Below are 55629 nucleotides of genomic sequence, written 5' to 3'. Positions count from 1 at the left end.
ATCTGCGCGAGGCCTACGACGCCGGCGCCCGCGTGGTCCGCGTGGCGACGCATTGCACCGAGGCCGACGTGTCGAAGCAGCACGTCGCATATGCACGCGAGCTCGGAATGGATGCCGTCGGCTTCCTCATGATGAGCCACATGACCCAGCCGTCGAAGCTCGCCGAGCAGGCCAGGCTCATGGAGAGCTATGGCGCGACCTGCGTCTACGTGGTCGACTCCGGCGGCGCACTGAGCATGAATGACGTGCGCGAGCGCTTCAGGGCCTTCAAGGACGTGCTGCAGCCCGCCACCCAGACGGGCATCCATGCGCACCACAACCTCGGCCTCGGCGTCGCCAATTCGATCGTCGCGGTGGAGGAGGGCTGCGACCGCATCGATGCGAGCCTGGCGGGGATGGGGGCGGGCGCGGGCAATGCGCCGCTGGAGGTCTTCATCGCAGCCGCCGAGCGGCTGGGCTGGCGCCATGGCACCGACCTCTACAAGCTGATGGATGCGGCCGACGATCTCGTGCGCCCGCTGCAGGATCGCCCGGTCCGGGTCGATCGCGAGACGCTGGCGCTCGGCTACGCGGGTGTGTATTCGAGCTTCCTGCGGCATGCGGAATCCGCTGCCGCCAGGTACGGGCTGAAGACCGTCGACATCCTCGTGGAACTCGGGCGCCGTCGGATGGTGGGCGGGCAGGAGGACATGATTCTCGACGTGGCGCTGGACCTGCTCAAGCATCAGGCCGGCGGCACGCAGGCCTCGTCCCACAGCGCCGCGCTCGCCAGCTCGTAGTCGGGGTACCTCGCTTGACAATGCGCTCCATTCGCCCAGAATTGCGCTAACGTTAGCATTGACGGTGAAGAGCGCTGTTTGAGGCTTCTCTCTTTCTCAGAGGGCGGTCTTTGTCCTCCGGAGTTCGATGGTCGAAAGGGAGATGTGTGCTTTCTAGTGAGTGCTAACGTTCGCGCGAAATGTGCATCTGACCGGCGGGAACTCCTTCCAGTCGGTGGTGGCATCGCAGCGCGGCTTTCTTTTTTGCGTCAGACCAGATGGGCCTTCCTGCATGCGTCGTCGTGCGGAGGGTCTTGGATCAACAAACCCAGAGACATGCAATGAGAAATTCTTTGATGGCCATGGCGGCGCTCGCCGCGGCCGGTGGTGCTTGCGCCCAGTCGTCGGTCACGCTGTTCGGCGTGGTGGATGCCGCCGTCAGCGGCTACTCGGCCAAGAGCAGCTTCTACAACACCGGGCTGCTCCCAGCGTCCCCGCCCTCCGGCCAGCCGGGCACGGTGAAGCGCAGCCAGACCGCGCTGTCGAACTCGGGCTACAACAACAGCCGCCTCGGCTTCCGCGGCGCGGAGGACCTGGGCGGCGGCCTGGCGGCCAGCTTCTGGCTCGAGTCGCCGCTTTTCAACGACAGCGGCCTGGCCGGCCTCTCCACTTTCGGCCGCCGCTCGACCGTGAGCCTGTCCGGCGGGTTCGGCGAAGTCCGCCTGGGCCGTGACTTCACGCCGAGCTTCTGGAGCGACACGGTGTTCGACCCGATGGGGGCGACCGGCGTGGGCACCAACCTGATCTCCTCGATCAACAGCAACCTGGCGATCGCCGCGTCGGGCGGCACGCTGAACGGCGCCTTGTCGGGCGGCACCGACAACTACGTGCGCACCAGCAACTCGATCGGCTACTTCCTGCCGCCGAGCCTGGGCGGCTTCTACGGGCAGGTGCAATACGCACTGCCCGAGAACACGAAATCCACCGACGTGCCGGGCAGCCCCAGCCAACGCGGGCGCTATGTCGGCGGCCGCTTCGGCTACGTCAACGGTCCGCTGGACGTGGCGCTCGCCTATGGCGAAAGCACCGCGCAGGATGCGACCACCACCACCGCGGCCGGGCTCTTCGCCGGCAGCGCCGAGCGCAAGATCTCAACCACGAACCTGGGCGCTTCCTACGACTTCGGTGTGCTCAAGCTGTTCGGCGAACTGTCCCGCGCGAGGGATGAGGCAACCACTACCGTGCCGGTCGGCGCGGTCGGCCGGTTCTCGTTCGATACCTCCGGCAGGTACGACGGTGCCTTGCTGGGCGCGACCGTGCCCATCGGCCCGGGCCTGATCCGCTTCGCCTATTCGCGCGTCAAGTTCAAGGCCGACGCCGGCCTGCAGCCAACGGGCCTGTTCGCTCCCGATCGCGACGCCTCGGCCGGGAAGCTCGCTCTCGGCTACGTGCACAACCTGAGCAAGCGTACGGCCCTGTACGCGACAGTGGCGCGCATCCGCATCAGCAATGGCCAGAACAACCCGGCCGTGATGGGTGCGACCACCGGCGGCAGCCCGGCCTACCTGTCGACCGGCACGAGCAGCGGCTTTGCGCCGCGCTCGGCCACGGGCTACGACTTCGGCATCCGCCATGCGTTCTGAACCCGGGCTCGCCGGGAAGATCGACCGCAACCGCGCCTGCCTCATGGCGTGGCCGGGCGCCGCCGGCCCGGCTTGAGTGGAACATGTCAGCGCGCTTGCGCTTCCGCGATCACGGGGTTGCGCAGCACGCCGATCCCCGGGATTTCGACTTCCACCATGTCGCCAACGGCCAGCGGCCCAACGCCGGCCGGGGTGCCGGTCATGATGAGGTCGCCCGGCAGCAGCGTCATGTACTTGCTGAGATAGGCGATCAGGTACGGTACCGGAAAGACGAGGTCGCGGCTGTTTCCGTCCTGCCGCACGACCCCGTTGACGCGCGTGATGATGCGCTGGTTCGCGGGGTCGAGCCCGGTGGCGATGAAGGGGCCGATGGGCGCGAAGGTGTCGTAGCCCTTGCCGGCAAGCAGGCAGCCGAAGGCGCTCTCGCGCCGTTGCAGCACCCGGTCACTGACGTCGTTGCCGATGGTGTAGCCGAACACGTGGTCGAGCGCCTGCGCCTCGGGCACGTGCCTCGCGCGCTTGCCGATGACGACGGTCAGTTCGCCCTCGAAATGCACGTTCTCGCCATCGGCTGGGTAGACGATCGCGTCGTCGGGGCCGACCGCCGAAGTGCTCGGCTTCATGAAGAGCACGGGAATCTCGGGTACGGCCTTGTTCGATTCCTTCGAGTGCGCGCGGTAGTTGTAGCCCAGGCCGAAGATGCGCGGCTGCGGCACCGGCGCCAGCAGCTTGGCCCGAGCGACCGGATCGCGGTGCCCGGTCTCGCGAAGACTTTCGAAAGGCGAGCCTTCGAGTCGCCTGAGCGAATCTTCTTCCACCACACCGTAGTGAATTGCGTTGTCGAGCGCGTAGCGCGCCACCAGCAGTCGGTTCATGCGAAGTATCTCCTGATATGTGCAAACGTTAGCATTTTAGATGCGCCGGCGTCCAGTGCAAGAAATTAACTTATCTTCACAACAAAGAGAGTTGACATGCCGAATCGGGTCGACGGAGAATATGCTAACGATAGCATAAGGAGACAAAAAATGAGTTGCATCGCACTGAGTCCTGGCCAGCCGCCGGACCGACACGCGCCGGCGCGATTCCCGCGCCCAATCAGCTTGGCGGGGGTGGCCCCGTGAGCTTCATGCTGCTGGCCCAATCGGCCCTCGGCGGACTGCTGCTCGGCGGGATCTATGGCCTGCTGGCCATGGGGCTGAGCCTGAGCTGGGGCCTGCTCAGGTTCGTCAACCTGAGTCACTTCGCACTGGCCTTCCTCGGGGCCTATCTGACCTATCAGCTGGGCACGCAGTTCGCGATGCCGCCCTGGGCCGCGCTGTTGCTGATCGCACCAGCCTTCTTCGTTCTCGGGTTGGCGCTGCATGCGGTGTTCGTGCACTTCAAGGTGACCGAGTTCTCGTCGATGCTGGTGACCTTCGGCGTGACAGTGTTGATCGAGTCCCTGATCCAGTGGGTCTGGTCGGCGGACTTCCGCAAGTTCGACACACCCTACGCGCAGTCGTCGTTCCAGCTGGGTCCGATCTTCGTGCCCGTGCTGGAGCTGTCGGCCTTCCTGTGCGCGGCACTGCTGGCGGCGACGGCCTGGCTCTGCCTGCATCGCACACTGCTAGGGCGGGCGTTGCGTGCCGCGGCGCAAGACGGGCCGATTGCAGCGGCATTCGGGATCAATGCCAGGCGCCTGTCCTACGGGCTCGCGGGCCTGTGTTCCGCTTCGGCCGGTCTGGCGGGTGTCTTCATCGCGCTGACTTCCACCCTCGCGCCATCGCAGATCGAAGCGTGGATCGGGGTCGTCTTCGCGGTCGTGATCATCGGCGGCCTGGCCAACGCACCGGGCGCATTGGCCGCCGGCATGCTGGTAGGCATCTCGGAGTCGCTGACCATGGCGCTCGTCAACCCGGCGTGGGCACCACTGGTGGCCTTCTCCATCCTGATTGCACTGCTGCTGTGGAGGCCGAGATGGCTGTGAACTCGACGCCCGCCAGGCTGGCGATCACCGCCGTCATCGCTGTGCTTTTCGCGCTGCCCTACGCCGGTGCGCCCGACTTCTATCTGTCGTACCTGTACGTCGTCTTCTTCTGGGTCGCGCTGGCGACGAGCTGGGGCGTGCTGAGCGGCTATTCCGGCTACTGGAGCTTCGGACATGCTGCCTTTTTCGGCGCCGGGGTCTACACCGCCGCCAGCCTGACGACCAAGGCGGGGCTTCCCTTTCTGCTGACGATCCCGCTTGCGGCCGCTGTGGCAGCAGCGCTGGCCGGCCTCATCGGGTTGGTGGTCTTTCGAATCAAGTCCTTGCGCGGCGAGTTCTTCGCGCTGCTGACGCTCTCGGTCACCTACGTGTTGGCGGCCATCGTGTCGAACACGCCGATCGACGGCGGCGGCGGGGTCAACATGGGCCAGGTATCGCTGCCGACCTTCGGCACCTCGGTGTCGGGCGCGATCTACCTGCTGGGGCTGCTGCTCGCGCTCGGGGCTCTGGCGGTCTCGCGCCGGGTGCTGTGCTCCAGGCTCGGCGCGGGCCTGCTCGCCATTCATGACGATGAGGACGTCGCCGAAGTCAAGGGCGTACCCACGCTGCGCTACAAGCTCGCGGCCTTCGCGATCTCTGCTGCCATCGCGGGCGCGGCCGGTGCGATACAGGCCGGCTACGTTGGCTACATCACCGTGGGAGACACCTTTTCGATCACGGTGCCGCTCTACGTGGTGCTGATGAGCATCCTCGGCGGTGCGCGCCACTGGGCAGGGCCCGCGGTGGGGGCGACGCTCATCACCGTGGCGCTTGGCCTTTTCGTCGGCGGCAACCATGCCGAGCTCGGCCGTGCCGGTGTGGCCCTCTCGTTGATCGTCGTCATCCTGATCCTGCCGCAGGGCATCATGCCCCGGCTGCTCGCACGTTTGCGCAAGGTGCGGGTCCAGCCCAAGGCCGCTAGGCCGGGTGCGCTGACGCTCGCCGCCGCGCGCCCGGCAGCCGCGGCAATGCCTGCTTCTGCCGGGGACAGCGTGCTGCTCGAATGCCGCGGCGTGACGAAGCGCTTCGGCGGCCTCCAGGCACTGGGGGGCGTCGACCTGCAGGTCCGGCGCGGCGAGATCCTCGCGCTGGTCGGCCCCAACGGCTCGGGCAAGTCGACGCTGATCAACATGATCAGCGGGCACTTTCCGCTGTCGTCCGGCAGCATCGTGCTCGACGGCCAGAACATTTCTTCGCTCGAGCCGCACGAGGTGGCCCGGAAGGGCATCGCCCGCACTTACCAGATCCCGCGACTGTTCGAGCAGCTGAGCGTGTTCGAGAACGTCCGCCTCTGCGCCATCTTCGGGAGCGAGCGTGGCGCGGGCCAGGACGATCCGGATGCGCTTGCGCGCCACTGGCTGGCGTTCACCGGCCTCGCCGACAAGGCGCACGAGCTGCCGGGGGCGCTGAACCTCCACGAGCGGAAGTTCGTCGAGTTCGCCCGCGCCCTGGCCGCGCGTCCCAAGCTGCTGCTGCTCGACGAAGTGCTGTGCGGCCTGACGCCCTCGGAGGTCGACCAGGCGGTCGGCCTCATCCGGAAGATCCGCGCCGGCGGCACGACCATCGTCTTCGTCGAGCACGTGATGCGCGCGGTGGTCGCGCTGGCCGACCGCGTCGCGGTGCTCGACCAGGGTCGGCTGCTCGCGCTCGGCGCGCCGCAGGAGACCATGCAGATGCCCGAAGTCGTCGATGTCTATCTGGGAGTCGCACATGCTGCTTGAAGTCCGCCAAGCCAATGTCTGCTACGGCGATGCACCGGCGCTGTGGGATGCCACGCTCGAAATCGATGCCGGGCAGATCGTCGCGGTGGTCGGTCCCAATGGTGCCGGCAAGAGCACGCTGATCAATGCCATCGCCGGCATCCTGCGGCCGAGCGCAGGGCAGATCCTGCTCGACGGCGTGGACGTCGGCGCGCTCGCAGGGCACCGGGTCTGCGACCACGGCCTCGCCATCGTGCCGGAGGGGCGGCGGCTGTTCACCCAGATGTCGGTGCAGGACAACCTGGAGCTGGGCGCCTATCGCGCCGGTGCCCGTTCGGCGACCCGCGAGACGATGGACGAAGTGTTCTCGCTGCTGCCGGTGCTCAAGGAGCGCCGCACCCAGCTTGCCGGCTCGATGTCCGGGGGGCAGCAGCAAATGGTGGCCATCGGCCGCGCATTGATGGCGCGGCCACGGCTGCTGCTGATGGACGAGCCCTCGCTGGGCTTGTCGCCGCTCATCGTGTCGGACATGTTCAACATCATCCGGCGCATCAACGAGCGCGGCGTGGCCGTGATGCTGGTCGAGCAGAACGTGCACCAGGCCCTGGGCATCGCGCACCACGCCTACGTCATCGAGCATGGCCGCATCGTCACTTCGGGCAAGCCTGGCGCGCTGCTCGCCGACCCGCAGATCAAGGAGGCCTATCTTGGCGTCTGACCACATTCCCTCGGCCGGTGTTCCCGTCGACGTCCACCGCATCGTGACCGGCCATGGCAACGAGGGCGAGAGCCGCATCGCCATGGACTCGACGCCGCCGAGAACAGACGTCTTCAGTCACGTTCCCGGCATGGTTTCGCGCCTGATCTGGGCGACCGGGCCGGTGCCGGCGCTGCCTTTCGAAGGCATCGACCCCACGCCCGCGATGGCGAGCTTCGTGCCGGGCCCGGGAGAGACGCGATTCATCGTGGTGACATTCCCGCCGGACGCAGTCTTCGCCGCACCGGGCTTCGACCCGCAAGCGGCAGCGCGCGAAAACCTGGCCGTGAGCCCAGGCCTCGCCGAATGCTTCGAGCCGGACGGCATGCACACCACCTCCACGGTCGACTACGCGATCGTGCTGGATGGCGAGATCTGGCTGGAACTCGACGACGGCGCCTCGACGCTGCTGCGCCGGCACGAGGTCGTCGTCCAGAACGGAACCAGGCATGCATGGAGGAACAGGAGCACGCAGCCCGCGACGCTCGCCTTCGTGCTGATCGGCGCACTGCGAACGGGCGACCGATCAATCACCACAGCAATGGCAAACAGGGAAAACGCATGAGCGACAACAGAATTGAATCGATACGCGGTCGTCGCGTCTGGGACTCCCGCGGCCGCCCGACGGTCGAGGCCGAGGTCCGGCTGCGCAGCGGCGTGCATGGCCGCGCCATTGCACCCGCAGGGGCGTCCACGGGCACGGGCGAGGCGCTCGACATGCGCGATGGCGGCGAGCGCTTCGCGGGCATGGACGTCGGCCGGGCCTGCGCCGCGGTCAACCACGACATTTCGACCGCACTGGCAGGATGGGACATTGCCGACCAGCAAGCGCTCGACGACCGACTGGTCGCGCTGGACGGCACGCCTGACCGCAGCCGGCTCGGCGGCAACGCATTGGTCGCAACCTCCATGGCGCTGCTGCATGCGCGCGCTGCCGCCAGCGGACAGCCTCTGTGGCGTGAACTCGCAGGCGATCGCCAGGTGCGCATGCCGCTGCCCGAGATCCAGATCTTCGGGGGCGGAGCGCATGCGGCGCGGCGGGTCGATGTGCAGGACTTCATGATCATGTGCCCGGCCGCGAACTCCTTCGCACAGGCGCTGGAGTGGACTGCCGAAATCTACCTCGCGGCGGGTGCCTTGCTGAAGAAGGCGGGGACGTTGCAAGGCGTGGCCGACGAGGGCGGGTACTGGCCGGCGTTTTCCTCCAACGAGCAGGCGCTGGACACGCTGATGCAGGCCATCCTCGACGCCGGGCTGCGACCCGGGGAAGAGGTCGGCATCTCGCTGGACATCGCGGCCTCCGAGTTCGGCCGCAACGGCCGTTACGAACTCGCACTCGAGGGCCGGGCCCTCGATACGAACGGCATGATCGAGATGCTCGGCGGCTGGCTGAAGCGCTACCCGATCCTCTCCATCGAGGACCCGCTGGCCGAAGACGACCCGCAAGGATTCCTGCATTTTTGCCAGGCGCACGGCGCGCGCTGCCAGGTCATCGGCGACGACTTTCTCGTCACCAACGCGGGCCGGGTACGCGCCGCGTCTGCCGCCGGCAGCGTCAATGCGGTGCTCGTCAAACCCAACCAGGCCGGCACCGTGAGCGAGGCCCATGCCGCGCTCGAGGCCGGCAAGGCGGCCGCCTTCGGCACCATCGTTTCGGCCCGCTCGGGCGAGACCGAAGACATCACGATCGCCCACCTGGCCGTGGGCTGGGACGCGGGACAGCTGAAGGTGGGCTCGTTCTCGCGCTCCGAGCGGATGGCCAAGTGGAACGAGGTTCTCCGCATCGAGGAATCGATGGGCAGCGAAGCCCGCTTCTGGGGCTGGGATGCGCTCCCGTTCCGGCGCGCGCGCTGACATCCCGCGCCGCCGTTTTCAACACACAAGGAACACGACATGAAGAAAGTCCGACTGGCCGGCATCTCCGGCAGCCTTCGCAGCGGCTCCCACAACACGGCCATCCTGCAGACGCTGCAGGAGCGCCTTGCGGACGGCGTGGAGCTCTCGCTGTTTTCGCTGGCGGACCTGCCGCTTTACAACTCCGACCTCGAGCTGGTCGAGCTTCCGCCGGCGGTGGCTGCGTTCAGGCGGGCACTGCAGGAGGCGGACGGCCTCGTCCTGTGCTCGCCGGAATACAACGGCGGTACTTCCGGCGTCCTGAAGAACGCACTGGACTGGGCTTCACGCCCGGCGAATGCATCGCCGCTCAAGGGCAAGCATGTGCTGATCATCAGCAGTTCCCCGGCGTTCACGGGCGGCGCGCGCGCGCATGCGCATCTGCGCGACACCCTTGCGAGTATGTTGTCGCGCGTGGTGGTCCATCCGCCGGTGGTGGTCGCCGGCGTTCACGAGAAGGTCAAGGAAGGCCGCTTCGTGGACGAGCCGAACATCCAGTTCGCACTTGGCGCCGTCGCCGCGCTGGTCGCGGAACTCCGCCCCTAGTCACCCAACCCGGAGCTACCCATGCTGCCCACCGTCAACCTTCGCCCTCCGTTCAACATCACGCGCGCAAGCCACGTGGTGCTTCATGCTGCCGACCTGGCGAGAAGCCGCGACTTCTACGTGAAGATCGTCGGCCTCGTCGTCACCGAGGAAACCGCAACCGAATGCTATTTGCGCGGCCTGTCGGAGGCCTGCCACCACAGCCTGGTGCTGGTGCAGGCTGACGGCGAGGCGACGTGCAGGCGCATCGGCTTTCGCGTGCAGTTCGAGGAAGATCTCGACGCCGCCTTCGAATGGTTCAAGGCCCAGGGCCTGCCCGCCGAATGGGTGGAGGTGGCGCACCAGGGGCGCACCTTGCAAGTGTCCGATCCGATTGGCACCAGGCTCGAGTTGTGCGCGCAGATGAAGACCTGCGAGCGCCTGTACCTGAAGCCCGAGCTGTTCACCGGCGCCCATGCGCAGAGGCTGGACCACTTTCAGACTTTTGCACCCGACTGCCACGCGGCCTGCGCCTTCTACAGCCAGCTGGGCTTTCGCAACTCGGAGTACCTGGCCAACGGCGACAAGCTGCTTGGCGCCTTCATGTACCGCAAGGGCACGTGCCTGGATCTCGCCATCGTCGAGAACGCCGGACCGAAGCTGCACCACTTCGCCTACATCGTTCCCGAGTCGCATCACATCTTCACCGCCTGCGACCTGGCGGGGAATTTCGGCTACGCGGAGTCGATCGACCGCGGCCCGGGGCGCCACGGCCCCGGCGGCATGCTGTACGTCTACCTGCGCGATCCGGACGGGCACCGGGTGGAGCTCTGCGACGGCCACTACCAGACCATCGACGTCGAGATCGAACCGGTGCGCTGGGACGCGGCCTCGCTGAGCACCAACGTGCGATGGGGCCTGCCGGCAACCGAGCGCTGGTACTCGGAGGCGACGGCCTTCGAGGCCACGCCGACCATCGCGCCGGAGCACATGCCCAGGCCGCAGACCCTCGAGACCTACATCCAGCAAATGGCCGCCCGCAAGGCCGCCTGAACCCAAGACAGAAAGAGACGCACCATGGCACGAGTCAAATATCTCCAGCGGGCCGACAGCCCCAACCAAGCCATCTTCGATCGGCTCGAGCGCGAGCGGAAGTTGCCCACCGCCAACATCTTTCTCGCACTGACGCAGACCCCCGAACTGCTCGGCGGCTTTCTCACCTACGCCAATGCGCTGCGCAGTTCACCGTTGAGTCCGCGCCTGCGCGAACTGGCCATCCTGACTGTCGGTCATCTCACGAAGTCACGCTACGAGATCGCCCATCACCAGTCGCACGGGCTGAAGGCGGGCCTGACGCAGGCGCAGCTCGATGCCGTGCCACAGTTCGAGAGTTCGGCGCTCTACGACGCGCAGGAGCGTGCCGTCATGGCCTTCGCGAAGCAATCGACATTGCAGGTGGAGGTCGCTCCACAGACCTGGCGCGACGTGGCGGCCTTCCTGAGCCAGCCCGAGTTGATCGCGCTCGTGCTGGTGGTCGCTTGGTACAACTCCGGCGTGCGGATCATGGCCGGTCTCGATATCGAGCTCGAAGAAGGCTACCACTGAGGTGGCGGACAAAAGGAGACAAGCATGAACGCAACCGAACTCGACATGTCGCGCCGCAGCATGGTCCTCGCCGCGGGCGGGCTGATGCTGACGGCAGCAGTGCCCGGCCGCGCGCAGGGGTTGTCAGGGGCACCGATCCGCGTCGGCGGCACGCTGTCGCTGACCGGTCCCCTTGCTTCGGTCGGCGCGATCCACAAGCTGGCCGGCGAGGTCTTCGTCGATGGCATCAACAAGCGTGGCGGCCTGCTGGGGCGCAAGCTGGAGTGGGTGCTGCTGGATGACCAGTCGCAGCCGGCCAATGCCCGCACGCTGTACGAGCGGCTCGTCACCGCCGAGAAGGTCGACCTGCTGATGGGCCCCTACGGCACGAGCGCGATCATCTCGGCCATGGGCGTTGCCCAGCGCTTCGGCAAGCTGTTCATCCAGAGCAGCCTGGGGGACCCCCGGCTCGCGCCCTACGAGCTCCAATATCCCGCGCTGCCGCTGGGACCGCAGCCGCGCATCGCTGCGACCGAGGTGGTGCTCGACGCCTATGCGAGCCAGCCGTCGCCACCCAGGACCATCGCCTTCGTCACGAGCAAGTTCCCCTCGGCGCTCGATCTCGCCAAGGGCGGGCAAGAAGTGGCAGAGAAGCGCGGCCTGAAGAAGTTGCTGTCGCTCGAGTACGAGTTCGGCACGCGCGACTTCGGCGGCATCGCCGCGCGCATCAAGGATGCGAACCCCGACCTGCTCTGGTCGGGCGCCATCGGCATGGAAGCGGTGCAGATGATCGACGCGATGAAACGTATCGGCTACCTGCCCGGGCGGCACTTTCACCTGTTCCCCGCGCCCGGGCCGACTGCTGCCCATCCGAATGCGAACGGCCTCACCAGCCTGACCTGGTTCGAGGACCAGGAGCCCTTCACGCGCAATGCCGGCGCGGCCGAGTTCGTGGCGTCCTATACGCAGCTGGCCAAGGAGGCTGGCCTGCCGTATCCGGTGGCGGAGTCCCAGGCGGCGTCCGAATTCGCCGCGTGGCAGATCCTGGAGGCGGCAGTCAAAGGCGTCGGCCGAATCGACGACAAGGCGATGGCGGCTTGGCTCAAGGCCAACCAGGTGCAGACCGTCCTGGGCCCGCGCACCTTCGACGGCAAGTTCAACAGCGGCGTGGCGGACACCAAGCTCAAGCAGGTCCAGGGCGGCAAGTGGGTCACTGTCTGGCCCGCGAAGTTCCGGCCGCCGGCCGCTACTTTCCTGGCTTCCTGAAGCCCTCTCCCAACGCCAAGAAATCATCAGAAAAAAGGACTTCACATGAGCAAGACAATGACCGCGGCACGGCTGCACGAACTCGGCAAGCCGATGACGCTCGACACCATCGCGGTACCGAAGCCGCGACCGAATGACGTGCTGGTGCGCGTCAAGGCCTGTGGCATCGTGCCGAACATGGCCAACGTCATCAACAACTGGCCGAGCTGGTTTCCGCACCAGCCGCTGCCGAAGTTTCCGGCGATCTTCGGGCTGGACCCGGCCGGCGTGATCGAGGAGGTCGGAGAGGCGGTCATCCATGCGAAACCCGGCGACCGCGTCTACGTAAGCCCGTTGCGTTCTTGCGGGTCGTGCAAGGCCTGTCGCGCAGGGCAGCGCAGCCAGTGCCGCTACTACACGTTGAACGGCTACTTCAGCACCAGCACGGACGGACAGCGCATCTTCGACCTGTATCCCTACGGCGGCTTCAGCGAGTACATGACCGCGCCCGAGTACGCGCTGGTCCACATCCCCGACAACCTGAGTTTCGAGCGGGCAGGGCGCTTCGGCTACCTGGGAACCTCGTACGGCGCGCTGAAGAACGCGGACGCGGGCCCCGGCCAGGTGGCGCTCATCGACGGCATCACGGGAACGCTCGGCGTGGCGGCGACCGTGCTCGGCCTGGCGATGGGCCTGTCGCGCATCCTCGGCACCGGGCGCGACGTCGAACTTCTGAAGCGCGTGAAGGCGCTGGCGCCGGACCGCATCGAAGTCATCGAGCTGGGCGAACGCTCGAGCGGCGCGTGGGCGCGGGAAATGACGGGTGGCGAGGGCGCGGATTTCGCGATCAGCGCACTGGGCGCCAAAGCGCCCGTGGCCACGATGCTCGACTCGATGAAGGGCGTGCGCCGCGGTGGCAAGGTCGTCAACGTGGGCGGGGTGGCCGACGACCTGCCGATCGACGTCAAGTGGCTGATGGACGAACAGATCCAGCTCATCGGCTCCAACTGGTTCACCACGGCGCAGGGGCAGGAGATGGCGGACATGGTCGCCACCGGAACCATTGACCTGTCCTATCTGGAGAACCGCGTCTTTCCGCTCGCGTCTGTCAACGAGGCGATCTCGGGCCTGAAAGATCGCAGCGGCGGTTTCTCCAACTACGTCGTGGTTCCTTGAGCGCTCCATGCCCGAAGCCTGCTCTCACCGCGTGACCGGTACGACCGCACTCGAGCTCTGCCTGGACTGCTATCGTTCGCGCATTGTTTGAAAGGGCTGAGCATGGTAACGATCAAGGACATTGCGGCGCGGTTGGAGGTCTCTGCCTCAACGGTAGGCCGGGCGTTGGCGGACGACTCGAGGATCAGCAGCGCGATGAAGCTGAAGGTCCAGGAAGTGGCGAACGAGATCGGCTACGTCGCGAACCGCGCCGCACGCATGATGCGCGGCGTCTCGAGCAACCTGGTGGGCCTGATCGTTCCGGACATCCGCAACAACTTCTACTCGACTATTGCGCATGCGCTGTCCCAGTGCCTGGAACAGGACGGCTTCCAGCTGGCGCTGTCGGAGACCGCCGACGACCGCGCGGTCGAACTGCGCCATGTGCGCGAGTTGATCAGCGCCAACGTGGCGGGAATGATCCTGGTGCCGAGTCCGAAGCCGCTGCCGGAGACTGCGCGCCTTCTCAAGTCGATGCCCCACATCCAGTTACTGCGCGAGCAGACGAGTCTTGGCGGGCAGTGGTTCGGGTTGGACGACACCAAGACACTGGCGTTGGCCGTCGAGCACTTGCTGCAACTGGGGCATCGGCGCATCGCCTACATCGGCCCGTCGGAAGACTTGTCCACCGGCGCCTCCCGCCTCAAGGGTTACCGCGATGGTCTGACGGCAGCCAAGCGGTGGGACGCGCAACTCGAGATGTGCGGCTCTCCCTCCGATGCCGAGTTCGGCCGCGATGCACTGCGCCGACTGCTGGCGCTGCCGAAGCCGCCCACCGGCCTGGTGCTGGGCGGCGTGCAGCACACCCACAGCGTGGTCGACGAGTGCATTGCGCTCGGAATCCGGGTGCCCGACGAACTCTCGATCGTCGGCTACGGCGACGAAGCCGGCTTCCGCTGGTGGGGTGCGGGGCTCACGACCATCAGCCTGCCGGTGTCCGAGCTGGCCACGTCCTGCGGCCTGTGGTTCATGCATCAGCTGCGGCAGCGGCCCACGGCCATGCCGCGCTATCGATCGGTCTCGTCGCCGACGCTTCTTGTGCGCGGGACCACCCGTGCGCTCACTTCGCCGCCCGCGCCTGCTGCATCCAAGCGTGCGAAGGCGGCACCCTCATGACATTGTTTTCATTGAACTGATCCATCCCATGGTCGATACCGTCCTTCTCACTGATTACGCTTGGCCCGACGACTCCACCGAGAGAGCGATCGTGGAGGCCGCCGGCATGAAGCTGGTCACCGGTCCTGCCGCGCCGGCTGCTTCGGAGGAAATCGAAAGGCTGGTCGCCTTGCACCAGCCGGCCGGCATCATGACCTGCTGGGCAGAGGTATCGGCCAGCGCGATCTCCGCCAGCCCGTCGCTGAAGATCGTGGCGCGGCTCGGCGTGGGGCTCGACAACATAGCGGTGCAGGCCGCCACCGAGCGGGGCGTGTGGGTCACCAACGTGCCGGACTACTGTGTCGAAGAGGTGTCCGACCATGCAGTCGGATTCGTGCTTGCGTGGACGCGCGGCCTGATCCGCCTCGACCGCGAGGTGCGCGAAGGCCGGTGGGACCCTGGCAGCGCGAAGCTCAAGAGGCTGGCCGACCTGCGCTGCGGCATCGTCGGCTTCGGCCGCATCGGCAGGGCGACCGCCCGCAAGCTCGCGGCCTTCGGCTGCGGGGTGGTGGCGCACGACCCATTTCTGAAGGGCGAGTCCGGCGGCGTCGAGTGCGTCGACCTGGAAGAGCTGCTGCGGCAGTGCGACATCGTGATCGTGCACGCTCCGCTGGTACCGGGCACGCATCACCTGATCGGCAGGAAGCGCCTGGCGCTGATGCCCCGGGGCGGAGTGCTGATCAATGTCAGCCGCGGCGGCGTCGTCGACACCCATGCGGTGGCCGAGGCACTCCAGAGCGGCCAACTGTCGGCGGCCGGGCTCGACGTGCTGGAGACGGAGCCCGAGGTGCCGCAGGCGCTGCTGGCCCAAGAAGGCGCGATGCTGACGCCCCACGTGGCCTTCTCGTCCGATGCATCGCTCGTCGAGCTGCGCCGGCGGGCCGCGGAAGAGGTCGTGCGGGTGCTGCAGGGCAAGGCGCCGCTGGAGCCTCGAAATCATCCCGCGCCGCGTGCTTGAGGCAAACAAGCATGATCATGACAACGAACAGCCCGGACACGGCGCTCGATGGTTTCCTGGTCGCGCAAGGCCTGATTTCGCCTGACGAGAAGGCGCAATGGCGGCCGCTCGCGGGCGGCGTTTCATCCGACATCTGGCGGGTGGACATCGACGGGCGCTCGTTGTGCGTCAAGCGCGCGCTGGCCCAGCTGAAGGTCGAGGCTGACTGGAAGGCGCCGCTCTCGCGCAACGCCTACGAGTGGGAATGGATGAGCTTTGCGGCGCAGCACTGTCCCGACAACGTGCCTCGGCCGATCGCGCACGACGAAGTGGCCGGCCTTTTCGCGATGTCATTTCTCGAACCGGATCGCCATCCGGTCTGGAAGGAGCAACTGCTGCACGGTGAGGTCGATCCCGCGACCGCCTTCGCCGTCGGGCAGGTGCTCGGGCGGCTGCATGCCGCGAGCGCTGGGCGGGCGGACGTGGCCGAGGCCTTTGACACGGTAGACAACTTCTACGCCCTTCGGCTCGAGCCCTACCTGGTGGCGGCCGCAAATCACCACCCCGAGCTGGCGCCCGTGCTCCTCGAACTTGTGGCGAAAACGGCCGGCACTCAATATGCGCTGGTCCATGGCGACGTGAGTCCAAAGAACATTCTTGTCGGGCCGAGTGGACCTGTGTTGCTCGACGCGGAGTGCGCCTGGTACGGCGACCCCGCCTTCGATCTCGCGTTCTGCCTGAATCACCTGCTGCTCAAGGGTGTCGTCCGGCGAGATGCGCTTTTGCAGCTCTCCGCGTCATTCGACGCGTTGTTGCAAGGCTATCTCGAGCAGCTGAACTGGGAGTCGGCGGAAAGACTGGAGACGCGCGCGGCGCGCTTGCTGCCGGCGCTCATGCTCGCGCGGGTGGACGGGAAGTCTCCTGTCGAATACATCACCGAGGAGGCTACGCGCGACTTGATCCGAACCTTCGCCTCGCAGTTGCTTCGCGATCCGGTCCCGGCGCTTTCAGAGCTAAGAAACACCTGGAACGAAGCGGTGCGGTCGAATGCACGTGCGCCTTTGCCGTAACCGTAGAAAAATCGAACTCGGTTTGCGTAGAGAGGACGAGACGCGGGCTAATTTTCAGCAGGCGCCAAAACCGTCGCGCAGGGAATCGAAAATGCGAGAACAGTAGTTCGGGCGAAGATGCGTGGTCTGCCCGTCCCCGAAGCAAAAGCTGATCCGAGTCTGTCGAGGGACGAGTTGACCTCGATCGATCTGTTTTTTGGATCCGTTGCGGGTAGTGAGTTTTTGGCATTTGTTTCTAGTTGGCTCCCTGCATTGCAACGAGTTGACCTATTCACACCGGCAGTCGAGCGTTGCAAGGTTAGATAGTGCGCCATGCGCTGATCGAGGCCGCTACGCAGAGTTGATACATCGAGGTCGTCGGCCTACGGCGTTCTGATCGGCTGCCTCCACAGCACGACGCCTCCAATCAACGTGAAGACGCGGCAGCGCACCGCTGACGCGCGACAACGATCTTGCATGACAAGCAAGTGCGACGAGTCGTGGATTCGCCCCGCTCGTGGCCAAGGCGGGTCTTCGCAGCCTCGATGCCCCGCGGAGCTTTTTGCGCACCAGGCAGGAGTTGATTCGGCGCGTTGTGGAAGCAAGACTTGGCTTTCAATTCTCATCAGGTCTTGCCATGTCCCTCTTGTTTTTTCGAACGCGTGCCGCTCGTCTGCTATGTCTTCTCGGGGCGCTCGCCTTTATTGGTGCTGCCTGCGCGCAATCGTCAGGCGCGAATCGCTCCGGCCCCGGCCCGGCGGGTCCCCCCAGCGCCCATTCGGCGGATCTGAATTGGCCGACGCGACCACTGCGGCTTATCGTCGGCTTCGGCGGCGGCTCGTCGCCAGACTTCGTTGCGCGCATCTTGGCCGCGCCCATGGCGAAGGCGCTGGGCCAGGCTGTGATCGTCGAGAACCATTCAGGCGCCAGCGGCAATATTGCGGCGGACATCGTCGCGAAGTCCACCGACAGACACACGATCGGCATCTTGATCAACGGCAATATGACGATCGCCAAGATTCTCAATCCGGCGACCTCTTACGACCCGCAGAAGGACCTGGTGCCGCTGAGCATCATCTGCACGGCACCACTGGTGCTCGCCACGACGTCGGAGGTCTCGAAGGCCGATCCCCGCAGCTTCCTCGAGGCGGCGCGGGTCGCAGGAAGCAAGTGGAGCTATGGCACACCTGGCATCGGCACGATCGGCCACCTCGGCATGGAGCTTTTCAAGACCCGCACAGGCATAGGCGCCGTGCATGTGCCCTACCAGGGAAATCCGCAGGTCATCACGGGTCTGGTCGGAGGGCAGCTGCAACTGGCGCTCCTTCCGCCGGGCCTCGCCCAGGAGCAGGTCAAGGCCGGAAAGCTGCGCGCAATCGGCGTGACCTCCGCGCGCCGCTCCGAACTCGTGCCGGACTACCCGACCCTGCAGGAAGCGGGCCTCAAGGATTTCGAACTCGAGATCTGGACCGCCGCCGCGGCGCCTGCCAGCCTGCCTGCTCCCATCGTGCAGCGCCTGACCCAGGTTCTCTCGGAAGTCATTCGCCTGCCAGAGGTGCGGCAGAAACTCTTCCAACACGGCTACGAGGCCGCTGACATCTCGGGCGAGGCGCTGGTACGCCGGGTGAAGGCCGACACGGCCGCGCTCAACGAGATCATCGCGAGCCAGGGCATCAAGCTCGAATAAGGAGATACCCATGAATTCAGAACAAGGGCACCCGAGCGGGCGCCAGGAAACCGCGGCCGCGGTCCATGACTCAACCCCAGCTGATGATGGCAGCCACGAGGACGCCCAACGGATTCTGAAGTCGCTGCGCGACGAACTCGACGGCTTGGACAGGATTCTGCTAGAGACCGTGAGGCGCAGGCTTGATTGCTGTTGCCGGATTGGGCTGCACAAGCGCGACCATGCGATTCCGATGATGCAGCCCCATCGCATCGGCGTGGTGCAGGAGCGTGCGGCTGCCTTTGCCGCCGAGCACGGCGTGAGCCCGGCGTTCCTGCGTGCCCTCTACGAACTGATCATCACGGAGACATGCCGGCTCGAGGATGAGATCATCGGTGCGCCCTCGACGTCTGCATGAGTCGCTCGTTTTGCGCTCGAGCAAGCGCTGGTTCCGGCTCTGCCGGCGCTCGCGCATGCCGCGATCCCATCAGGTGGCCGTCGAGGCCGACCCACTGTCATCGATCGTGCGGCACTGCCAAGGCGAACACATGCTGATCTTTTCAACGCTGGGCCATGAGGGCAGCAACCATCACTTCGTTCTCCAGCAGTACCTGGACGCGCACGGCATTGCGCAAGCCTGCCGCATCGTGTTGTTCGACAACTTCCACAGCGGCGCGCGCGCGCTGATCGCCGGGGAGGCGGATTACCTGCTTCAGTGCGCCGTGCATCCGGCCGCGGCCGAGATCACGGGCACCTATCGCACGGCCATGGTGGTGGTCGACGCCTTCATTTCACCCAGCCAGCCCATGGCGCTGGTGCGGTCCAGGGGAGGCGGGGAGGGCGCTGGCAAGGTGGGTGTGCAGACTGCAACGCAGAGCTATGCCGACCTTTCCGCCTGGCCGGTCATCGTCCACGAGCCGACGGTGCTTGCTGTCCAGTCCGGTCTGACAGAAGGACGCTACAGCGCGGGCATCGTCTTCACTTCCTTCGCGACGGCGCATGCAGAACGCTTCGAGGTGGTTGAGCCCATCGGCACCGTCTGCGATGCATGGATCGTCTACGGACGCCAGGCGGTCGACGATGGCAGGGCCGTCGTCTGGGACGACAGTCCAGTCGCACGGCAGTTCCGGACGCGGATCGAGCGATCGGCGGAGTCAGGCGGCAGTTGAAGCCGTTGTCCACCGTCGTGCCGCGGCGTAGCTCCGATGCACGTGATGGTTAAGTCGGAAACGTGGACGCCAGGATCATCGCGGCGCCCAGTTCGACCAAGAACGAGAGCGGCGAACGAGAGCCTGAGATGCCCCAGGCGAAGAAGGGGTAACCAGCGGCGCTTCGGGATGAAGGCACACGTCGGTGAGCACGCGGATCCGGGGCTGGTGCAGGACATGGTCAGTGAACTGACCGTCGGCAATCAGGCGATCGCTGCGCGTGTGGCCGCCTTGCCAATGTCGGTGCGTGGTTTCGGCCACGTGAAACTTTCGAACCTGGAATCTACGCGCCCGCGAGGCGGAGTTGCTGCATCGCTTCGCGCCGACGCGATATGCAAGGCCGGAGCCGGTGGCCGGTGCGCCGAGTGCGGGCCAGATCCGCGGCATAGCGATCGTGACGGGCGCGAAAATCTGATGGACCAAGCCGTGTCTGGCAATGCGCCACTGCAGACAGCCTTGTGTGGAAAGAGGCGCTGCGACGCTCGGACGCCGGTACATTTCCCGAGCTCACATGTTGCACGGCCAGTTGCTGGTTCGCTGCGCCGGCAGGTGTCACAAGCAATCTCCGGACAATGCCGCAGGCGCACGGCGGGCAGTAACGAAGGAGCTCAGGGCCGGCGCACCTTCGGTGCAATCGATCTCGAATACTCCGCGGGCGGTACCAGACAGTGAACCACCGGGGCGCATCGCGGGGAACCCCAATGAAGTCTTATTGGCCGTCTTTCACTTCAGATCGGGCTCATTCGCAGCGAGCGCGACGGACAGGATCGCAGTTTTGTCTTGAGCAATTGCCGGCAAGGACCATTTTGGGCAAATTCGCCAGCCAACGTCCCACGTCATCGATCAAGGCGGGGCCGCGGTCACACGCCGGCCAGTCTGAACAGAGCGATGGCAACGGCCAAGGCTGCGTATATCGCCATCGCAAGGCGTTAAACAGCCAGTTCCTCGGCCGTCTTGCCACTCTCAAGTGCAGCCTTGAACCAGGCGGGCCGAGGCCCACGCCCACCCCAGACATTGCCTTGATCGTCCTTGTACTTCGCAGCGGTACTACCTGAGTTGGGCTTCGGCTTGGAAACGGTGGGCTTGGCCCTGCGTCTTTTCGGAGTCTTCACGCCGCCTGTGTCCACCGCCAGGTCCCTGGCAGTGAATCCATAAATCAGGATCGCTTCCTTGATGCGTTCAAGAACACCAGCCGCTTCCTTTTTACGCAACGCATCTGCTTCTTTTTGCAATTGCTGAATCTGCTTTTGTACTTCAAGGTATGTTTTGGCCATTGGGTGAATCGCTTTGCAATTAAAGCGGCGTTTATACACCCATGCCAATGCCGATGAGACTCGGACAACCGCTGGTCCTGCGTGGCAGGTATGCCGCGCTTGGCGGACTCGGAATCAACCGGGACATCGTCAATCGGTCAATCGGTCGTAGCGTGGCGATGTGGTCTCGGAAATCGATACACGTCAAAGCGGCTTAATTCTGATGACCCCGGCGGGCCAGACGATGAGATTCATAGATGGACACCCCGCGCGAGCACTCATCGATGCAAGTTGCAGTGTCTAGCGCATTGCATCTGGGCACCCCCCGGCCCTGCTTCGATTCGCTGGGTCGGTTCTGGCGGCGCTACCGGAGAGCTCTCCTTGTATGGGCAAGCCGCTGTTGCACGCCACCTTGGGCGGTGCGTCCAGATGATTGCTGTCGTGATGCGCGGCTTCCGGCAAAGATAAATTCATTGCGATCGCTTGCGTTCGCGAGCGCATGCGCCGTGGAAGGTGGAATCAGTGCCAGTCGATGCGCGCACTGGAAGACCACGCTGGCAGCCGCGTCAGGACGCCGCCTCAAATTCGACATCAATTCAATGAATAGCGAGTTATTGCATTCAGAGCCTGGGACGGAGAATCCTGAGAACCGTATTTACTCAATCATCGCCTTCCTACCTTGGCCTTATCGCTGGGCAGATCAGTTCGATTGAGGATGCAACACGCGGCCCTCACGGCCGATGTCGAACAGCATCTCGCGAGCGATGGATCTCGCGCAGAGCGGCAACCTGCGCAGTCGGCGACCAGCGCATCGCCGGTGAGGAGCGGTTCCAAGCATCCTCGCCCGCAGAGAGTAAAGGGCGCGGGAAAAGCGGGGCAAAGCGTGGGGCTGGGTGGCTTGCTGCGGCCTGGAGCGTGGCACACCGTTCTCGCCGTCAAGGTCTGCGCGCGCCTCTTTGGCGCGCTGGCGGCCTGCGGCCGTCTTCGAACCCTGACTGCGGCGCTGCGGCGTGCCGGGGGCGGTCTCGGGCAATCCCGCCCGTAACCGTTCAAGGAGAACGACATGGTTGCTTTGAGCTTTCCCTTCATCACCGATGCGCAGTTCGAGCTGCTGCTGGCCAACGGCGTGCAGTCCCGGGCGCAGGCGGATTTCGATCCGATGCCCGTGGTCAAGCTGTTCACGCCCGACGCCGGCGCCACTTGGCTGCTGACCGAGGTCGACCCCGAAGACCACGGCATCGCGTTCGGGCTCTGCCATCTCGGGCAAGGGTTTCCCGAGCTGGGAAGCGTGAGCCTCGCCGAACTGGCCGAGGTGCGCGGCATACTGGGCCTGCCGATCGAACAGGATCCGCACTTCCGGGCCGGCAAGCGCCTGAGCGCCTTCGCGAAAGAGGCGCGCGTGGCAGGGCGCATCCAAGCCTGAGGTCAAGGCCGCCGGCTAGGCCGGCGGCCTTCTTTCTGTTTCGTCCTGTCGCGGGCCTTTCCGACGCTCCTCTCTCGCTGTCTCGCTGCCTGTCTCCGTTGTGCATTGGTCCGACCGTGCGCGCACGCAGGGCGGGCTTCGAGGCTGATGTCGACTCTGACTTCGAACAGTGGCCTCGGCGGCCGAATCGCTCCAGCCTTCGTGGGTGCCCGACCGTTGCGCCGTTTCGAATGTCTTGCGTCTGCGTGACTCGTGCGCGGCGCGCGGTGCGGAACACCGTGTTGCTGGATCGCGGCGCCTCGGCGGTTGGTGCAAGACGCTGGCCGCGGGAAGCGAGGGGGTCTCGTGGCCGTGCATGCACGACGGTCACCGGTCAGACCGTCCGCCTGGGCGTTCAGCGCCTTCCGACTTTGCGGCGGCGACGCGTGCTTCGCAGGCGCTCGATGGCGTGCCGCCTTCGGCGGCGCAGCGCTGGCGGTGCGTGCAGGCGCCCGCGGCCCGTCCGCGGTGCCTCTGCGTTCGAAGCCTCCTCTTGGCCGACGCATAGCGCGCTCGTGCCGCTGTCCAGGGCTGCGGGCTTTGCCACCGTCCTCACCCGGTCCTCGCTGTGCTCGGCTGCGGCTTGCGGGCGGTCCCTGGACATCGGCCCTTGTCGCGCGCTGTCCATGCGTCGAGGCGGCTCCGAAAGCAGATGTTCAACCACCGCGGCACATGCCGCAGAAAGGCCCAGTCATGCACGCCAGTTCAACTTCCAGCCCGCGCGGTGCGGGCAGCCCGCACAGCCCGGCCCATCCGACAGCCACGGGCGTTCCCCCCGTACCCCCCGAGGACTCACCCAAAGCAGGTGGGGGTCTGGGCGAATCCGCAGGCAACGCTGCGCGGGGGCGGGGGCGCATGGATGTGCGGCAGGTCGTGACGGACCGGATCGTAGCGATGCTGCAGAAGGGAGGGCTTGTGTTCCGCGACCGCTGGACGCGGGCCGCGGCGCGCGGGGCGCCTCGCAACGGCAAGACCGGCGCGCCGTACCGCGGTGCGAACGTGCTGCTGCTTTGGGAGGCGGCGATCGAGGCGGGCTATGCGTCCAATGTCTGGCTGACCTACCGGCAGGCGCAGAGCCTTGGTGCCCAGGTGCGCAAGGGCGAGCGCGGCGTGCTGTGCGCGCACTTCGAGCGCAGGGCGCGCGAGCGTCGCGGCGATGCCGATGACGTCCTCTCGCAAGGCGGGACGGACGAGGAGGCGATGGCTGCGGACGTCGGTGCCCGTGCCGGCGTGCTGCTGTGCCGGCCGTTCTGGCTGTTCAACGTGGCGCAGATCGACGGGCTGTCGCTCGAAGTGGTGGACCTCGGTGTCGTTGCGCCAGCGGCGAACGTGCCGGGTCCGGTGGAGCGGGCGATGCGGCTGCTGGGCGGCTGCAATGCGACTATCCGTCACGGCTTCGACCGGGCGGCGTACCTGCCGGCGCTCGACGAGATCCGGCTGCCCTGGCCGCGGCAGTTCACGAGTCCCGAGGCGCAGTGCGCGACGGCGCTGCACGAGCTGGTGCATTGGACCGGGCATCCCGATCGATTGAACCGGCGCTTCGGACAACGATTCGGCGACGCGGCCTATGCCTTCGAGGAACTGGTGGCCGAGCTCGGCAGTGCGTTCGTGATGGGGCACTGCGGGCTGGTCAATGCCACGGTCGAGGGGCATGCGGCCTACATCGACGCCTGGCTGCAGGTGCTGCGCGGCGACCGCACGGCGATCTTCACGGCGGCGCGCCTTGCGCAGGAGGCCTTCGCGTTCATCGCGGCGCGGGAGATGCCTGCACTTCGGGAGCCCCCAAGGAGCGCGGAGGGCGCATGAAGGTTGTCGATGATCTCGGGACCTGCTGGCGCGCATTCGGCGTGGCGCAGGTTTGTTTCGCGTCATGCAACGCGATGGCCGCCAGCACCTGGATTTCGGGCACGGCGGCCTTCGGGAAAGTGCATGCCGCGCATGCGTTGCGGAGCATGCCCGCCGTCCGGATCATCGCGGCTTCCGTCGTGAAGACGTGCGGGCCTCCAACGCCGGGATCTCGATGCGGCGTGCGCTGGAGACCCGTGCGCTTCTCTCCACCGTTGTTGTTGCCCGTGCCGTTCAAATTCATGAAAACCCTTTCCCTTTGCGCTGTCACGATGGCCACGCTCGCCATGGGCGTCTCGTCGATCACCAGCGCCCAGATCGCCTACCTGGGACCGGCAGGCAGCTGGACCCACCAGGCCTGCATGGACCTGTTCGGCGACACGAATCTGGTCGCGCTCGACAGGCAGGCGCTCTTCAAGGCCCTGCGCGCGAAAACCGTCGCCAAGGCCTGCGTGCCCGCTACGACGTCGGTGGTCGGGGTCACGCCCTATCTGGACGACGTGCTGGCGCTCGACACGGTGCATGTGGTGGGCGAGTACCCGAAGGCACTGGGCTACAGCCTGCTGGCCAAGCCCGGCACCCGCAAGGAGGACATCCGCACGGTGCTTGCGCACCCCGTGGCGCTGGAGGAGGTCAAGCCCTGGCTCGATTTGGAGATGCCCGACGTCGAACGCCAGCCGGCGGCCAGCGGCGGCGCCGCGGCGAAGTCGGTGGCGGAAGGGGCAGCGTCGGGCATGGCCGCCATGGGGCCACCCGGCGCGGCCCGACTCTACGGCCTCACGTCGATCGTCAGCGGCATCGAGGAGGGGCCCCACAATACGACGCGCTGGTGGGTGCTGGGGCATGCGATCCCGGCACCCAGCGGCCATGACAAGACGACGCTGCTGCTGACCGTCGACGAAGAAGGCTTTCAGCGATCGCTGCAGGCGCTCGCGCGATCGGCCCGGGTCCTGGCGGTCTACGAACGCCCGGGCAAGCAATCGCTGGATGGGCACCGCTATGTCATCGACGTCGTGGGCCATGCCTCGCAGCCGGAAATCGCCAGGCTGCTGGCGGACCGTGCGGAGTTCCGGCTTCTCGGCTCCTACCCCCGAAGATATTGAATACCACGTGGAGGCGCGCGCCGTGTGTGGGATTGCTCGGCTCGGTCCTGTGCCGCCTGCGTCGAGGCGAGAGCGGGAGGGTAGGGTGAGCGGCGTTCGAAGCGCGAGGTCGAAGGCGCGGGCGGGCGGCCCTTCAGTGCTTGAACCCGGACTCGCGCTGGGCTCGCAGTGCCAGGATGAAGACGGTCTCGATCCCGGCCAGGTAACGATACAGCGCCACATAGCCGCGGTTGCCCTTGCCGATGACCAGCTCGCGCTTTCCGCCTGCGACGGGGCGGCCGATCAGCGGGCTGCGCGAGAGGATCTGAATGGCCTCGAGAATCTCCCCGACCCGGTTCGCCGCATCGGCGACTTGGTGCTGTTCCAGGTGGTCGATGAAGCGGTCGATGTCGTCCAGGACCTCCGGTGCCAGCTCGATGCGGACCATGGGCCGGTCAAGGCCCCGGCCTGCGCGCCAGAGGCCTGCGAGGTTTCTGGCCGGCCGCGCGTGCCTTCAAGTAGCCCGCAGCGTCCTCCCAGCCGACCGATTCGCCGGTGCGCTGCAACGCGGCCCATCGCTCGTCTGCGATTCGATGCAGTTCCTCGTCCAATTCGCTGCGCTCGACCATGTCGGACAGCGCGTCCAGGATGAACGCATGCGAAGACCTGCCCGACCTCGCAGCCGCAGCCGCGATGCGGGCCTTGAGCTCATCTTCAAGGCGGATGGTCGTTGTCGACATGTTGATGGACCTCATGACATTGACGGTGGCGCATACTGTAGCACACTTGTAGCACATCGGGCCTTCAGCTGCCATGCTGGCCTGGCCGTGACTGGCTGGATCATCCGGGGCGCTGCGAATGCAGCCGGAGATTGCTGAGCAATCTGTGGATGGCGCGCGGCAAATTGATGGAAGCCTGGGCATGAGTGCACGTGCCGCGCGGCAAATGCACGCGTGCGGGGTGAATCAGGCAACGCATTGCTCGAGCAGAGTTCCGCAGGCTGCAAATCAAGCTCAATCACCGGGCATCGTCTCGCTCGAAACGGTGACCCCCGCAGACGCGCATCTCAACCCGCTTTGTGGAGGACATCCCTAGTTCATAGTCTGTCGTAGGCGTGCGAGAACGATGCATACTTCCACGCACCTCAGAAAGACGCCCGTAGCCGCCGTGACCACTGCGCTGTGGGCCAGCCCCGTGCGGCTGTTTACGCCGATGTGCAGCTTCATGCCGAAGAACCAGTTCTTGCCTTTGGCCACCTGGTGCATCTCGGGATCTCGCTTCTTGTCGGCGTTCTTTGTGGAACTGGGCGCACTGATGATCGTGGCACCCACAATCGTGCCGGTGCCCACCTTCAGGCCATGGCCTTGCAGCACTTCACCCACCTTGGCGAACAGCGCTTACCCAAGATGGTGTTTCTCGAGCAGCCGGCGAAACTTCAGCAGCGTCGTCGCGTCCGGAACGCGCTCGCGGCCCAGGTCGATGCCCACGAAACTGCGCAGGCTGGCGCTGCCATACGGCGCCTCTTCGCAGGCCTCGTCAGCCAGATTGAACCAGTGCTGCACGAACAACATGCGCAGCATCCGCTCCAGCCCGACGGGCGGGCGCCCGCCTTCGCCTTTGGGGTAGTGCGGCTGCACCACCGCACAAAGCTCCTCCCAGGGCATGACCTTGTCCATCACGTTGAGGAACACGTCCCGCTTCGTAGGCCGGCGGAATTGCTCAAAGCCTTTGTCGGCGGCCATCGCCAAGGTCTGTTGCTTCATGCTCTGATCAACGAATCAGCCGGGATGGCGGTGGACCTTTTTCAGCGTAGCCCTAGCTCATGGGCTTCGCGTGAACCGAAATGCGTCGCGTGTAAAGCCCATTTAAGAAACAGTATTGCCATTTTCGCCGGTCCTGCTTTTATCGAAAATTTGTGAGAGCCCTTTCGAGAAATTCCGGGGCCGAAGTACCCCCCTGTCACCCCCTTTCGGCCCCACATGGCGACTCTCCGCCTAGCTATTTAGGGAGGACTCGCGGCCATCATCGCGAGGGTGCAGCACTGCTTGGACTACGCAACCGGCCAGCATGACGCTTTGTCTGCTCTAGGACATCTGCGGCGGAGCTCATCGCTTCATCAAACATGCTCTCAATCATTTTGTCTCCTAATCCCGTAGGGCACCAAAAGGGGCAACGTGAGGGCAGGGTGCCGGATGGTCTCTACGGTCTGCGGAGCGTACGTACCTGTTTGGCGATACCCCCGGATTTGCAGCAGGACATCTCTGCGGCCGACCGAAATCGTGGTGGTGCCGGCCCAGAGTAAGGGCGGGGAAGCCGCCAGCTTCCGGTAGACAGGCATGACGTCGCGCCCGCAGGGGGAGATCTGGCGTTGGATCTCGATGAAGCACAGGCGCTCCTTCAGAGTCGTGCGCGAATCTTGAACCATCGTGCGCGAAGCGGCGACGCGATCGCGAGTAGCCGCCGCGCCACCACGCCTGTGCCGGCCCGAGGCCGGGTCGTGCGGACACTCAAGAGAGGTTGACACGTGGCATGCGGGGGAAGCTCCTAGAGTCGGGCCTTGGCCGCCAGCTCGGCCACGGAGATGCCAATGCCTGCGGCAATCTGTACAACCGTCATCACGCCAGGATTCTGCATTCCCCTCTCGATGCTGCTCATGTAAGAGCGATCGATGTCGCTGCGGTGCGCAAGTTCCTCTTGTGAGATGCCACGAGCCTTACGCAGTGCCTTGATGGCGGTGCCAAGCGCCAACAGCGCCGGGTCGAGCGCGTGTTTGGGCGAGGCAATTGGCATAGACAAAATGCTCTCGCCTTGTGTACGATCACACCACGGATGATCTTCCACATATTGGACTTCCTCTGAGATGTACTGCGTTGTCTCCAGACCGATTCTTGTGCGCGCACGCCGCTTTGTTGTCGCATGACGCGCAGACTCATAGCCTCTCCATTACCGACGGCCCTCCCGCTGCGGCTCCCGGCCTCGGTGACGCGTGCCCGGCCGAGGCAGCCCGCGCCTGTCGTACGAAGCCTGTCCGCGGCGCGCATCGGTTCGCAGGTGAAGGCACTTCGCATGGCGGCTGAGGTGTCCGGCGGTGCTTTGGCGAAGGCCTCCGGGATTTCTGCCTCGATGCTCTCGCGCATCGAGCGCGGGCTGGTCTCGCCCTCGGTGGAGACCTTGGAGCGCCTGGCGAACGGTTTGGGTGTGCCGGCGTCGCGCTTCTTCGGCGACCAGGCGCGCCGCACGGACTTCTGCCATGTGCGCGCGGGGCAGGGCGTTGTCGTCGATCGCGTCGGTGCGGTTTCCGACTACCGCTACGAGCTGCTGGGGCATCTCCTGTCGGGCAACCTGTTCGTCGAGCCGTATCTGGTCACGCTGCTGCCCGGTGCCGATCCCTACGTGACCTTCCAGCATCCGGGGTTGAAGTTCCTGTACTTCCTGTCCGGGGAGGTCAGCTACCGCTACGGCGCCAAGGTGGTCTCGGTGAGGGCAGGGGACTCGCTGCTGTTCGAGGCGTCCGCGCTGCATGGGATCGAGGCGATCCATTCGGGGCCGGTTTCCTACCTTTCGGCGGTGTTCACGCTGCGCGAGTGAGGTGTGGCGGCAGGGGCCTGTCGGTCGTGACGGCTGTTCGCCTACGTTGATACTTTCCTTCTTTCCTTCTTTCCTTCTTTCCTTCTTTCCTTCTTTCCTTCTTTCCTTCTTCCCTTCTTCCCTTCTTCCCTTCTTCCCTTCTTCCCTTCTTCCCTTCTTCCTTCCGCGCTCGCGCCGTGATGAACGGTGTCCCCTGCGGAGGGACCGGGACCGAGCACCACAGCGGAGGCGGTGGGCGTCAGGGCACGCGGTCACGCGTGGATCGTCGCAAAGGGTGACCAAGGTCGTTTCCGAAGATCACGCATTGTCAAGTGATCGGTGAAGGTCAAGCGCCACGGCTTGCATCGGGCGGGTGATGCCGGCGGCCAGTCCTGCGTCGCGGCCGTCGCACCGGCTGCTTCGCAGACACAAAAACTGTGGATGACCTGATGTATAGCATTTGCTATACAATCGGGCCATGAAGACGACCCAACTCCCTCCGGTTCGCGTGACGGCCGCAGTTCGAGAACAGATCGAAGGCGTGCTGCTCGATGGCGAAACGCTGTCGCATTTTGTTGAGCAGGCTTCGATCGATGCGGCGCGTCGTCGCAAGGCGCAGCAGGAATTCGTGGCGCGTGGACGCGCCTCGCTTGCCCGCGCGCTTGAGACGGGCGAGTCCTATGCGGCAGACCGGGTCCTCGAGGCGATGAAGTCCCGGCTCGACATCGCACGCAAGGCGATCGAGACGGAGCGGGGCGGCGTCTCCACACGGCGCGCGTGACATACGTCGTGCGGCTGACGCGCGAAGCGGTGGAAGATCCGCAGCGTCTTGAAGCCTTTCTTCTTGATGTCGCGCTCAAGCATGGAGACTGGGAGTTGCCGGACCGCGCGCTCCTGGCCATCCGAAGGGAGTTCCGTATCCTGGAGACCAATCCCTTCACTTGTCGAATTGCCTTCGACGACCGGCTGGAGCGGGAACTCGTCATTCCATTTGGCGCTTCAGGCTACGTCGCGTTGTTTCATGTCGTCAGCGAAAGGGAGATCGTGGTGTCTGCCATTCGGCATCAGCGAGAGGACGAGTACCACTGAAAGTGAACTCGACGCAGCGATCGCGATGGGTGATCGCTAGCTGTGAAGCGTCAAGAGGTTATTTCTTGATGAGTTGAGTCTGTCCATAGGCGCGATGCCACCGATACCGCTGTGCGGGCGATGCCAGTTGTAGTGGTGCTGCCAGCTTGTCAGGGCATCGGTTCGGTGGTCTGAGTTCTGGTACGTCCAGCCATAGGCCCACTCGCGCAGCGCGGACTGGATAGACCGCTCGGCCTTGCCGTTGGTCTGCGTTCGGTAGGGCCGCGTGAAGCTGTGCTTGATGCCAAGCTCCATGCAGGTTGCCCGGAACTCGCGCGAGCGGAACGCTGAACCGTTGTCCGTCAGCAGCCGCTTCACGGCAATGCCCAGACGGGCGTAGTAGGCCACCGCATTGCGCAGGAACGAGACCGCCTGCGGCGTCTTCTCGTCGGGATGCATAGCGGTGAACGCCAGCCTTGCATGGTCATCGATCGCCACGAACAACGTCTCCCAGCCTGCGCCGTCAACCGAGTCGCGTCGGTTGCCTGTGACGCGATGGCTGGGGCGCACGATGCGCCCCAGCTTCTTGGTATCGATGTGCAGCAGATCACCGGGTGCCTCGTGCTCATAACTGTGGCGCGACGATCTGGCTGAGAGGCGCGCGACAATCTGGATGAGAACAGTGTCGCGGCAAGGGGATGATGGCGGCATTGATTGCCGCGCGCAATGACTACGTTGGCATTTGATTGACGCTGGGCGTCACCAGATCGACGTTTCTCGGTGTCGCGTAGCTTGCGGGTCTGCCCGCACCGCTTTGTTTGCGCTCGATGGCGGTGCGCCGACGGTAGCTTTCGACGTTCATCTCGAAGATGGTGGAGTGGTGCACCAGGCGGTCCACCGCGGCCAGGGTCATGGCCGGATCCGGGAACACCTTGCCCCATTCGCCGAACGGCTGGTTGGCCGTGATGATCATGGAGCGGCGCTCGTAGCGCGCACTGATCAACTCGAACAGCACCGACGTTTCCGCCTGGTCCTTGGTGACGTAGGCAAGATCGTCGAGGATGAGCAGGTGGAAGTTGTCCAGGCGGTTGATGGCCGCCTCCAGCGCAAGTTCGCGGCGTGCGACCTGCAGCCGCTGGACGAGGTCCGAGGTGCGCGCAAAGAGCACGCGCCAGCCCTTCTCGAGCAGGGCCAGTCCGATGGCCGAGGACAAGTGCGATTTCCCGCCGCCGGGCGGCCCCATGAGAAGTAAATTGGCGCCGTTGCGCAACCACCCATCGCCGGCACACAGCGCCGAGACCTGGGCCTTGGAGACCATTGGCACAGAGTTGAAGTCGAAGTTGTCCAGCGTCTTGCCCGGCAGCAGCTTGGCTTCGGCCAAGTGCCGCTCGATGCGGCGCCGGTCGCGCTTGGCCAGTTCGTTTTCGGCCAAGGCCATCAGGAGCCGGGCCGCTGGCCACCCTTCCTTGTCCGAGCGCTCGGCGAAGGTCGTCCACATCTGCTTGGTCGCGGGCAATCGCAACTCGGTCAGCAGCAATGTGAGGCGGGTGACCGTGGAGCGCAGGCTCCGGTTGGCGCGCCTTGCGCCGCGTTTTCTGGCGATGTACCGCGCCGACGAGATCGGGCTGGACGAGTTGCACGCGCTGGCGCTGACGGACGACCACGCCGCGCAGGAGGCGGTCTGGGACGGGCTGCCGGTGTACGAACGCAGCGCATGGGCGCTGCGCCGCAAGCTCACCGAGGAATCCTGCGCGGGCGGCAGCCGGCTTGCGCGCTTCGTGGGTTTGGCGGCCTACGAGGCGCGCGGCGGCGCGGTGCGGCGCGACCTCTTCGCCGAGGACGGCGATGACGACGGTGTGTACCTGGACGACCCGGTGCTGCTGCAGGTCCTCGCCATGGAAAAGCTGTGCGCCCTGGCCGAGGAGGCGCGCGCGGAAGGCTGGGCATGGGTGGATTGCATGATTGAGGGCGACGGCCTCGCGTTGCGCCGCTATGGGCAGGCATTGCAGTGTCAACGCGCGATGACGCCCGAGGAGGAGGAGGCAGCACTGGCGGCCATGGACGCCGAGCGCGACCGGCTGGCCGAGGCCCTCGAGACGCTGGAAACGTAGGGCGACGATCCCGACGCGGCGCACGCCAAGGAGGAGGTCGATGTCGAAGCCGAAGCGCAGCGGTTGTCGAGCGCGCTCGACGATCTGGACGACCGGATCGAAGCGGCGCATGCCGCGTTGCTGGCATGGACCTCCGAGCAGATGGCATGCGCCGGGGCGTTGCTGCGCATCGACCATCGCGGAGAAGTGGTGGCGACCCGGGGACTGACACGGCCGGGGGATCACCGCTGCGGTTCGGAGGCCGGCGACCCGGAGGGCGATGACGGGCCGGGGATGGCGGGTGACGGCGATGGCGATGGCGACGGGGCGGGCACAGGCGCCGCGAGAACGCGCGAGCGCAGCGGTTGTCGAGCGCGCTCGACGATCTGGACGACCGGATCGAAGCGGCGCATGCCGCGTTGCTGGCATGGACCTCCGAGCAGATGGCATGCGCCGGGGCGTTGCTGCGCATCGACCATCGCGGAGAAGTGGTGGCGACCCGGGGACTGACGGGGGCCGGGGGATCACCGCTGCGGTTCGGAGGCCGGCGACCCGGAGGGCGATGGCAGGCCGGGGATGGCGGGCGACGGCGATGGCGATGGCGATGGCGACGGGGCGGGCACAGGCGCCGCGAGAACGCGCGCCGCGTTCAGCGAGAAGCTGATGCGCGATCTCACCGCGCATCGCACTGCCGCGCTGCAGGCCGCGCTGATGCAGNGCACAGGCGCCGCGAGAACGCGCGCCGCGTTCAGCGAGAAGCTGATGCGCGATCTCACCGCGCATCGCACTGCCGCGCTGCAGGCCGCGCTGATGCAGAACCCGTATGTGGCAGATGATGCCATTGCACAGGAGAAAGTGCCGTTGCCTTTGGCGCGCTTGCTGCAGGCCCGAAGCATCGTGCGCATTTCGTGTGCATCAGGTTCGACAAGTCGATCTGTTTGCGACGCTGCGGCCGGCTTGCACCGGCAATTCTGAAAGTAACAGCGCTGCACACTGCTCGAGCTGAGTGCTGGAGGAGGAGAGCACTGTCGCGCGATCTCTGCCACCTCAGGTCCACTCTTCGTCGATCGAAGTCTCATGCCGGATGTGTTGATCGCATAGGGTTTACGCTGATCAATGAGTTCGAAAGCCCATTGACATGATCTCGTCATCTCCGTAATCTCCAGCCCCACGAAAGCAATCGGTTTGATTGCATTCGGGCAGCAACAGCGCTGCTTCACATACCGGCTATGAAAGCCCTCGATTTACGCGAAAGCGTGATCGAGGGCTTTTTTGTTTTTGGAGTTCAGATGTCGATGGTACGAACCGCTGACGAGGCGAGCGTCTTCCCGGACGTGGTTGTGGCGAGCATCCAGATGGCGCCGAAGGTTGGCAGCAAGGCCGCCAACCTGAAGAGGTCGATCGAATTGATCGAAGAGGCTGCAGGGCACGGTGCCGTCATCGCAGTTCTGCCTGAACTTGCGAACACCGGCTACGTGTTCTCGTCGCGGCGGGAAGCCTTCGAACTGGCGGAAGCGGTGCCCGACGGCGAGAGTGCCAGTGCATGGATCGACGTCGCCCGACGGTGCAAGATTCACGTCGTCGCAGGCATCGCCGAGCGCGTGGAGGACCGTCTCTACAACGCCGCGATCGTCGCTGGCCCCAAGGGCTATATCGGTACCTACCGAAAGCTCCATCTTTGGGGCGATGAACACCTGTTCTTCGAATCCGGCGACCTCGGATTGCCCGTCTTTCACACTGAGATCGGGCGCCTCGGCGCAGTCATCTGCTACGACGGATGGTTTCCCGAGGTGTACCGCCTGCTTGCGATGCGAGGTGCAGACATCGTCTGCATGCCCACCAACTGGGTGCCGATGCCCGGGCAGGCCGGCGAGCACATGGCAATGGCCAACACCCTCGCGATGGCCAATGCGCACAGCAACGGGCTGAACATCATCTGCGCCGATCGCATCGGCACAGAACGAGGTCAGCCGTTCATCGGTCAGAGCCTGATCGTCGGCGCCCAGGGCTGGCCGATCGCTGGTCCGGCGAGCAAGGACCGTGAGGAAATCCTCTACGCATCGATCAACCTCAAGGAAACGCGCCGAGCCAGGCACCTCAATGCGTTCAACGACGTCCTGCGTGATCGCAGGGACGACATCTACGACCCCATGCTCGGCACCGGCTGGCCGTTGCCGCGTCACTGATCCTTTCTCCGCTCGTACTTCCCTCAATCCACATATTCATCGCACGAGGACTTGTCATGAAAACATTCGAACGCTTCTTCCGCCTGAGCGCCATTGCCGCAACGGCGGCCATTGCAGTCAACGCATACGCTGCAGACCCGATCAGGATCGGCGTCGCCGTGGGCCTTTCCGGCGCCAACAGTGTCGTCGCGCCGGCAGTCGTTCAATCGTCGCAACTTGCAGTGGATGAGATCAACGCCGCGGGCGGCATCCTCGGGCGCAAGGTCGAGCTCGAAATCGTCGACGATGCGTCTGGCGCCGTCGGCGCTCAAAAGGCCTTCGACACCCTCGTGTTCCAAAAGAAGGTGAACGCGATCATCGCAATGGAGACCAGTGCAGCCCGCAATGCCGCGCTGCCGGTGGTCAGCAAGGGCAAGGTCCCTTTCATCTATACCTCCTTCTATGAAGGCCGGTCTTGCAACAACTCGATGTACGTGAACGGCTGGGTACCGGAGCAGCAGGTCGCCCCGGTGGTCGACTATTTTTCGAAGAGCAGGAACGCGAAGACCTTCTTCCTGGTCGGAAGCGACTACGCATTCGGGCGTGGCATGCTGGACTTCACCAAGAAGTACATCGAGCAAAAAGGCGGCAAGGTCGTCGGCGAAGAGTACCTGCCGATCGACGGCAGCGACTGGACCTCGGTCGTCTCGAAGATCCGCTCCGCCAAGCCGGATGCCTTGATCAGCGCAACCGCCGGCGGCGCACCGAACGTGTCGCTCGCCAAGCAGTTGAAAGGCGCCGGGATGACTGTCCCCTACGGCAACCTGGCGATCGACGAGGGCACCGCGAAGACGATGGGCGAAGTGGCGTACGGGCTGTACGTGTCCGCGTCCTACCTGACCAGCATCGACACGCCCGAGAACCAGAAGTTCGTGGCCGCCATGACGAAGAAGTTCGGTGCCGACCTCAAGACACCGAACGAGCTTTCCGAACCGCAGTACGAAGCCTTCTACCTGTACAAGGCGGCCGTCGAAAAGGTCGGCTCCACCGACTCGGCCAAGGTGATTCCGGCCCTCGCCGACGTTTCGTTCAACGGCCCGCGCGGCAACGTGCAGATGAACAAGAGCCGCCACACACCGCTCTCGATGCGCCTGGGGCAAGTGCAGGCGGACGGCTCGATCAAGATTCTCGAGACCTTCGCCAACGTGGACCCGGGTGCCCAGTGCCCCAACATCAAGTAACCGGGCGTCGGGACTTCGAACCCAAGCCAAGAGATCCGGGCTCGCGCCCGGCTCTCCACATGTAGGGGAAATTCATGGTGCTATTTCTGGACCTGTTGACGACCGCAGCCATGCTGTTCGTCGTCACGGCGGGACTGATGATGATTTTCGGGGTGATGAAGATCGTCAACTTTGCGCACGGCGCGCTGCTGACCCTCGGCGGTTATGCGAGCTATGTGGTGACGCAGCTCCAGCTCGACCCGTGGCTGAGCTGGCCGCTGGCGTTGGTTGCCGGCGTGATGGTGGGAATGGCGGTCGAGTGGCTGATCGTCAAGCCGCTGTACAAGCGCCCGCTCGACGCCATCTTGGCGACCTGGGGGCTCGGCATCGTCATCGGCCAGCTGATCGTGATGGCGTTCGGTCGTGAGGTCCAGTTCGTGGACGCTCCGTTGTCGGGGACCTGGACCATCGCCGGCGTGGACTATTCCGCTTATCGACTGCTGCTGGTACCCGTCGCTGGCGTGCTGTGCCTGCTGTTGACGGGGCTGTTGAATGGCACACGCTTCGGCATCCGAACCCGCGCCGTGATCATGAACGAAGACCTGGCGAGCGGCCTCGGAATCCATTCCGGATGGGTGCGTTTCGTGACCTTCAGCCTCGGCGCCGGCCTCGGCACGCTGGCGGGGACCATGATCACGCCGCTCTCGAGCGTCGATCCGAACATGGGAATGCCGTGGCTGGTCAGTGCCTTCATGCTCGTGATGGTTTCAGGCCACTCGATGCTGAGCCTGATGCTGACCTGCCTGGTCTTCGGGGCCTGCCAGGTGCTGGTCAGCACCTATGCGAGTCCGGTCCTCGGCGGCCTGACCATCGCCGTTCTCGCCGCAGTCACGCTGCGCATTCGTCCCAAGGGGTTCGCTCATGGCTGAAGCAAGCACAGCCCGTCTCCCGATGGCGGACAGGCAGATGGCACGGGTCCGGTCCGGGCGTGGCCTGCTCGTTCTCGGCACATTGGGCCTGCTGTTGATCGTGGTGGGGCCATGGGTGTTCGATACCTATCTGCTGAACATCCTGATCAAGTCGTTCTTCTTCGCGATCGCCGCAATCACCGTCGACGTGCTCTGGGGCTACACGGGCTACCTGACCTTCGGGCAGTCCGCGTTCTTCGGCATCGGCGCTTACGCTGCGGGACTCGTGTTCACGCACAGCGGGTTCTCGGCCTCTACCGTGCTGCTCGCGCTTGGAGCGGCCGTGCTGGTGACGGCAGCCGTGGCGGGGCTGGTCGGCTGGCTGTCGTTCTACCGGGGCGCTTCACCGTTCTTCGCCACTGTCATCTCGCTCGTGCTTCCCATCGTGCTGACGCAGCTGCTGCTTTCCGGAGGCGCATGGACGGGTTCCAGTTCCGGGCTGACCGGCTACGAAACCTTCGATCTTTCCCTCGAAGCCTGGTACTGGATCGCCGGCGCAGCCCTGGTCGCGGCAGGTCTTCTGGCCTGGATGGTGGTGCGCAGCGATGCCGGTCGGATCCTCGCGGCCATACGGGACAACGAGTCCCGATGCTCCTACCTCGGTATCAACGCGCCGCTCGTGAAGATCGCCCTGCTGGTCGCAACCGCGGTCATCGCCGGCCTGGCCGGTTTCGGCTACGGATCGTTCAGTGGGGTCGTTGCGCCCGAGCTCACCGGTTTCGTCGTTGGCACCGAACTCATCATCTGGGTCGCTCTCGGCGGTCGCGGCACGCTGTGGGGTCCGCTGATCGGCGCCGTACTGATCAACGTGGCCACGGCCTACCTGAGCAGCAGCATGCCTTTTGCGTGGCAGCTGATCCTCGGCGTGGCATTCGTGCTGGTCATCGTGCTGCTGCCACAAGGATTGGTGCCCCTGCTGCTCAGGCCGCTGGGTCTGGGTCGCCAAGCCTCGAAAGTCCCGACTCTTGCCGAACGGGCGATCACCGAGAAGCCGGCGGCATCGGCCCATCCCGCGTTGTCGATGCGCGGCGTCACCAAGAGCTTCGGCAGCCTGAAAGTCCTGCAAGGCATCGACCTCGAGGCAAAAGCGGGTGAACTGCTGGGCCTCATCGGGCCCAACGGAGCGGGCAAGACCACGCTGATGCGCTGCATGAGCGACGGCGCAGACCGGACTTCGGGGGAGGTGGAACTGTGCGGGCATGACATCGGCCTGCTGCCTCCCGACGCATGCGTGCGTTTCGGCTTGGGCCGGAAGTTTCAGAACGCCAACATCTTCGAATCGTTGACGGTTGCGCAGTGCCTGCGGATCGCCGGGACGATTCTCGACAAACCGTCGCTCGTACGGTGCGACGACACACTGAAACTGCCGCCCTATGCGCTCGACGTGGTGCGGACCACGGAACTCGATCGCAAACTCGGCGTGATCGCGCGGGACCTGTCGCATGGAGAGCAGCAGGCCCTGGAGTTGGCGATGGTCCTGGCGCTGGAGCCGCGGATCGTGCTGCTCGACGAGCCCACGGCCGGTTTGACCAAGACCGAACGCACCCAGATCGGCATGGTCCTGTCGTCCCTCGCGCACCGCTACGACCTGTGTTGCCTCCTGGTGGAGCACGACCTCGACTTCGTCGAGGAAATCGCGACGCGGATCGTGGTTCTTCATCAAGGCACGATCGTCATGGAAGGCAGCTTCCAGGAGGTCGTCAACTCCGAGTTGGTCAAGGCCATCTATGCGGGCAGCACACACACACCGAAGGAGACCCCATGAACCAGGCTGGCTTGCACCTGAACGCGGTGACCAGCGGCTACAAGACCTCGGTCGTCCTGCGGAATCTTTCCCTTGCGATTGCCCCGGGCGAAGCCGTCGCGCTGCTTGGAAAGAATGGCATGGGCAAGAGCACCTTGCTCAAGACGGTCATGGGCTACCTGCCCAAGAAGGGCGGCACGGTCCGGTTGAGCGGAGAGGACATCACCCGGCTCGCGCCTCACAGGATTGCCCGCATGGGCATTGCCTATGCGGCCCAGGAGAAAGCGCTGTTCACCGACCTCAGCATCCGGGACAACCTGTGCCTGGGACTGGCCAGGGAGTCGGTGTTCGACGAGCGTTTTGCCGAGATCGAACCGGTCTTTCCGGTCTTCGGCTCCAGGCTCAAGCAGTACGCCGGCACGCTTTCCGGCGGGGAGCAGAAGATGCTCTTGCTCGCGCGTGCGCTCATGATGCGGCCAGCGGTGATCCTGCTCGACGAGATCACGGAAGGCTTGCAACCGTCGGTGATCGATCGCCTGGCGAGCGCACTGCTTTGGGAGCGAAAGCAGCGCGGCACCACGATGCTGCTCATAGAACAGAACGTTCCGTTCGCCTTGAAGGTCGCGGACCGCTTCCTGGTCCTCAAGCAGGGCGAGATCGTGGACGAAGGCGACGCCAAGGCGGGCGACGCGTCCGATCGGGTCTTCGGCCATTTGCGGGTGTGATCACATGACAGCCGCCACGCAAGCACCGCCACCACTCTGCCAGTTCATCTCGACGGGCGGAACGATAGCCATGAAGATCGACCCGGCCAGGAAAGCACCGGTTCCTGCACTGTCCGGAGACGACCTGCTGGCCACGGTTCCCGGTCTCACGGCCATCGCGACATTGCGCGTGAACAACCTGTTCAACCTGCCCTCGGACTACATGGGCCCCGAGCAGTGGACGGCGCTCCATCGCGTCGTCGCGGAATCGCTGGCACTGGACGATGTCGCGGGTGTGATCATCTCCCATGGGACGGATACCCTGGAAGAGACGGCCTGGTTCCTCGATCTGACCATATCGAGCCGCAAACCCGTGGTGTTGACCGGCGCGCAACGCAACGCGTCGACACCCGATTTCGACGGTCCACGCAACCTGCTCAACGCTGCGCGTGTCTGCGTCGACCCCGAGGCAATCGGCAAGGGAGCGATGGTCGTCCTCAACAACCAGATCAACGCAGCCCGCGACGTCACCAAATCGCACACGTCGGACGTCGAGGCGTTCAAGTCGGGCGACTTCGGCTTCCTCGGCACCGTCGACGACGACAGGGTTGTTTTTTCCCGCGCGCCCCTTCGTCGGCAGCACGTGGCCCTGGTCGGTGAACTTCCCGAGGTGGCGATTGTCTCGATGTACGGTGGCGCGGACGGTTCGCTCATTCGTCTAGCGGCCAAGGCCGGAGCCAGAGGAGTTGTCGTGCAGGCCCTGGGTTGGGGGAACGTAAGCCACGCGATGTACGAGGCCATCGACGAGGTGATCCGCGCCGGTGTTTGCGTGGTGATCTCGACGCGAGTACAAAATGGCCGGGTGAGACCGGTCTACGGCTTTGCAGGCGGGGGCAAGACGCTCAAGGAGATCGGGGCGATCTTCGCGGACGACCTGAGCCCGCAGAAGGCGAGGATTCTGCTGATGCTCGCTCTGCAGGGCCCCACCTCCGGTGCGGCGCTCCAAGCCTTGTTCGACCGTTAGACGCAACATTGGATGAACCGCGATGGCAATTGATGAGTCTTCGTCCGCAGACTGGCGCATTGGCGTTCTGTTCTCCCGCTCGGGAGCAACCGGCGTCACGGAATCCGAGCATTTCTTTGGCACGGCGCTCGCGATCGAGGAGATCAACGCCCAGGGAGGCGTGCTGGACCGAAAACTGGCCCCCATTGCATACGACCCCAGGGGTGACTCGGCGGAATACCGCCGTCTGGCCACTCGCCTGCTGATCGATGACGAGGTCAACGTCATCTTCGGATGTTCCCGATCCTCGAGCCGCAAGGCGGTATTGCCGGTGATCGAACGCAATAACGGACTGCTCTGGTACTGCTCGTTCTATGAAGGCTTCGAGTATTCGCCCAACGTGATCTATACGGGGGCCGTTCCCAACCAGAACAGCATGCAGCTCGCGGCCTATCTCCTGCGCAACAAGGGCTCCAGGTTCTTTCTGGTCGGCGCCGACTATATCTATCCGCGCGAGTCGAACCGGATCATGCGGGACATGGTCGAGCAGCATGGCGGCGAGATCCTCGACGAGGTCTACCTGCCGATCGAAGCCACCGAGGCGCAACTTGAAGAGATCGTTCGCGACATCGTCGACCTTCAGCCGGACGTGGTGTTCTCGACCGTGGTGGGTGAGGCGGCCAGGCTGTTCTACCGGCTCTATCGGAGGCACGGCCTCGATCCCGCGCGGATGCCGATCGCAAGCCTCTCGATGGCCGAAGAAGAGGTCCGGCTGATCGGCGCTGAGCTGTGTGAAGGCCACATCACGTCCGCGACGTACTTCAACTCGCTCGACAACGAGAGCAACAAGCGGTTCCTTGCCTTGTGGCGTGAGCGCTTCGGCGACCGACCGACCAGCACATGGTCGGAGATGGCATACAGTCAGGTCCACCTTTTTGCGCGTGCGCTGGAACGCGCCGGGAGTCTCGATACGGGCAGGCTCGTGCAAACAGCGCACGCCGTGACCTTCGATTCGCCCGAAGGCCCTCTTTCGATCGACGCAGAAAACAACCACTGCTCGCTGACGCCGCGAATCGGCGTATGCCGAAGCGACGGGCAGTTCGAGGTCGTATGGGAAGGCAAGGGGCCGATCAAGCCGGATCCGTACCTCTCGACGTTCGGTTTTTCCGAGTTCTGGCTGAGTTGAAGCCGTGAGCAGCATTCGCCGCCTCTACGAAGACCTGCGAAGCATCAGCGTCGCTGTCGTCTACCCGCCCGGTGAAGAGCGGGAGGTGCTGATCGATCAGCTCAAGCGGATCGGCTGCCGCCTCAGAATCGTGTGGCCATTCCCCCCCGAGCCGCCCCCCGGCGCCGATGTCATCTTCTTCCAGGTTTCTCAAGAGCTGCAGGGCAGTTCGACCTGGTGCGCCAGCTCGGTCGATGCGACCCTGATCGCGCTTTCGGACTACGAAAGCCCGACGACATTGAAACTGTTGCTCGATACCAGCGCGCATGGCGTCATCACGCGACCGTTTCGATCCTCGGGCATCCTGAGTACGCTGGTGCTCGCGCGATCGGCGCAGGGATTCCAGGCACGGCTGCAAGGCAAGGTTCGCAAGCTCGAGGACACGATCAAGTCGCGCCGGCAGATCGAAAAGGCGATCCGCGTGCTGTCGGAGAGCCAGCAGCTTTCCGAAACGCAGGCCTACGAACACATGCGCACTCGGGCCACCACGTTGAGGGTGACGGTCGCGGAGGTTTCGGCCATGATCATCGAGGCGCACGAAGCAATGGAGAAGCTGGGCCTGGGGCGACCCGGCGCCAAGTCCTGATCGACTCTTCCGCTGCACGGCGGGCTTATCGATCGGGCGTGCTGTCACCTTCAGAAGTTGTGCTGAATGCCGATGCCCGCTGCGCGTACCACGTCATTGGCAACGCGATTGTTCGGGTCGCTTCGATCAAGGAAGGCGTACAGGTTGGTGCGCTTGCTCAAGTTGTAGAGGTAACCCACCTGGAATCGCTTGAGCTTGGCATCACGATTTGTCTGGACGTCCTTGGTCATGTAGTTGCCCACGAGCTTCCCATTCCCTAGATCCCAGGATGCGCCGATGTAATGGACATCCGTCTTGCTTCGCGAGGTCGGACCGCCCTGCGTGTTGTCCCGGTTGAAGAGCACCCATGCACGGACAGAACCGAAGTCGTAGGAGGCGACAGCCATCCACTTGTCCTTGACGTCGTTGACCAGTGCGCCTCCGCGCTTCTTGTTCTGCCCGTAGCCTATGCCGAGGCCCAGCGGGCCCCCGCCTTCGCCATAGCTGAGCGATACGTCGGCTTGCTTGTAGTCGCTTTCGAAACGCACGGGCTTGTTGGCGGCCTCCGGGATTCCGTCGCCGTTGAGGTAGTAGCCCGCGCGGAAGACGAAGTTGTTGACAATGGGACTCGCGTAGCCGATCGCGTTCGATTCACGCGTTCGTGCGTTCAGGATCGAGGTGCCCACGGCAGTTGCACCGGCGTCGTGGATGACGAACTCCGTATGGCGCGTGACGAGTGCATACAGCGGTGTCCTGGTGGGCGTGGCTGAGTCGAGGCGGCCGACAGCGACGGCGCCGAAGCCACCAGCCAGCCCTACGTAGGAGTTCCGGAACGCGGGTGTGGAGAGGTCGCCCGTGTCCGATGAAACGCCCATCTCAAGGCCGAACTGGGCTTTCAATCCATCGCCGAGGTCCTCCACGCCCCGGAATCCAAGACGCGAGGCATTGCTGGTCATCTGCTTCGAAGAAGTCGGGCCCGCCTTGACAAAGTCAATGCTGGTGTCGATCCGCCCGTAGATCGTCACCGACGATTGAGCCGCAACCGTCATGGGCACCGCTGCACAGGCGGCAATGGTGACCACACACGCCGAATACCGTTTCATAGTTCCTCACTCCACAAAGATATTGAATCGGCATCGCTGACACAGCCGCTGCACGGTTTCCCCCGCAGCGCGGCTACCAGCGCGAGCCAGACTGGTTGCCGCTGGAATGGCTCAAGTTGGAATTGCGGCCCCGACGTTCGAGGATTTGTGACTGCGGCTTCTCAAGGGTGTTTTCACAAGGTGTTCCCGCAGGAATGGCAAAGCGATGGACAAAAGGAGTCCCTGCCGCCTGCGGATCGCGCGCAGGCGGTGAGCGGTTCGGAGGTGAAGAGGTGGAGGGTTAGCTGCTGGTCATGGCAGCAGGCAGCGGCAGCAGGGCCTGCGGTTCAGCTACGCACAGCGTGACTTCGGAGGGGTAGCTCGGCGACAAATGCAAAGTGTTCAGCGCCACGCGCTTCTCGCGCGCATCGGCGGCGGATTCGCCGCTGTTGGGGTTGACGTCATACTTCGGAAAATTGCTGCTCGCGATATCGAGCCGGATGCGGTGACCGCGCTTGAACAGATTGCAGGTGGCAAACGGTTCGATGGTGATCGCGTAGACCTTGTGCGGTTCGAGCAGGCTGGCCTTTTCCCAGGATGCGTGGAAACGGCAGCGGAAGATCCCGTCCGTCAGGTTCAGGGCGTAACCCTCGGGATAGTCGGAGCTCGGAGGGTAGACGTCGACCAGCTTCGCGGTGAAGTCAGTGTCTGGGCAGTCTGAGGAGATGAACAGCCTGACGGTGACCGGGCCCGCTACGGCGAGGTCCTGCTCGAGCGGTGCGGTCTGGAACACCACGACGTCATCGCGCGAGGCCAGCGGCAGGCCGGGCTGCTGTACGCCGAAAAATCGCTCGTCTTCGCGCTGGTCGAAGCCGCCGCCCGCGAACACGGGCTGGCCTGACGTCAGCGATCCTCCGATGGTGGGAACGGGACGGCGCGGGTCGGACTGATATCGGATCTGCGCGCCTTCGGTGGTCGGCAAGGTGTCGTTCAGGCTGCCATCGGCGTGCAGGTAGTAGACCGTGGGCAGTGCCTGCGGCACAGGCCAGGCGTCGGCCTGTACCCAGGCACCTCCGTGGTCGAACCGGCCTTCGGGATTGCGCCGGCCACTGCCACCGCCCATGAGGAACAGCCGCACAGCCGGTTCGACCACGGTGTCCTGGGCATGTCCCTGCAGCCAGCGCCGGAACCACGCCAGACGAAAGCTCAGCCAATGGGGCGCGACGTTGCCGTCGAACTTGGCGCAGGGGCCGAACTCCGCATCGCCACTGTGGGTGGTGTTGCGGTCGCCGTGCAGCCAGGGCCCCAGGATCAGGCGAACCGGTGACTGCCTGCCGGCGGTCAGGCCCGCATGGTTCTCCAGTGTCGTTCTCACATAGGCGTCGTACCAGCTCGACATGAGCACCACTGGAATATCGGGAATGGCGTCGTAGTAGCCCTCGGCGTAGATGCCAAGCTGGCGCCAGGAAGCGTCGAAGGTGTCCGCGCGCCATTGTTCGAACAGGTAGTCCTCGTATTCCGGCACCGCGGACAGCGGCGAATGGCCGGGCCGCCACGGCATGCGCGAGAACCATTGGCGGATGTCCTGTGCCTCGAGCGCTGCCAGCGTGACCGGATCCTGTTGCGCGGCCGGGCTGAGCTTGGCTTGCTTGAACGCCCATGTGGCTTGCTTGAGTTCGAAAGCGCCGGACTGCCGGATGCCGCACTGGTAGCCGTTGGAAAAGCCGCCCGAGTCCAGCACCATGCAGGCCAGTCCCGGCGGGTTCAGGCAAGCCAGGGCCAACTGCGTGTGTGCGGCATAGGACAGCCCCATGGTGCCTACCTTTCCATTGCACCAGGGCTGCGCCAAGATCCAGCCGAGCGTGTCGAAGCCGTCCGGCCCTTCTGCCAGGTACTTGGTGAAGTGGCCCTCGGAGCCGTAGCGTCCGCGGCAATCCTGGTACACCACGGCGAATCCGTGTTCGACGAAGTAGCGGGCCACTTCCGGACGGGGCACGCCGAGCCGATCGCCGATCTGTTCGGCCCGCGAGATGCCGGACTTGTCGTAGGGCGTGCGTTCCAGAATGACCGGCAGAGGCGCATCCAGGCCCGGTCGGTAGCCGGCCGGCAGGTGCACATCGGTGGCCAGGCGCACGCCGTCGCGCATCCTCACCATCTGGTCTTGCAGCACGTCGACGGCGCGCGCAAGGGAAATCGTGGCGTCAGACTGGGTCATTTCGCTTCCTGGATGTACAGCATGGAGGTGCGTTCGAGCTTGTTGGCGCGAATGGTCGTGCCGTCGCGCGCAGCCCAAAAGACCACCGGGAAATACAGCGGCACGATGCCGGCGTCGTTGAACCCGGCCTCGGCGGCCTGGCGCAGGAGCGCGTTCCGGAGTTCGGGGTCGAACTCCACAGCGGCGTGCGCCAACAGGCGGTCGAGTTCCGGGTTGGAGTAGCGCGCGCGGTTGAACGCGCCGGTCCCTGCGGCCTTGTCGTAGGTGGCCAGCACGTTGGTCAGCCCGTTGGTGGAGTCGCCTGTGGTGTTGCCGTAGGAAAAGATGAAGGCGCTGTATTGCTGCTTGCCGCTGGCGCCCGCATAGACGTTGTAGGGCTGGGTCACCACGCCGTTGATGCGCAGCCCGGCTCGCGCCATCATCTGTGCGAGGGCTTGGGCCAGGTCGCTGTCGCTGGCAAACCGGTCGTTGGACGAGTGGATGGTCAGCCCGAAGCCACGGGGGTAGCCCGCCTCGGCCAGCAGCGCGCGCGCGCCGGCGGGGTCGTAGGCCGGCGCCGGCAGCGTCGGCGTGTAGCCGCCCAACCCCTCGGGGACCATCTGTCCGGCGGGTACGCCCGCACCGCTGAGCAGGCGCGTGGTGATTGGCTCGCGCATGAACATTTTCGAGATGGCCTGGCGCACGCGCACGTCCTTGAGCGGATTGACCTGCATGGGTTTGCCCTCGGTGTCGGTGACGAAAGGGGTCACGTCGCGCGCCGAATCCAGCGCCAGGTAGATCAGGCGCGCCGACGGCGAACTGAAAAGCGTGAAGCCCCGTTTGTTTTTCAGGTTCTTTGTATCGGTGGGCGGCACGCTGTCGATCAGGTCCACGGAGCCGGACAGCAGCGCTGAGATGCGCGCAGCGTCGTTCGAGATGTAGCGGATCACCACGCGCTCGAAGTCGGGCCGGGCTCCCCAGTAGCGCTCGTTGCGTTCCAACTCGAGGCTGTCGCCGGGCTGCCAGCGCTTGAATCTGTAGGGGCCGGTGCCGACGGTCGCCGCGCCCGAGTTGAAGTCTTCGGAGCGCTTTCCCTGCGCCGCATGGCGCGACACGATGTAGACAAGGCCGATCTGCTCCATCAAGTCCGGCGTGGGCTCCTTGGTGCGAATGCGCAAGGTCAACGGGTCCACGACCTGGATGTGGGCGATGGTGCGCACGGCCCCGGTGAAAGGCGCCGGGCTGTTGGGCACCTTGGAGGCGCGGTCCAAAGAAAACACCACGTCGTCGGCGGTGAAGGGTGAACCGTCGTGGAACTGCACACCCGGCCGCAGCCTGATTTCCCAGAGCGTGGGCTCCAGCACGCGCCAGGAGAATGCCAGGCCGGGACGCAATTGCATGTTCTCGTCGCTCGAGACCAATCGCTCGAAAATGTTCTCGGCGGCGGCCTGGTTGTTGCCTGTGCGCGAGAACAATGGATCCATCGACGACGGTTCGCTCGAATGGCCGATGGTCAGCAGCGGCCGCGCGGAGGAGACCGTCGAGGCCAGCAGCGCCAGAGTCAGGGCAGCGTACAGCGCGCTGCGGACCAGGGTGAATGTGGGTTTCATGATGGAGTGGCTCATGGCGCGTTGTCGAGGAGGTGGCACGCGGCCTGCTGACCTGCGCCAAGCTCGCGCAGCAGCGGCTGCTCGGTCTTGCACCGCTCCGTGGCGTGGGGACAGCGCGGATGGAAATGGCAGCCTGCTGGCGGATTCAGCGGCGACGGGATTTCGCCCTTGATCGCATGAAAGCGTCGTTTCCGGTTCGACAGGCGCGGCACTTCGTCCAGCAGCGCCTGCGTATAGGGATGGCGGGGCGCCTTGAAGACCTCAGCGGTGGGGCCCGACTCGACGATGCGGCCCAGGTACATGATCACCGTGCGATCGCTGATGCGCTGCACCACGCCCAGATCGTGGCTGATGAACAGGTAAGTCAGTCCCAGGTCGCGGCGCAGATCCATGAAGAGGTTCAGGATCTGGGCCTGGATGGAGACATCCAGCGCCGCGATCGACTCGTCGCAGATCAGGAATTTCGGCTTGACGGCCAGCGCACGGCCGATGCCGATGCGCTGGCGTTGACCGCCCGAGAACTGGTGCGGGAAGCGGTTGCGGAAGTCCGGATCGAGTCCCACGCGCTGCATCACTTCGACCACGTAGTCATCGCAGTCGCGCCGGGCGACGATGCCGTGCGCCCGCGGCGCCTCCCCGATGATGTCGCGCACCCGTTTGCGCGGATTGAGCGAGGACATCGGGTCCTGGAAGATCATCTGCGTGTCCATGCGCTGGGCGTGCGCCGCGCGCCCGGCGAGGCCGGCGAGATCGCCGGCCGGCGTCTGGATCGTGCCCGAGGAGGCAGGCAGGAGCCCGGCCAGCACACGGCCCAGCGTGGATTTGCCGCATCCGGACTCGCCCACCAGGCCGACAACTTCGCCTTGGTGAATGGTCAGGTCGATGCGGTCCACGGCATGCACGGTGTGCGAGGCGACCTTGGCGCCCAGCAGGCCGGCGAGGCGTTCGGCGTAGTCGGGGCGCTTGACGAACAGGCGCGACACCTGGCTGGCCTGCATCAGGATCGGTGTGTTCACAGCAGTGCTCCTGTCTGGGGGTGGAAGCAGCGGTGGCTGCGGCCGCCGCCTGAGTCGAGGGGAGGCTGCTCCGTGCGGCACCGCTGCGAGGCATGTCCGCAGCGCGGGTTGAAGGCGCAGCCCGGCGGCAGCGCGAGCGGCGAGGGCGCCATGCCAGAAATCTGGTAGAGCCGGTCGCCTGCACGATCATTGCTGGGCACTGAACCGATGAGGCCGATGGTGTAGGGGTGGCGCGGGTGATCCAGGATGTCGTCGGTGTCTCCGGATTCGACGACACGTCCGGCGTACATCACGCAGACGCGATCTGCCAGGCCTGCGACCACGGCCAGGTCGTGGCTGATCCATACCATCGCGGTCCCGGTCTGGGCGCACAGCTTCTGCATCTCGGCCAGGATTTGGGCCTGGATCGTCACATCCAGTGCGGTCGTGGGCTCGTCGGCGATGATCAGGTCGGGCTTGTGCAGCATGGCGATAGCGATGGCCACCCGCTGGCGCATGCCCCCGGACAGCTGGTGTGGATAGGCCTTCATGCGTTCTGCTGGCGAAGGGATCCCCACGGCCGCCAGCGTGTCACGCGCCCGGTCCCACGCCGCCTTGCGGCTGCAGCGTTCGTGGCTGAGCACGGTCTCGACCATCTGGGTCTCGATGCGAAACACCGGATTGAGGGTCATCATCGGGTCCTGGAACACCATGGCGATGCGGTTGCCGCGCAGCTGCCTGAGTTCTTCCCTGGACAAGCTCGCCAGGTCGGTGCCCTTGAACAGGATCTGGCCGCCGTCGATGCGCCCGGGGGGATCGATCAGGTCCAGGATAGAGAAGCCGGTGATGGATTTGCCCGAACCCGATTCGCCGACCAGGCCGAGGATTTCTCCGGGATTCACGTCGAAGCTGACATCGTCCACGGCGCGCACGAGGCCTGCGCGTGTGTGGAACCAGGTGCGCAGGTTGCGCACCGAAAGCGTGGGGACAGTGGTTGAAGACATGGGGCTTCCTATTTCTGCAGGCGTGGATTGAGAGCCTCGCGCACGCGATCGCCCACGATGTTCATGGTGAAGACCACGGCCAGCAGCAGCACGCCGGGAAACACGCTGATCCAGTACAGCCCCGCCAGCATCTGCTGGTAGCCGTTGGCGATCAGCAGACCCAGCGATGGTTCGGTGACGGGCAGGCCGATGCCAAGGAAGCTCAGCGTGGCCTCGGCCGCGATGGCATTGGCGGTCTGGATCATCGCGATGACGATGACCGGCGGTAAGCAGTTGGGCAGCAGCTGTGAAAAGAGGGCGCGACGGTGGCTCAGCCCCAGGCAGAGTGCCGCCTCCATGTACTCCTTGCGACGTTCGACGACGGCGGTGGCGCGCACTGCGCGGGCGAAGTAGGCCCATTGCACGACCACCAACGCCAGGATCACCTTGTCCACGCCCTGGCCCAGGATGGCCAGCATCATCAGCGCCACGAGGATGGTGGGAAAGCCCAGCATCAGGTCGACCAGCCGCATGATCAGCGCGTCGACGCGGCCGCCGAAGTAGGCCGCGGTCAGGCCCAGTACGGTGCCAACGACCATCGCGAACAAGCCGCTGAGCACGCCCACGCTCAGGCTGGTACGAAGGCCATACATCATCGCCGAGAGCATGTCGCGGCCCTGGGCGTCGGTGCCGGCCCAGTAGACGTCGCCGTAGACGCCATGGCTGCCCGGAGGCATGCGGCCGTCCAGGATGGAGATGGCGGCCAGGTCATAAGGATTCTGCGGCGCGATCCAGGGCGCGAGGATCGCCGCCAGGACCAGCACCAGGAAGACGACCGCGGCAATGGTGGCAGGACGGCTGTCAAGCACGCCGTGCACCGCCTGGCCGAACGTGGTGTTGCGGCTCGGCAGCAGCTTCTTGAGGACAGGTGAGTTCATTCGGAGGCTCCCACGCGGACACGGGGATCCAGGACGGAGTAGATGATGTCCACCAGCAGGTTGAGCAGGATGAACATGGCGACGACGATCAGCAGGTAGGCCACCACGACCGGGCGGTCGAGCTTCATGATGCTGTCGATGATCAGCTTGCCCACGCCGGGCCAGGCGAAGATCGTCTCGGTGACGGTAGCGAAGGCGATCAGCGAGCCGAATTCCATGCCCACAACCGTCACGATCGGGATCAGGATGTTCTTGAGAACGTGAACGTAGATGACGCGCGACTCGCGCAGTCCCTTGGCCCGCGCGAACTTCACGTAGTCCAGCGGCATGGTCTCGCGCACGCCGCTGCGTGTCAGGCGCACGATCAGCGCGATCTTGAAAAGCGCCAGATTGAGGGCCGGCAGGATGAGATGCCGGATGCCGTCCCACGACGCGAGGCTGGTGTGTATGCCCAGGATCTCGCCCATGGCACCGCGTCCCGTGGACGGCAGCCAGCCGAGCGTGACCGAAAAGATCAGCACCAGCATGATGCCCTGCCAGAAGTTGGGCAGGCTGAAGCCGAGAATCGAGCCCGTCATGATGCCGCGGTCGAGGGCGGAGTCGGGCCTCAGGCCGGCCACCAGGCCCAGCGGCAAGCCGATCAGCAGCGCCAGCAGCAGAGCCACGCAGGCCAGTTCCAGCGTGGCCGGCAAGCGCTGCAGAATCAGTTGGATGGCCGGCTGGTTGAAAACGAACGAGTTGCCCAGGTCGCCCTGCAGCGCGTTGCCCACGAACTTCAGGTATTGCAGATGCAGCGGAAGATCCAGGCCTAGCGATTGGACGGCCTGAGCGATCTCAGCCTGCGATGCGTCGGCGGGCACCAGGATCTCGATCGGATCGCCGATGGCGTACACCCCTGCAAACACGATCAGCGAAGTCAGTACCAGGATCACCAGGCTCTGACAGAGCCGGCGAATGATGAAAGCGGTCATGGCGCGCTGCAGCGGCCGACATGGTGATGGGGAATGGCGTACATCTTGCTCTCCTTGCCGGTCGTTGCCGGCGCTATTCGCATGCTTAGGGGGGATTCGCGGATGACCAGAATCCGAACCGGGCGAATAATCCCGTGATAACGCGGGCCACGCAACGCTATGCAGAACCGGTATTCGGCTATGCGAATTGAGACAAAGCAGGTGTTAACCCTGGGCCCTATTGGCGCGCATTCCAGACTCCATGAATTTCAAGCAACTCGAAGCGTTCCTCGCCTTCATGCACACCGGCTCGACCATCGAGGCTGCGCAGCGCTTGGGGACGTCGCAGCCTGCCGTCAGCCGCCTCCTGAGCCAATTCGAGGACGATCTCGGAGTGCCGCTCTTCCTGCGCCGAAAGGGCCGCTTGCATCCCACTCACGAAGCGGAGGTCCTGTTGCCGGACGTGCAGAGCATGGTGTCGGGCGCAGGGTCGCTGCAGCGCCATGTGAACCAACTGCGGCTGGGTGGAAAGCGCCGAGCGCTGCTACGCGTGCACATGCCCAGCACGGTTGCGCAAGCGGTCATGCCCGCAGTGGCGCAAGCGTTCCTCAATGACCACCCTGACGTCGCTCTGGAGGTGGTGGCCGGAACCTATGAAAGTGGCGAAGTGGCTCTCCTGGGCCGCGAGACCGATCTGGCACTGGTGCGTTCACCGCCGCTCAATTCCGGCCTGTCCATGGTGCTCGAGTTCGCCACCGAAGCCGTCTGCGTCATGGCGGCGGGACATCCCCTGCAAGTCCTTGAGACGGTCTCCAGCGCCGATCTGGTGGATGTCGACCTGGTGTTGCTGGGACGACAGCGCTCATTGCGCCAGCAGATCGACCAAGCCTTTCGGAAAGCGCGGATGATGCCGCAGATTCGCGCAGAGGTGCACTCCGTCGAGATGGCGTGCCGCTTCGTTGCTCAGGGGCTGGGCATTTCCATCGTGAACGGCCTGTTCGCTCATCTATGCCAGGACATGGGCGTCATCTGCCGCCCGTTCCGGCCCCGCATCGACTACCTCCTGGGCATGGCGACGCTGGCCGGGCAGAACCCCGATCCACTCATAGCTGAAATGGCAGCCCGCATTCTGGACGCCATGGCGCACCGTGCAGGGGCTGACGCCTTCACTTTACTAACATCGAACCCCGGCAATGCACCTGTCGGCGATGGCACCTGCATCGCGAACGTGGGGGCAATCCCACCTTGATAAATATGATCTGCGGCGCAATGAGACTCGTGCCAAGTCAACAAAAGAAAACCCGCCGAAGCGGGTCAAAGGGGCAGAGCTGGGGTGCTCTGCCCGGGAGGAGCTGCCGCGGGGCGACAGCAATGCGTTTATCTCATGGCATCGCACTTTCGTCGCGGACGAAGTTCACGCTTCACGACGAATGCTGGTGAATCGATTGGCCACGCCGTATCTCGACGGGGCCGATCCCGTCGTAAATCACTTCGTTGGTCTTCAGCGAGGTCACTGTCCAGCGCTCGCCCGGCGTGACCTTGTAGTCGCCGGGTGCCATCGGCAATTCGCACTCTTCGTGCACGTCCTTGCCAAGCCAGGACGGCATGCGCAGGATGGTGGTGATCTGATCGTGGAAAAAATCGGTTTGGCTCATCACGGGATTGTCGGGGAGTTCACCGCGAGGGCGAGACTGTCGATAGCTCGTAGCGCTCGCGGATCTCTGCGTCGCTGACGGGCGACTCCGATTGCAATTCGCAGACCCATTCCTGGACGAACCAGCAGTAATCCTCGCACTCGTAGCCGCTGAACTTCAGCTCGCTGCCACCCGCTGACATCAAACGCGGCTCGAAGAGCTGCAACCTGCCGGTTTCGCCTCCGTCAACAGTCAGAACGATGACTTTCCGCTCGTCCGGCGCCTCTCTCACCCCAGTGGTGAGGCTCCCGGTGACGCATGTCGCTTGGCGGTTCCAAGGCAGGATTCGTCCCTTGGTGCGCCTGGCCCAGACCTTTACTTTCATTGCCTGCCCGTTTCCCTGCGCGGTGGCTTGGGCATCAGTCCGGGCATCTGGTGCATCACTGCGCGGACGTGGTCGCCCGCGTTGCGGTCGTAATCGCCGTAGAGGTCACCGATGCGCGCGCAGCGGCCGGCTACATAGTCAGCGAAGTCGCGCAGGGTGGGGCGCATGGGCTCTGCCGGCCCGAGTTCGCCTGCCCTGCGGGCCATCAGCAGTAACTCGTCCTCGAGCGGAATATCCGGATCTGCCATGCGCCCTCAGAACGGCAGATCCTCGGGTTCGGCCGCACGGGCCTGCACCCACTCAGGGGAGTCCACTTCGACGACTCGGTGGACTGGCTTCGGCGTCCGCTTGAAATCCTTCAGCGCGATCTTGATCGGGTCCTTTTTCCGATACAGCGGATACAGACGGTCCCCCTTCGTCACGAGGCTTTCGAGGTCGGCGGCGCCATCGGCCAGGTTCACCCATTCAAAGGCGAAAGTCATGACCCAATCGGGGCAGGGCTTCACAGTTCTCTTCGGCATGGCTACTCCTAAAGTACTGGTTAAATGTACAGTGTTTGGAGTAGACTTCAAGCATGGACAATATGCCGGCGAACCTCTGGATTGCCGCCTGCGCGCACCGGTTGCAGCAGCAGTGGCACACCGTCGACCCCCTCGACTTGGAGGATGTCGCGCGCGATCTGTGGCGCGACGAGCGACTGCGAGCGATGCCGCCTGAAGAGGCGGCGGTGGACTGGCTGAAACCTCTTTGCGGGGCGGGCAACTAGGAGTGCTGGGCCTGTCGCGCTCTTGGCGGTTGGCCGCCAGAATGGGGCCATGGCCTGGAGGACGAATGCATGTGCACCCGCTACATCTCCCCGGAAGTCCGCGAGATCGAGGCCTTTTGGCGAATTGATCGCAGAAGCAATCAGCGGAAAGACTGGGAGAACCTGCTGACCGTGTGTCCGTTGGCGCTCGCCACGTTCATCCGGCGGGCCGACGAGGTGGACTACGCACGCGAGTTGGTCGTGGGGCAGTGGGGAATGATCCCGCCATGGTCGAAGACCCACGTCCCGACAACCGCTCGGGGCACGCGCATGAGCACCGTGAACGCGCGCACCGAGGGCGTGGAGAAATCGCCGACGTTCAAGGACGCCTGGGCCCGTGGCAAGCGCTGCATCATTCCGGCCACCAGCTTCGACGAGCCGAACTGGGAGACGGGCAAGAACGTCTGGTGGCGCTTTCGGCGTGCGGATGGGGCGCCGTGGGGCCTCGCAGGGCTCTGGAACACATGGACCGACCTCGATACCGGCGAGCTGTGGGACAACTTCGCGATGCTCACCATGAACGCCGACGCACATCCGTTGATGGCGCGCATGCACAAGCCCGACCCCACGCTGCCGCCGGATCAGCAGGACAAGCGCTCGGTGATCCCGCTGGAGGCGAATGACTTCGACCGCTGGCTGACCTGCACGGTCGAGGAGGCGAGGGCGATGCTGAAGGTGCCGCCAGTCGAACTGCTCGATGCCGGTCCGGTAGTCGCGTAGGCGGGTACGCAGGTAAGGTCTGGGGGGTCAGCTCAGGTCTGTGCCGAAGCCGAAGCCGAACACGTTGCCCGTCGGTCGCCATGTCTGTGACCCTCTGTGGCGCGAGCTGCCAGGCGGCCGCCCAAGGCGCTGGGCCGGTGCGTTCTAATTCGATTTCCTGAATCTCCCCCAAGAGCTATCGATGCAAATCGGCGTTCCCGCGCTTCCCGCGCTCGGCCTCGCACCGCGCTTCCCAGCGATCAAGTCTTACCTCAAGGCCTACTTCCTCAACTTCGACAACTGGCAGGACGAGGAACTGGCCAGGCTGCGCCGCTACGCACAGGAAGGTGCCGGCTTTCCTTACGCCAGCGCGAAGGACGGTTACGACTATCGCTTCGCGCAACGGGATCTCGATCGCTGCGCTTGGTCGATCCGCTGGCACGCCATCCAGATGGCGCTGGACACCAGCGGCGGCAAGAAGAAAAAGGCGAAGACGCCGCCGCGCGATGCCGCTGCGGCCGTAGCCTACTTCCAATACCTCGTGGACAAGGGTCATCCGGTACACGGCCAGAAGCACATGATGCTGGCACTGCGGTCCTGCTTCGAAGACCATCCTGAGACCTCCATGACGGATCCTGCTTATGCGGCCAAGCTCGACGGCGAGGTGTCGGAAGCCGAATACCGGATCGTTCGGCACATGCTTCTGGAAGGGTACGCAGCGCCTGACATCAGAACGGCGATGCTGGGGCATGCGCCTTTCTTGGCGGCACGCAAGAGCTCCGGTGGCAAAGCGTATGTCTTAGAGACCGTGACCCGCGCCGATGCGGATCCCCAACTTCACGAATGGCGCGCTGAGCAAGCCGCCGCTACCGAGGGCGCCGACGCGTTCCGCGCCTCCCTGTCCGGCGACTGGCAGCGCGCGTGGCGGCAGTCCGTCGCGTACGAGTACTGGTCGTGTCGCATGGCCGAACATGGGGACCTTCCGCTGCTGCTTGACACCGTCTGCTGCGCGACCGCAAACTGCATCGCCCTCGGCTGGACCGACTGGGCGCTGAAACTGGCGGGCGCTGCGCGCCAGCGCCTGGAGACCGGTGCATTCGAGGACTATGACGCCGGCAAGCGACCGTTCAGCCAGCGCCGCCTGCAGTACTTCGTGCTGCGCCTTGTCGAAAGCTGGCAAGGCTGGCCCGCCGCCAAGTTCCCACTGCAGGCTTTTGACGAACCTTTGTACGAAGCGCTGCTCGCCACCTGGCGCGAGCCTGACCCCGCGCGCATTGCGCCGCTGCTGCTCGCCGCGTGCGATCGGCACACGCACGTCGCCAGGCTGAGCTCCAGCTCGCAAGTGCCCGACCTGGACAGCCGTCGCTTCTGGTACGACCCTTTCGAGATCCATTTGGTGCTGACGCTGCGCGGGCTGCACGGCCTGGGCAATCCCGTGCTGCAGCATCCGCTGCTGGAGACACCGCTCGGCGCGGTGGCCGAGCCGGCGCCGCTGTACACCGACGAACTTCTTGAAGGTGTACTGGCCCGGACCGGAGAGGAGTTCCCGGGCCTGTAGTGCAGGCCGGCGCGTTTGAGCATCACCGAAGGCGTCTTTTGCCCCCGGCAGGCCGCCCAAACGAAGCGACAGTGCCGCGCCTTCACCGCCGGAAGCCGAGCGTCTACTTGTCCGCCGGCACGAAGAAACCTGCGAAGCCCGTCCTGGTGGCGAACTTGTCCTGGCGGCAGCGCGCATCTTGCGGATGCGGTGGAGATGCGACGGCCTCGCGTTGCGCCGCCATGGGCAGGCATCGCAGTGCCAACGCGCGATGACGCCCGAGGAGGAGGAGGAGGCAGCACTGGCGGCCATGGACGCCGAGCGCGACCGGCTGGCCGAGGCTCTCGAGACGCTGGAAGCGCAGGGCGACGATCCCGACGCGGCGCACGCCAAGGAGGAGGTCGATGCCGAAGCCGAGGCGCAGCGGTTGTCGAGCGCGCTCGACGATCTGGACGACCGGATCGAAGCGGCGCATGCCGCGTTGCTGGCATGGACCTCCGAGCAGATGGCATGCGC

56 protein-coding genes and 3 pseudogenes (1 of these 59 only partly in view) are annotated in these 55629 nt (G+C 64.9%); 40 read left to right on the top strand and 19 right to left on the bottom strand.

Annotated elements, in window-relative coordinates; all coding sequences use genetic code 11:
• Together dmpG and ASD05_RS17215 are read left to right on the top strand one after the other, a co-directional pair.
• Positions 1 to 779 carry the 3' portion of a 4-hydroxy-2-oxovalerate aldolase gene (gene dmpG, locus ASD05_RS17220; protein WP_235508010.1) on the top strand. It extends 280 nt beyond the left edge of the window, so the window shows 779 of its 1059 coding nt (coding positions 281–1059); the start codon falls outside the window, past its left edge; the stop codon is at positions 777 to 779.
• A gap of 320 nt (positions 780 to 1099) precedes the next feature.
• Positions 1100 to 2401 carry a porin gene (locus ASD05_RS17215; RefSeq protein ID WP_056594934.1) on the top strand — a complete coding sequence of 434 codons (1302 nt, stop codon included), beginning with the start codon at positions 1100 to 1102 and terminating at the stop codon, positions 2399 to 2401.
• Between the two features lie 86 nt (positions 2402 to 2487).
• Here the strand turns inward: ASD05_RS17215 and ASD05_RS17210 are convergent, their stop codons facing one another.
• Entirely contained in the window at positions 2488 to 3276 is a 789-nt protein-coding gene (locus ASD05_RS17210) for a fumarylacetoacetate hydrolase family protein (RefSeq protein WP_157610149.1), read from the bottom strand.
• Positions 3277 to 3527: 251 nt separating this feature from the next.
• On the opposite strand from ASD05_RS17210, the gene ASD05_RS17205 reads away from it, so the two are divergent.
• The 17 genes and pseudogenes from ASD05_RS17205 to ASD05_RS30135 all read left to right on the top strand — a co-directional run.
• Positions 3528 to 4367 (top strand): branched-chain amino acid ABC transporter permease, encoded by an 840-nt coding sequence (locus ASD05_RS17205; protein ID WP_056594979.1) that lies wholly within the window; start codon positions 3528 to 3530, stop codon positions 4365 to 4367.
• Positions 4358 to 6127 carry an ABC transporter permease subunit gene (locus ASD05_RS17200; RefSeq protein WP_056594973.1) on the top strand — a complete coding sequence of 590 codons (1770 nt, stop codon included), beginning with the start codon at positions 4358 to 4360 and terminating at the stop codon, positions 6125 to 6127. The genes ASD05_RS17205 and ASD05_RS17200 overlap by 10 nt, the downstream gene beginning before the upstream one ends.
• The gene (locus tag ASD05_RS17195; protein WP_082572123.1) at positions 6117 to 6824 is read left to right on the top strand and encodes an ABC transporter ATP-binding protein; all 708 of its coding nucleotides are present in this window, start codon (positions 6117 to 6119) and stop codon (positions 6822 to 6824) included. The genes ASD05_RS17200 and ASD05_RS17195 overlap by 11 nt, the downstream gene beginning before the upstream one ends.
• Positions 6814 to 7428 carry a cupin domain-containing protein gene (locus tag ASD05_RS17190; RefSeq protein ID WP_056594932.1) on the top strand — a complete coding sequence of 205 codons (615 nt, stop codon included), beginning with the start codon at positions 6814 to 6816 and terminating at the stop codon, positions 7426 to 7428. Before ASD05_RS17195 ends, ASD05_RS17190 begins: the two co-directional genes overlap by 11 nt.
• A complete protein-coding gene (gene eno / locus ASD05_RS17185) occupies positions 7425 to 8717 on the top strand; it encodes a phosphopyruvate hydratase (protein WP_056594930.1) in 1293 nt (430 codons plus the stop codon). The genes ASD05_RS17190 and eno overlap by 4 nt, the downstream gene beginning before the upstream one ends.
• 39 nt (positions 8718 to 8756) lie before the next feature.
• Entirely contained in the window at positions 8757 to 9302 is a 546-nt protein-coding gene (locus ASD05_RS17180; RefSeq protein WP_056594928.1) for an NADPH-dependent FMN reductase, read from the top strand.
• A 21-nt stretch (positions 9303 to 9323) separates the two neighbouring features.
• Positions 9324 to 10334, top strand: a complete 1011-nt coding sequence (locus ASD05_RS17175; protein WP_056594926.1) for a VOC family protein — start codon at positions 9324 to 9326, stop codon at positions 10332 to 10334.
• 24 nt (positions 10335 to 10358) lie between these two features.
• Positions 10359 to 10886 (top strand): carboxymuconolactone decarboxylase family protein, encoded by a 528-nt coding sequence (locus tag ASD05_RS17170; protein ID WP_056594924.1) that lies wholly within the window; start codon positions 10359 to 10361, stop codon positions 10884 to 10886.
• A 24-nt stretch (positions 10887 to 10910) separates the two neighbouring features.
• Positions 10911 to 12131 (top strand): amino acid ABC transporter substrate-binding protein, encoded by a 1221-nt coding sequence (locus ASD05_RS17165; protein ID WP_082572121.1) that lies wholly within the window; start codon positions 10911 to 10913, stop codon positions 12129 to 12131.
• 45 nt (positions 12132 to 12176) lie between these two features.
• Positions 12177 to 13286: an alcohol dehydrogenase catalytic domain-containing protein gene (locus tag ASD05_RS17160; RefSeq protein WP_056594922.1), complete on the top strand. Its 1110-nt coding sequence runs from the start codon at positions 12177 to 12179 to the stop codon at positions 13284 to 13286.
• Between the two features lie 102 nt (positions 13287 to 13388).
• Positions 13389 to 14441: a LacI family DNA-binding transcriptional regulator gene (locus tag ASD05_RS17155; protein ID WP_056594920.1), complete on the top strand. Its 1053-nt coding sequence runs from the start codon at positions 13389 to 13391 to the stop codon at positions 14439 to 14441.
• 106 nt (positions 14442 to 14547) lie between these two features.
• A complete protein-coding gene (locus ASD05_RS17150; protein WP_235508009.1) occupies positions 14548 to 15438 on the top strand; it encodes a C-terminal binding protein in 891 nt (296 codons plus the stop codon).
• A gap of 17 nt (positions 15439 to 15455) precedes the next feature.
• Positions 15456 to 16487 (top strand): phosphotransferase family protein, encoded by a 1032-nt coding sequence (locus ASD05_RS17145; RefSeq protein ID WP_235508008.1) that lies wholly within the window; start codon positions 15456 to 15458, stop codon positions 16485 to 16487.
• Between the two features lie 616 nt (positions 16488 to 17103).
• Positions 17104 to 18153 carry a Bug family tripartite tricarboxylate transporter substrate binding protein gene (locus ASD05_RS17140; RefSeq protein WP_082572119.1) on the top strand — a complete coding sequence of 350 codons (1050 nt, stop codon included), beginning with the start codon at positions 17104 to 17106 and terminating at the stop codon, positions 18151 to 18153.
• Positions 18154 to 18163: 10 nt separating this feature from the next.
• A complete protein-coding gene (locus tag ASD05_RS17135; protein WP_082572117.1) occupies positions 18164 to 18550 on the top strand; it encodes a chorismate mutase family protein in 387 nt (128 codons plus the stop codon).
• A 130-nt stretch (positions 18551 to 18680) separates the two neighbouring features.
• Positions 18681 to 19301, top strand: a complete 621-nt coding sequence (locus ASD05_RS17130) for a hypothetical protein (protein WP_157610147.1) — start codon at positions 18681 to 18683, stop codon at positions 19299 to 19301.
• Between the two features lie 62 nt (positions 19302 to 19363).
• Positions 19364 to 19523, top strand: a pseudogene (locus ASD05_RS30135) (IS5/IS1182 family transposase); the annotation flags it as partial.
• Positions 19524 to 20269: 746 nt separating this feature from the next.
• On the opposite strand, the gene ASD05_RS29530 reads toward ASD05_RS30135, so the two are convergent.
• Positions 20270 to 20614: an H-NS family nucleoid-associated regulatory protein gene (locus ASD05_RS29530; protein WP_082572115.1), complete on the bottom strand. Its 345-nt coding sequence runs from the start codon at positions 20612 to 20614 to the stop codon at positions 20270 to 20272.
• Positions 20615 to 21656: 1042 nt separating this feature from the next.
• Between ASD05_RS29530 and ASD05_RS17125 the strand changes: the two genes are divergently transcribed.
• The 3 genes from ASD05_RS17125 to ASD05_RS17115 all read left to right on the top strand — a co-directional run bounded on the left by ASD05_RS17125 (position 21657) and on the right by ASD05_RS17115 (position 25003).
• Positions 21657 to 22016, top strand: a complete 360-nt coding sequence (locus ASD05_RS17125) for a DUF2958 domain-containing protein (protein ID WP_414930051.1) — start codon at positions 21657 to 21659, stop codon at positions 22014 to 22016.
• 894 nt (positions 22017 to 22910) lie between these two features.
• A complete protein-coding gene (locus ASD05_RS17120) occupies positions 22911 to 23861 on the top strand; it encodes an ArdC family protein (RefSeq protein WP_056594912.1) in 951 nt (316 codons plus the stop codon).
• Positions 23858 to 25003 carry a prephenate dehydratase gene (locus ASD05_RS17115; protein ID WP_235508004.1) on the top strand — a complete coding sequence of 382 codons (1146 nt, stop codon included), beginning with the start codon at positions 23858 to 23860 and terminating at the stop codon, positions 25001 to 25003. Before ASD05_RS17120 ends, ASD05_RS17115 begins: the two co-directional genes overlap by 4 nt.
• 133 nt (positions 25004 to 25136) lie before the next feature.
• On the opposite strand, the gene ASD05_RS17110 is transcribed toward ASD05_RS17115, so the two are convergent.
• From ASD05_RS17110 to ASD05_RS17090, 4 genes and pseudogenes are all read right to left on the bottom strand, one after another.
• Positions 25137 to 25430, bottom strand: a complete 294-nt coding sequence (locus ASD05_RS17110) for a type II toxin-antitoxin system RelE/ParE family toxin (protein WP_056594908.1) — start codon at positions 25428 to 25430, stop codon at positions 25137 to 25139.
• 7 nt (positions 25431 to 25437) lie between these two features.
• Positions 25438 to 25722: a ribbon-helix-helix protein, CopG family gene (locus ASD05_RS17105; protein ID WP_056594961.1), complete on the bottom strand. Its 285-nt coding sequence runs from the start codon at positions 25720 to 25722 to the stop codon at positions 25438 to 25440.
• A gap of 420 nt (positions 25723 to 26142) precedes the next feature.
• Positions 26143 to 26745 (bottom strand): annotated as a pseudogene (locus ASD05_RS17100) (IS5 family transposase); the annotation flags it as partial.
• A gap of 781 nt (positions 26746 to 27526) precedes the next feature.
• Positions 27527 to 27772: a helix-turn-helix domain-containing protein gene (locus ASD05_RS17090; RefSeq protein WP_056594903.1), complete on the bottom strand. Its 246-nt coding sequence runs from the start codon at positions 27770 to 27772 to the stop codon at positions 27527 to 27529.
• 234 nt (positions 27773 to 28006) lie between these two features.
• Here ASD05_RS17090 and ASD05_RS17085 point away from each other — a divergent pair, with 234 nt between their 5' ends.
• The 3 genes from ASD05_RS17085 (at position 28007) to ASD05_RS17075 (ending at position 29638) form a co-directional block, all read left to right on the top strand.
• Positions 28007 to 28570, top strand: a complete 564-nt coding sequence (locus tag ASD05_RS17085) for a helix-turn-helix domain-containing protein (protein ID WP_268810543.1) — start codon at positions 28007 to 28009, stop codon at positions 28568 to 28570.
• Positions 28571 to 29027: 457 nt separating this feature from the next.
• Positions 29028 to 29330 carry a YlcI/YnfO family protein gene (locus ASD05_RS17080; RefSeq protein ID WP_056594900.1) on the top strand — a complete coding sequence of 101 codons (303 nt, stop codon included), beginning with the start codon at positions 29028 to 29030 and terminating at the stop codon, positions 29328 to 29330.
• Positions 29327 to 29638, top strand: coding sequence for a type II toxin-antitoxin system RelE/ParE family toxin (locus ASD05_RS17075; protein ID WP_056594899.1), 312 nt, complete (start codon positions 29327 to 29329; stop codon positions 29636 to 29638). The genes ASD05_RS17080 and ASD05_RS17075 overlap by 4 nt, the downstream gene beginning before the upstream one ends.
• A 36-nt stretch (positions 29639 to 29674) precedes the next feature.
• Here the strand turns inward: ASD05_RS17075 and ASD05_RS17070 are convergent.
• Together ASD05_RS17070 and istB are read right to left on the bottom strand one after the other, a co-directional pair.
• Positions 29675 to 30250: pseudogene (locus ASD05_RS17070) on the bottom strand (DDE-type integrase/transposase/recombinase); the annotation flags it as partial.
• A gap of 97 nt (positions 30251 to 30347) precedes the next feature.
• Positions 30348 to 31154, bottom strand: a complete 807-nt coding sequence (gene istB / locus ASD05_RS17065) for an IS21-like element helper ATPase IstB (RefSeq protein ID WP_321165788.1) — start codon at positions 31152 to 31154, stop codon at positions 30348 to 30350.
• Positions 31155 to 31170: 16 nt separating this feature from the next.
• Between istB and ASD05_RS17060 the strand changes: the two genes are divergently transcribed.
• The 10 genes from ASD05_RS17060 to ASD05_RS17015 all read left to right on the top strand — a co-directional run bounded on the left by ASD05_RS17060 (position 31171) and on the right by ASD05_RS17015 (position 41322).
• A complete protein-coding gene (locus tag ASD05_RS17060; RefSeq protein WP_162248891.1) occupies positions 31171 to 31728 on the top strand; it encodes a hypothetical protein in 558 nt (185 codons plus the stop codon).
• Between the two features lie 63 nt (positions 31729 to 31791).
• Positions 31792 to 32217, top strand: coding sequence for a hypothetical protein (locus ASD05_RS30125; RefSeq protein ID WP_157610143.1), 426 nt, complete (start codon positions 31792 to 31794; stop codon positions 32215 to 32217).
• Between the two features lie 785 nt (positions 32218 to 33002).
• Positions 33003 to 33893 (top strand): nitrilase family protein, encoded by an 891-nt coding sequence (locus ASD05_RS17050; protein ID WP_414930052.1) that lies wholly within the window; start codon positions 33003 to 33005, stop codon positions 33891 to 33893.
• Positions 33894 to 33949: 56 nt separating this feature from the next.
• Positions 33950 to 35113, top strand: a complete 1164-nt coding sequence (locus ASD05_RS17045) for a substrate-binding protein (RefSeq protein WP_056594893.1) — start codon at positions 33950 to 33952, stop codon at positions 35111 to 35113.
• 74 nt (positions 35114 to 35187) lie between these two features.
• Positions 35188 to 36021 carry a branched-chain amino acid ABC transporter permease gene (locus ASD05_RS17040; protein WP_056594891.1) on the top strand — a complete coding sequence of 278 codons (834 nt, stop codon included), beginning with the start codon at positions 35188 to 35190 and terminating at the stop codon, positions 36019 to 36021.
• 37 nt (positions 36022 to 36058) lie between these two features.
• Positions 36059 to 37825 carry an ABC transporter permease subunit gene (locus tag ASD05_RS17035; protein ID WP_235508012.1) on the top strand — a complete coding sequence of 589 codons (1767 nt, stop codon included), beginning with the start codon at positions 36059 to 36061 and terminating at the stop codon, positions 37823 to 37825.
• Positions 37822 to 38529, top strand: coding sequence for an ABC transporter ATP-binding protein (locus tag ASD05_RS17030; protein ID WP_056594887.1), 708 nt, complete (start codon positions 37822 to 37824; stop codon positions 38527 to 38529). The genes ASD05_RS17035 and ASD05_RS17030 overlap by 4 nt, the downstream gene beginning before the upstream one ends.
• A 4-nt stretch (positions 38530 to 38533) precedes the next feature.
• Entirely contained in the window at positions 38534 to 39532 is a 999-nt protein-coding gene (locus tag ASD05_RS17025; protein WP_056594885.1) for an asparaginase, read from the top strand.
• A gap of 22 nt (positions 39533 to 39554) precedes the next feature.
• A complete protein-coding gene (locus ASD05_RS17020; protein ID WP_056594883.1) occupies positions 39555 to 40697 on the top strand; it encodes a transporter substrate-binding domain-containing protein in 1143 nt (380 codons plus the stop codon).
• A 4-nt stretch (positions 40698 to 40701) separates the two neighbouring features.
• The gene (locus ASD05_RS17015) at positions 40702 to 41322 is read left to right on the top strand and encodes an ANTAR domain-containing response regulator (RefSeq protein ID WP_056594881.1); all 621 of its coding nucleotides are present in this window, start codon (positions 40702 to 40704) and stop codon (positions 41320 to 41322) included.
• A gap of 50 nt (positions 41323 to 41372) precedes the next feature.
• Here the strand turns inward: ASD05_RS17015 and ASD05_RS17010 are convergent, their stop codons facing one another.
• The 7 genes from ASD05_RS17010 to ASD05_RS16980 all read right to left on the bottom strand — a co-directional run bounded on the left by ASD05_RS17010 (position 41373) and on the right by ASD05_RS16980 (position 50074).
• The gene (locus ASD05_RS17010; protein WP_056594880.1) at positions 41373 to 42404 is read right to left on the bottom strand and encodes a porin; all 1032 of its coding nucleotides are present in this window, start codon (positions 42402 to 42404) and stop codon (positions 41373 to 41375) included.
• 280 nt (positions 42405 to 42684) lie between these two features.
• On the bottom strand, positions 42685 to 44598 hold the full coding sequence (locus ASD05_RS17005) for a CocE/NonD family hydrolase (protein WP_056594878.1): 1914 nt from the start codon (positions 44596 to 44598) through the stop codon (positions 42685 to 42687).
• Complete coding sequence (locus ASD05_RS17000; protein ID WP_056594876.1) at positions 44595 to 46187, bottom strand: ABC transporter substrate-binding protein; 1593 nt, start codon at positions 46185 to 46187, stop codon at positions 44595 to 44597. The genes ASD05_RS17005 and ASD05_RS17000 overlap by 4 nt, the downstream gene beginning before the upstream one ends.
• Before the next feature lie 11 nt (positions 46188 to 46198).
• Entirely contained in the window at positions 46199 to 47185 is a 987-nt protein-coding gene (locus tag ASD05_RS16995) for an ABC transporter ATP-binding protein (RefSeq protein ID WP_056594956.1), read from the bottom strand.
• Positions 47186 to 47199: 14 nt separating this feature from the next.
• On the bottom strand, positions 47200 to 48186 hold the full coding sequence (locus ASD05_RS16990) for an ABC transporter ATP-binding protein (protein ID WP_056594874.1): 987 nt from the start codon (positions 48184 to 48186) through the stop codon (positions 47200 to 47202).
• 8 nt (positions 48187 to 48194) lie between these two features.
• Positions 48195 to 49103 carry an ABC transporter permease gene (locus ASD05_RS16985; protein ID WP_056594872.1) on the bottom strand — a complete coding sequence of 303 codons (909 nt, stop codon included), beginning with the start codon at positions 49101 to 49103 and terminating at the stop codon, positions 48195 to 48197.
• Positions 49100 to 50074, bottom strand: a complete 975-nt coding sequence (locus tag ASD05_RS16980; RefSeq protein WP_056594870.1) for an ABC transporter permease — start codon at positions 50072 to 50074, stop codon at positions 49100 to 49102. The genes ASD05_RS16985 and ASD05_RS16980 overlap by 4 nt, the downstream gene beginning before the upstream one ends.
• 241 nt (positions 50075 to 50315) lie before the next feature.
• Here ASD05_RS16980 and ASD05_RS16975 point away from each other — a divergent pair, with 241 nt between their 5' ends.
• Positions 50316 to 51302 carry a LysR family transcriptional regulator gene (locus tag ASD05_RS16975; RefSeq protein ID WP_082572106.1) on the top strand — a complete coding sequence of 329 codons (987 nt, stop codon included), beginning with the start codon at positions 50316 to 50318 and terminating at the stop codon, positions 51300 to 51302.
• Between the two features lie 172 nt (positions 51303 to 51474).
• On the opposite strand, the gene ASD05_RS16970 is transcribed toward ASD05_RS16975, so the two are convergent.
• From ASD05_RS16970 to ASD05_RS16955, 4 genes are read right to left on the bottom strand one after another with little or no spacing between them, the layout of a single operon-like run.
• Entirely contained in the window at positions 51475 to 51708 is a 234-nt protein-coding gene (locus ASD05_RS16970; protein WP_056594868.1) for a hypothetical protein, read from the bottom strand.
• A gap of 19 nt (positions 51709 to 51727) precedes the next feature.
• Positions 51728 to 52072: a hypothetical protein gene (locus ASD05_RS16965; protein ID WP_056594866.1), complete on the bottom strand. Its 345-nt coding sequence runs from the start codon at positions 52070 to 52072 to the stop codon at positions 51728 to 51730.
• Positions 52069 to 52320 carry a hypothetical protein gene (locus ASD05_RS16960; protein ID WP_056594864.1) on the bottom strand — a complete coding sequence of 84 codons (252 nt, stop codon included), beginning with the start codon at positions 52318 to 52320 and terminating at the stop codon, positions 52069 to 52071. The genes ASD05_RS16965 and ASD05_RS16960 overlap by 4 nt, the downstream gene beginning before the upstream one ends.
• 6 nt (positions 52321 to 52326) lie before the next feature.
• On the bottom strand, positions 52327 to 52554 hold the full coding sequence (locus ASD05_RS16955) for a hypothetical protein (protein ID WP_235508002.1): 228 nt from the start codon (positions 52552 to 52554) through the stop codon (positions 52327 to 52329).
• Between the two features lie 92 nt (positions 52555 to 52646).
• Here ASD05_RS16955 and ASD05_RS16950 point away from each other — a divergent pair, with 92 nt between their 5' ends.
• The 4 genes from ASD05_RS16950 to ASD05_RS16935 all read left to right on the top strand — a co-directional run.
• Positions 52647 to 52838 carry a hypothetical protein gene (locus tag ASD05_RS16950; protein ID WP_056594860.1) on the top strand — a complete coding sequence of 64 codons (192 nt, stop codon included), beginning with the start codon at positions 52647 to 52649 and terminating at the stop codon, positions 52836 to 52838.
• A gap of 69 nt (positions 52839 to 52907) precedes the next feature.
• Positions 52908 to 53597: an SOS response-associated peptidase gene (locus tag ASD05_RS16945; RefSeq protein WP_056594858.1), complete on the top strand. Its 690-nt coding sequence runs from the start codon at positions 52908 to 52910 to the stop codon at positions 53595 to 53597.
• A gap of 181 nt (positions 53598 to 53778) precedes the next feature.
• Positions 53779 to 55134, top strand: a complete 1356-nt coding sequence (locus ASD05_RS16940) for a hypothetical protein (RefSeq protein ID WP_056594857.1) — start codon at positions 53779 to 53781, stop codon at positions 55132 to 55134.
• Between the two features lie 250 nt (positions 55135 to 55384).
• A partial coding sequence (locus tag ASD05_RS16935; RefSeq protein WP_157610141.1) for a hypothetical protein occupies positions 55385 to 55629 on the top strand: 245 nt, incomplete at its 3' end.

This window comes from Variovorax sp. Root434 (assembly GCF_001426595.1).
Classification (GTDB): Bacteria; Pseudomonadota; Gammaproteobacteria; order Burkholderiales; family Burkholderiaceae_C; genus Variovorax.
The sequence above is the reverse complement of the archived record's forward strand: the minus strand, read 5'-3'. Positions and strand labels throughout refer to the sequence as shown.

Excerpts from the sequence above, each read along its gene's own strand:
- ASD05_RS17215 (WP_056594934.1), top strand. The coding sequence starts at position 1,100 with ATGAGAAATTCTTTGATGGCCATGGCGGCGCTCGCCGCGGCCGGTGGT.
- ASD05_RS17210 (WP_157610149.1), bottom strand. The coding sequence starts at position 3,276 with ATGAACCGACTGCTGGTGGCGCGCTACGCGCTCGACAACGCAATTCAC.
- ASD05_RS17205 (WP_056594979.1), top strand. The coding sequence starts at position 3,528 with ATGCTGCTGGCCCAATCGGCCCTCGGCGGACTGCTGCTCGGCGGGATC.
- ASD05_RS17200 (WP_056594973.1), top strand. The coding sequence starts at position 4,358 with ATGGCTGTGAACTCGACGCCCGCCAGGCTGGCGATCACCGCCGTCATC.
- ASD05_RS17195 (WP_082572123.1), top strand. The coding sequence starts at position 6,117 with ATGCTGCTTGAAGTCCGCCAAGCCAATGTCTGCTACGGCGATGCACCG.
- eno (WP_056594930.1), top strand. The coding sequence starts at position 7,425 with ATGAGCGACAACAGAATTGAATCGATACGCGGTCGTCGCGTCTGGGAC.
- ASD05_RS17180 (WP_056594928.1), top strand. The coding sequence starts at position 8,757 with ATGAAGAAAGTCCGACTGGCCGGCATCTCCGGCAGCCTTCGCAGCGGC.
- ASD05_RS17175 (WP_056594926.1), top strand. The coding sequence starts at position 9,324 with ATGCTGCCCACCGTCAACCTTCGCCCTCCGTTCAACATCACGCGCGCA.
- ASD05_RS17170 (WP_056594924.1), top strand. The coding sequence starts at position 10,359 with ATGGCACGAGTCAAATATCTCCAGCGGGCCGACAGCCCCAACCAAGCC.
- ASD05_RS17165 (WP_082572121.1), top strand. The coding sequence starts at position 10,911 with ATGAACGCAACCGAACTCGACATGTCGCGCCGCAGCATGGTCCTCGCC.
- ASD05_RS17160 (WP_056594922.1), top strand. The coding sequence starts at position 12,177 with ATGAGCAAGACAATGACCGCGGCACGGCTGCACGAACTCGGCAAGCCG.
- ASD05_RS17155 (WP_056594920.1), top strand. The coding sequence starts at position 13,389 with ATGGTAACGATCAAGGACATTGCGGCGCGGTTGGAGGTCTCTGCCTCA.
- ASD05_RS17150 (WP_235508009.1), top strand. The coding sequence starts at position 14,548 with ATGAAGCTGGTCACCGGTCCTGCCGCGCCGGCTGCTTCGGAGGAAATC.
- ASD05_RS17145 (WP_235508008.1), top strand. The coding sequence starts at position 15,456 with ATGACAACGAACAGCCCGGACACGGCGCTCGATGGTTTCCTGGTCGCG.
- ASD05_RS17140 (WP_082572119.1), top strand. The coding sequence starts at position 17,104 with ATGTCCCTCTTGTTTTTTCGAACGCGTGCCGCTCGTCTGCTATGTCTT.
- ASD05_RS17135 (WP_082572117.1), top strand. The coding sequence starts at position 18,164 with ATGAATTCAGAACAAGGGCACCCGAGCGGGCGCCAGGAAACCGCGGCC.
- ASD05_RS17130 (WP_157610147.1), top strand. The coding sequence starts at position 18,681 with ATGCTGATCTTTTCAACGCTGGGCCATGAGGGCAGCAACCATCACTTC.
- ASD05_RS29530 (WP_082572115.1), bottom strand. The coding sequence starts at position 20,614 with ATGGCCAAAACATACCTTGAAGTACAAAAGCAGATTCAGCAATTGCAA.
- ASD05_RS17125 (WP_414930051.1), top strand. The coding sequence starts at position 21,657 with ATGGTTGCTTTGAGCTTTCCCTTCATCACCGATGCGCAGTTCGAGCTG.
- ASD05_RS17120 (WP_056594912.1), top strand. The coding sequence starts at position 22,911 with ATGGATGTGCGGCAGGTCGTGACGGACCGGATCGTAGCGATGCTGCAG.
- ASD05_RS17115 (WP_235508004.1), top strand. The coding sequence starts at position 23,858 with ATGAAGGTTGTCGATGATCTCGGGACCTGCTGGCGCGCATTCGGCGTG.
- ASD05_RS17110 (WP_056594908.1), bottom strand. The coding sequence starts at position 25,430 with ATGGTCCGCATCGAGCTGGCACCGGAGGTCCTGGACGACATCGACCGC.
- ASD05_RS17105 (WP_056594961.1), bottom strand. The coding sequence starts at position 25,722 with ATGTCGACAACGACCATCCGCCTTGAAGATGAGCTCAAGGCCCGCATC.
- ASD05_RS17090 (WP_056594903.1), bottom strand. The coding sequence starts at position 27,772 with ATGCCAATTGCCTCGCCCAAACACGCGCTCGACCCGGCGCTGTTGGCG.
- ASD05_RS17080 (WP_056594900.1), top strand. The coding sequence starts at position 29,028 with ATGAAGACGACCCAACTCCCTCCGGTTCGCGTGACGGCCGCAGTTCGA.
- ASD05_RS17050 (WP_414930052.1), top strand. The coding sequence starts at position 33,003 with ATGGTACGAACCGCTGACGAGGCGAGCGTCTTCCCGGACGTGGTTGTG.
- ASD05_RS17045 (WP_056594893.1), top strand. The coding sequence starts at position 33,950 with ATGAAAACATTCGAACGCTTCTTCCGCCTGAGCGCCATTGCCGCAACG.
- ASD05_RS17040 (WP_056594891.1), top strand. The coding sequence starts at position 35,188 with ATGGTGCTATTTCTGGACCTGTTGACGACCGCAGCCATGCTGTTCGTC.
- ASD05_RS17035 (WP_235508012.1), top strand. The coding sequence starts at position 36,059 with ATGGCACGGGTCCGGTCCGGGCGTGGCCTGCTCGTTCTCGGCACATTG.
- ASD05_RS17030 (WP_056594887.1), top strand. The coding sequence starts at position 37,822 with ATGAACCAGGCTGGCTTGCACCTGAACGCGGTGACCAGCGGCTACAAG.
- ASD05_RS17025 (WP_056594885.1), top strand. The coding sequence starts at position 38,534 with ATGACAGCCGCCACGCAAGCACCGCCACCACTCTGCCAGTTCATCTCG.
- ASD05_RS17020 (WP_056594883.1), top strand. The coding sequence starts at position 39,555 with ATGGCAATTGATGAGTCTTCGTCCGCAGACTGGCGCATTGGCGTTCTG.
- ASD05_RS17010 (WP_056594880.1), bottom strand. The coding sequence starts at position 42,404 with ATGAAACGGTATTCGGCGTGTGTGGTCACCATTGCCGCCTGTGCAGCG.
- ASD05_RS17005 (WP_056594878.1), bottom strand. The coding sequence starts at position 44,598 with ATGACCCAGTCTGACGCCACGATTTCCCTTGCGCGCGCCGTCGACGTG.
- ASD05_RS17000 (WP_056594876.1), bottom strand. The coding sequence starts at position 46,187 with ATGAAACCCACATTCACCCTGGTCCGCAGCGCGCTGTACGCTGCCCTG.
- ASD05_RS16995 (WP_056594956.1), bottom strand. The coding sequence starts at position 47,185 with ATGCAGGCCAGCCAGGTGTCGCGCCTGTTCGTCAAGCGCCCCGACTAC.
- ASD05_RS16990 (WP_056594874.1), bottom strand. The coding sequence starts at position 48,186 with ATGTCTTCAACCACTGTCCCCACGCTTTCGGTGCGCAACCTGCGCACC.
- ASD05_RS16985 (WP_056594872.1), bottom strand. The coding sequence starts at position 49,103 with ATGAACTCACCTGTCCTCAAGAAGCTGCTGCCGAGCCGCAACACCACG.
- ASD05_RS16980 (WP_056594870.1), bottom strand. The coding sequence starts at position 50,074 with ATGACCGCTTTCATCATTCGCCGGCTCTGTCAGAGCCTGGTGATCCTG.
- ASD05_RS16975 (WP_082572106.1), top strand. The coding sequence starts at position 50,316 with ATGAATTTCAAGCAACTCGAAGCGTTCCTCGCCTTCATGCACACCGGC.
- ASD05_RS16970 (WP_056594868.1), bottom strand. The coding sequence starts at position 51,708 with ATGAGCCAAACCGATTTTTTCCACGATCAGATCACCACCATCCTGCGC.
- ASD05_RS16965 (WP_056594866.1), bottom strand. The coding sequence starts at position 52,072 with ATGAAAGTAAAGGTCTGGGCCAGGCGCACCAAGGGACGAATCCTGCCT.
- ASD05_RS16960 (WP_056594864.1), bottom strand. The coding sequence starts at position 52,320 with ATGGCAGATCCGGATATTCCGCTCGAGGACGAGTTACTGCTGATGGCC.
- ASD05_RS16955 (WP_235508002.1), bottom strand. The coding sequence starts at position 52,554 with ATGACTTTCGCCTTTGAATGGGTGAACCTGGCCGATGGCGCCGCCGAC.
- ASD05_RS16950 (WP_056594860.1), top strand. The coding sequence starts at position 52,647 with ATGGACAATATGCCGGCGAACCTCTGGATTGCCGCCTGCGCGCACCGG.
- ASD05_RS16945 (WP_056594858.1), top strand. The coding sequence starts at position 52,908 with ATGTGCACCCGCTACATCTCCCCGGAAGTCCGCGAGATCGAGGCCTTT.
- ASD05_RS16940 (WP_056594857.1), top strand. The coding sequence starts at position 53,779 with ATGCAAATCGGCGTTCCCGCGCTTCCCGCGCTCGGCCTCGCACCGCGC.